The organism is Lentimicrobium sp. L6 (genome assembly GCF_013166655.1).
GTDB lineage: Bacteria > Bacteroidota > Bacteroidia > Bacteroidales > UBA12170 > UBA12170.
The window spans coordinates 1-46,804 of the sequence record NZ_JABKCA010000044.1; the positions used below are offsets into that span (position 1 = coordinate 1).

Consider the following 46,804-nt stretch of genomic DNA (forward strand, 5'->3'; position numbering starts at 1 on the left):
TTGAGTGGCACAGTTACATCGGTATAGGTGGCACAACATGAGTCAGCCTATCCATAAATCATCGTGGAATTGTTCGATATATTGAATTTTCATCTTTTTGGGCTGATTGAATTGGGCAAAACTTTCATTACTGATTTTTTCATGATTCAAGAAGAGGACTTCTACTGATTCTTCTTGATTAGCTGCCATTTTCAGCCTTAGCTTCATTTCTTTTAGTGTTTTGTTCAACAGCCAACGTTTTCTCTTTTTAATCAATTGAAGGCTTCTGTTGATGGAGAAATGTTTTCCGGCTTTCTTTGAGAAATATTTTAGCTGATAGGAATCCTCAATTTTTTCAAAATAAATGCTCGCTTTAAAATAGTCCTCTGTATAGCCAATTCCTAACAAATGAATATCTCTGCCCGTTTTTCCAGCAGCATATTCGTAATCGGCTTTAATGAGCGCGTAGGACTCAGTAGAAACATAAACCCTGCCTATATATTCCCCTCCACTTTTTGGAGTGAAATCTATAATAAAAACATCTTCTCCATTTACTCTGGTTCCTCCAGTTAAAGTGTATTTATATTTCCCTGGGCTATAGAGGAATTCCCATTCATCAGTATTTTCAATGCTTGAGTATTCTAACCAATACCTAATGCTCGATCTCATATATCTGGTGCTGCTACTGTCATTGGAAATTGGAGTTTCGGTAATGCTATCATTTTCTTCTTCTTGGATATCTAGCTTTTGGCCAAAGATCCCACTTTTTATTTTCCAATATTCTTCTTCTCCTGTATCTTTAAATAGGTTTTCAAATATTTTACCTATTTGTTCAAACTCAGCAATATCTTCTTCTTTTAAAGAGACCGTACGTTTTGGATCTACTTTTAAGCTGTCACTTTTGCCTTCGAAAAAGTAAAGGTTTCCCAAAAAGTCAGTGTAAGAAGTAATATGTCTAGGAACTTTTTTTACCGTATTTTGTATTAAATCCTCATCAAGTTGATCAATGGATAGCTTCTTAACATTCGTACTGAGGTTTTCTATATCAGTAATATCTCTGGAACGAATAAAAACCTGATTATTTGAACTGATGTATTTATAGTTTTTGTCTTTGTTTTCAACTACCTTTTTGATGATATCTTTTGGGTTCGGAGGATTCCCATACACAAAAGCTTCACTCAAATTGATCATATCTTCTTCGAGATAAACAGTCATTTCAGGAGTGGTTTGGTTCACGAGTACCTTATGCGACTTGTATCCAATAAACTGAAAACTGAGCGTGTCTTGAGATGAGAAAGGAGATAGGTCAAATGAGAAACTTCCTTTTTCATTACTTACCGTTCCTTTGTATTTTTGAAGTATAACGATATTGGCATAGGGTAGTACTTCATTGGTGTTTTTATCAATGATGGAGCCACGAATAATATGGTTTTCTTCATTTTGCCCAAAAGAGATGAGGGTAACAAAAACAAAAATTGAGAATATTAAGCTGCGTTTTTTCATGTTTCTTAGACTGTTTTGAATTGTGATTAGTTACAGTGAGAATGTATTTTTATTCAAATGTATATGAAAAGTGGTGAGAATTTTGTGTTTTTAAATATTGTTCTGAGTTTGTATAAAAAATAATACCCATTATTTCCTCTTATTTTAGGAGGCAATTAAATATATTGATGTATTTATTTACTTAGTGTATATTCGATGTCTATTTTGCAGAACGAAGTGTTATAGCTGAGCAGCCTATTGTGATAATTATTAATACTTGTCTATTTCTGAGTAAATTAGCTAAAAATGTTTATTTTTGAATAATATAAGAACTCTTTTATGTCACGAAAAATAAACACTTCCTATTTAAAGACGCTTTGTTTGCTACTTATTATTTTCATGAGTAGTATAAGTATTGCTCAGGCTCAACTAACCATTATTAGTGATTCCACCGAGAATTATTATGGTTTTCCGGATATTGATTTTGAGATTGAAAAACTCAATAAATATCTAAAAACCACCAAGAAAAACCTCTCCAATAAATCGCAATCTGCATTGGTAGATAGTAATTTCAGAAAGCTAACCAAAAGGATTAATATTGAAGAGGAGGAGTTTGAAGATTATAATCATAAGAATTTATCCAAGTTCTTTTTGATCAATACCAATAGAATATGGGCGGGGTATGAGAGTCAGTTAAAGGGTTGGCAAACTTATATTTATGAAACCCTAAGCCAACTAGAAAAACAGACACTCTCTTTAAATGAGAAAAAGCAAAAGTGGCAAAGTACTGCAAAAAATATTGGTGATCAGAATGTTCCATTGTCTATTAAAGAAAGGATACAAAAGGTCTTGTCGGAGATTAAAACACTTCAAAAAGCCAATTATCAATATAGTATCAGACTGATTAACCTAGAAAATGACATCACTGATCAGCTGGTGGTGGTTGAGTCTGTTATTTTGGATTTGGAGGAGCTTCAGGAGAGTTATAGAACCAAATTATTTCAAATGTCAGAAGTAGCTATTTGGAATATTGGTCTTAAAGACTCATTTGAAGGTACCGCCTTTGCAAGGGTGAAAAAAGCATGGTACGAGAATACCAAGTCTTTTAATAATAATGCAGAAGTTTATTTACAGTACCTCAGCAGTTATGTTTTTGCTTGTCTCTTCATTTTGGCTCTCATTATCTTTTTAAGATTCCGATATATTAAGATTTTCGGCTCGGATCATAAGTCTTTAAAATCCGATATTAACTATATTTTGATTGCAAAGCCCTATGCCAGCGCTTCAAGTTTATTCATTTTGTTCTTCTTTATTACTTTTCGAAATATTCCTTTAGCCTTAACTGGGATCATGGGAATGTTATTATTGATAAACATATATTCGGCTTCTTTCTCCTATACAAAGAAACAAGGGAAATCCATTTTAGTACGTTTCATTATCCTAATGCTTTTGAATAATATAGAAGTTTTATTCTGGTATTTTGGTCATTATTCTAGACTATATATTTTATTGGAGACCACTTTAGCTGTTGTTTTCACTGCAGGCTATTTAACCACTAAATTTACAACACAAACCTTACCAAACCTTCGTTTTAGAAAAGCAATTTCCATCCTTCGGTATCCGGTGTTCTTTTTATTTTTGGCCAGTTTTATTGGAAATATTTTTGGTTTCTTAAACCTATCAGTCTTATTCCTGAAAATTGGCATACAAATTACTGCCGCTATTATTATCATCGTAGGATTATGGCATATGGTTTTAAGTTTGATAGAGATTATAAGCCACCTGATTCGTAATCATGAAAATCTTAAAGTACTCCATTATGTTCCGCTTTTTAAAAAGCGTTTGACGCAATTTCTTGGTGTTTTGTTTATGTATTTACTTCTCTATGTTATCTTGGCTATTCTTGAACTTGAAGCTCCTTTTGATGAGTTTATGGAAGATTTTTTTGAGATGGAGAGGCATTTAGGAGGGTTTGTGTTTACTTATCTGAGCATATTCCAATTTATAATTAGCATAGCTATCACCTATGGTTTGTATTCGCTTGTTGGAATTATTTTTGACAATAAAAACTTCAAGAAATCGCAATCCTTAAGAGGTATTCCTGCTGCTATTGGGATGACACTAAAAATTATTATTGGATTTAGTGGTGTTATGATTGCTCTTACAGCGGCGGGTTTCGATATGACCAAACTTAGTATTATCATGGGAGCACTAAGTGTGGGTATTGGTTTTGGTTTGCAAAATGTGGTGAATAACTTTATCTCAGGATTGATTCTGATTTATGAGCGTCCTGTGCAGGTTGGTGATATCATTGAAATAGGACCATTAATTGGAGAGATTAAAAGCATAGGTATTAGAAGTAGTAATATTAGAACCTATGATGGGTCTGAAGTGGTGGTGCCAAATTCTAATCTGGTTTCAGACCAATTGATCAATTGGACTTTATCGGATGATTATAAAAGGATAGAGATCATTGTTGGAGTTGCTTATGGTACCGACCCTAATAAAGTGATTGAAATTTTGAATAAGGTGGCTAGAGAAAGTGATATGGTGGTAAATCAGCCAGAACCACGTGTATTATTCAATGAGTTTGGTGATAGTTCTTTGAATTTCCGTTTGCTATTTTGGACTTTGTTTGATAATGGCTTACAGGCCAGAAGTGATATTTCGGTTTTAATAGCCGATGCTTTTGCTAAAAACAATGTTGAGATACCTTTCCCACAGCTCGATTTACATGTGAAGGAGGAGCAGGAGCAGGATAAAAAACTTCTAGAAACGGAGGATGGTTCTGGAGAGCCAAAGATGAAACGGGATGAAGGCTAAAAAAGCTTCTAAAATTACCTCTATTTATCAGGTACATATTTCTGTATTCCTTTTTGGATTTGCAGGTTTGTTTGGGAAATGGATCGGTTTAAATGCCATAACTATAGTGTGGGGGAGGGTGCTTTTTGCTTCATTGGCATTTGGAATGTGGTTTCTGGTGAAACGCGAAAATCCATTTCGAATTCCATTTAAGTCTTATATTTATTATTTCCCTTTGGGTGCTTTATTGGCCTTTCATTGGTGGAGTTTCTTTGCATCTATTCAAATGAGTACTGTTACCATTGGACTCATTAGCTTCTCGAGTTTTCCTATTTTTACTTCTTTACTTGAACCTCTCATTTTCAAAAAACCTTGGAAGTATTCTTGGTTTATCTTAGCCCTCCTCAGTTCTATTGGTATTTATTTGATTTTACCAGAATGGAATTGGGAATCTGAATATACAAAAGGCGTTTTTTGGGGCATCATGAGCGGATTGAGTTTTTCTTTTATCACCATTTTAAATCGCTATCTATTATTATATAAGACTTTTGGAAAAGAGAATTCTTCCATTGAGTTGACCTTCTTTCAAGATTTATTTGCCATGGTTTGTCTGTTTCCTTTATTATTTCTTTTTCCTGAAGATATAAATATAATGGCGTGGTCGCAATTGCTTTTATTAGGATTGGTGTTTACTGCTTTAGCTCACCTGTTATATATTAATGGATTGAAGAAAGTAGAAGCTAGAACCGCTTCCTTAATCTCCAATATGGAGCCAGTTTGGGGCATTTTATTTGCTGTTTTATTATTAGGTGAAAGTTTGAATGGTAAATTATTATTTGGTGGCTTTTTAATTCTACTATCAGCGATTTTGGCCAGTCGATTATCAAAAAAGGCAGGCTAAGTTTTTAATCGCTCCAATATTTTTTGTATATTAGATATGAATATGGTATAAGGTTTGTAAAATAATCACTGAAAAATAAAAATAATGAATACTTCAGTCAATAAACTAAGTCATTCTGCTGCGGAATTATTAAAGCAGAGAACTCAACTATCGGATAAAGAATTTCAATCTAAAATGGAGGGTTTAGTTGGTGATTTAGCTTTGTTATCGGAACGAACAGATATTAAAGCAGCTAACGAATTGGGCTTGATGGAAAAGATGAGCTTCGAAATTAGAACCCCTATGAATTCAATATTAGGCTTTACAGGTTTGTTGAAAGATAGCTATTTTACCTTAGAAGAGAAAGATGAGTTTATTTCATTAATTGAAAAAAATACGGAACAGCTGGTAGAACTTTTAAATGATTTAACGGATTTAACAAAAATTGAAAACTTACAGGTGAATGTGAGGATGGAGAAGTTTGAAATTAATGTTTTCTTATTGTCTTTTATTTCCAATTTTCAAGAATTGGCACAAAGTAAGAATATTGTATTGAGGAAAAAGACTAGTGCTAACCTAGCGCAAGATGCGTGTGTTTATACGGATCCATATCAATTGCGTAGAATACTCGATAATCTGCTTTCTAATTTGATTAAGTTTATTGACAATAAAAACATCACCTTAGAAGCTGAAGTTTCTGAAGGAAGCCAATTGGTTTTAAAGATTTCTAGTGATTTTACAGAGTTGCCAGAAACCATCAGTAGAAGTATTAAAAAGCATATCGAGCTTAGCGGAGAACAAGCTAGCTTCGATGGAACTGGTTTGAAGTTGACCCTTACTAAGGCTATGGTGGACTTATTAAATGGAGAAATAGAATTCAATACTTTGGAAGGCAAGGGAAGCCAATTTGTGGTGAAAATCCCAGTAAAGGTTTGTAATATGAATACTTAGATATTAAAAAAGCCTGCAATCGCAGGCTTTTTTAATTCATGGTTTTCTTTGTAATCTAATTAAAGCCTGTCAATAGACTCAAGAGTCTGCTCTAGAAAGTTTGATAATGAGACTTGCGATGAGCTGAATAACCATAAGTTTACTTTTGTAAATGCTTGTTTTCAGTGCAAGCCTAACGAAATTAGTGGATTTTATAGACAGACATTAATTAAGAGTAAATTTAATAGGCATTCTATACTGAACCCTTACCGTTTTTCCTCTTTGTTCTCCAGGCTTCCATTTGGGCATTGACTTAATGACTCTTAAGGCTTCTTGATCTAATTCATCAGAAACTCCTCTCATTAATTCTACTTCTGTAATGCTTCCATCTTTTTCCACCACAAAGGTTACAAATACTCGGCCTTCAATACCTTCTTTTTTGGCTTTCTCAGGGTATGTTACATTTTGCCCGATATAAGTATACATGGCCTTCTCTCCACCAGGAAACATGGGCATGGTTTCCACAACTAAGAAAGTTTCTTCTTTAGTGTCTGTTTCTGCTTCTTCGGTTTTTACTTCTTCTGGAACTTCTGGTTTTATAGGTTCTTGAGTTACTTCTTGTGGTTCATTAATTTCTTCCTTGGCTGAGTCCATGGTGCAACTCACAAAGGCTGGAGAAATGAATGCCATACTTAAAAATGCCATTAAAAATAAACGGCTCCACTTTTTGTTTTCTTTTTTTGTCATCATGATAAATCTATTTTTTAGAAATGTTTGATTGAAATGATTGCTGAGTAAATTAAATTCCACTTGGAATACTTGATTGAGCAATAATTGCTGATAATTGGAGATGTTTTTTGATTGGCTTAATACTTTTTCATCCACTGCATATTCATGTTGTAAACGCAGCTCTCTTTCCATTAAGAATAGGATGGGATTAAACCAAAAAGCAATTTGAAAGGCTTTGATCATAAAGATGTCAAAGCTATGCAGCATCTGAGTGTGAGATTTCTCGTGGGCGATAATTGAGGAATTATGTTGGTCCTCTTCTCTGATGAATATCCAATTGAAGAAACTGAAATTATGCTTGTTATTGAGGAATATTTTTTCTCCTACAAGCTCAGAAAATAGGGGTGAGGATTGTCTTTTTACATTAAAGACTGAAAGAATCTCCCATATAAACTTGACTAGGAAGACTCCTGATATGATGGCATAGGCCAAAAGTAGAATGGGGAGAATGGAAAAGGTATTTGTGCTTGTGCTGTTTAAAGTTGGGCTACCAATCACTATGGGTTCTAACTGAACTTGGTAAAGGATGACCTCATTCATAAAGCCAAAATCTAATAGAGGAATCATAAAAGAGCTGGCTAAGGAGACCAATAAGAAAATTCGGTTGAACAAGAAGTTCGAGTATTTGCGAAGCACGAGGAAATAAAATCCGAAAAGCAAGAACAAGCTCAGACCGGATTCTAGTGCATAAAGTAGAAAGCTATTCATCATCACCTCCTTTTTGTTTGTTTATTTCTGCGTCCATCATGGCTCTAATGGCTTCCATATCTTTAAGATCGAGCTTCTCTTGCCGGGTTAAAAAGGAAACCAAAGACTGGTAGGAGTTGCTAAAATAATTCTGCACAAAATTGCTGAAATACTTATCGGCATATTCTTTCTTACTCATAAGAGGATAGTATTGATGCGATTTTCCAAAGGCTTTATGGGCCACAAATTTCTTTTTCACCAAAATGCGAACAATGGTAGAAACGGTATTATAAGCCGGTTTAGGTTCAGGGAATTTCTCTATAATTTCATTGACAAAAGCTTCCTCCAAATCCCAAAGTATTTGCATGATTTCCTCTTCTGCCTTTGTTAATCTTTTGCTTTCCATATGCTATTATTTGTGAACTAATTTCTTAGTTGATAAATACAAAAATAATACCAGAATAGATCTTCCTATTTCTGGTGCGACAAATATATAACTAATTATTTAGTTTCACAACTAATTGTTTAGTTAATATGCTTTTTGCGACAAAGAGCTGTTATCGCTCCGAGCGATAACACCTCTTGTTAGAAGTTTTGTTTAAAGAAGCTAGATGCTTATTTCCAACGTTCTTTAGCCCATTCTTTTTGCTCCTCATCAGTAAGGAAAGTCCAAGCCACAAAACGACTTACTTTATTTCCTTGACCCATGGGAATGACCTTAATTTGTTTCGGACGGAATTTTTTAAGTGTTGCAATGGCATTTTTTACTCTACTCTCTCTGGAGATAAGGCTAGTAAACCAAAAGCAAGATTGGGCGAAATCTCTACTTTCTATCACCATGTTTTTTAGGAAAAACTCTTCACCACCTTTGCACCAGAGCTCATGACTTTGGCCTCCGAAGTTGAGCGGAGCTTCTATCTTTTTGCCTTTACTCAAGTTACTCACCTTTCTCTGGCTTGCCTCTTGTGCTTCTATGGCTGAGGAATGAAATGGAGGATTGCAAACGACCATATCGTAGCGTTCGTCTTTTTTAATGACTCCTCTGAAAATATTCTGATTATACTTTTGTAGCCTCACTTCTATATTTCCTTTTAGAGGAGGGTTGTTCTCGATGATTTTCTCTGCCGATTTAATGGATTTAGCATCAATCTCAGAACCTACAAAACTCCAACCATATTCCTGATGACCAATCACCGGATAAATGAGGTTGGCACCAGTTCCAATATCCAGGCATTTTATTTTTGTGCCTTTGGGTATCTTTCCATAATTCTTTTCTGCTAATAAGTCGGCAGCATACAAAAGATAGTCAGCACGACCAGGAATGGGAGGGCATAAATACTCTTCAGGAATATCCCAGAAATCTACCTTATAGAAATGCTTTAGCAAAGCAGTATTTAGCATTTTAACAGCCAATGGATTTGCAAAATCAATAGACAAATCTCCAAAATCATTAGCCCTTACATAGGGTTTTAGTTCCGGACAACTTTCCACCAATATCTCGAAGTCATAACGTTCTTTATGTTTATTTCGAGTGTGAAGTTGAGATTTAACCTGGGGATGTTTTCTTTTTGCTGGCATGTTTTCCTTCTATTTATTTGGAGTACAAACTTAATAATACAAAGCTTGATAAAAAAAGTCCAAACCATGAAATTCAAAGTTTGGACTATATATTGTAAAATAAGCTCTAATTATGGAGCCAATTTATTTTGCTATTTCTACACGAACGGCATTCATTCCTTTCATTCCACGTTCCACGTCGAATAAAACGATATCGTTTTCTTTAATCTTACCTGTTACGCTATTAATATGAACGAAGAATTTCTCTTGAGTATCTTGTTCCTTAATAAAACCAAATCCTTTAGTATCGTTAAAGAATTCTACCTTTCCTCTTCTTTTTCCAATAACTTCATCTCTGTCTCTCTTTGGAACACCTATTTCGATGCTTTCGAGGGCAATTTTTGTTTTCTTGGTTGGATCTGGTGGAGTGTCAACAATTTGGCCATTCTCATCCACGTAAGCTAACATGCTTTCAAAGCCTCCTCCGGCCTCAGCGTTATTTTTTCTTTCTTCTTTCTTTTGCTGTTTAGCCTTCTTTTTCTTAGCGCGGAGTTTTTCCTTTTCTTTTTTATTATAGGTTTCTTGTGATTTAGCCATTCTTGCTTCTTAATTGTTTTAAATTTTTAAATGATCCTTTTTCCTCTTAAGGAATTAGGAAATTTTCGTTTGCAAAGGTAGTCTTTTTTTTAATGTGTTTATAATAAGTTGTAAATCAATTATTTCATCTTCTGCGCTTTTAGTATTGAACTAGACTGTAAGGGATTATCATCTTTATTGTGAATCATTCTAATTTCAGTTTAAAAAAGCCTTTAATTTTTCGAGTATAAAAAAGCAGAAACCTAAAGGGATGTGCTTTTTTACTATAGTATTCCGACCATTTCGGCAGGTTCAATAATCTAAGCTCCGTGGGGTCTATATTATTATTAACTCATTTTGGAATTTAGAATGGTAAATCATCCTCCTCTTCAGAACTTGGGGTAGTTGCTGCATTTTGAGTTGGTAGTGCTGGCTCCGATGCTTGTGGAGATGCCGCATCCTGTTGTTGGTATCCTCCGCCCCCAGCAGATGAGATTTTTAAAACCTTTTCGCCTTGAATTTCTGTGGTATATCTTTTATTACCATTTTCATCGTCCCAAGAGCGAGTTTTTATTTTGCCTTCAAGGTATATTTTATCTCCTTTTACCAAATTTTTCTCGGCCAACCAACGCCATAAAACAATATTATGCCATTCGGTCTGCTCTACCCAATTGTCGCTTTTGTCTTTATAACTTTCTGTAGTGGCTAAGCTAAATGCAGCTCTTTTTACTCCATTCTCGTAAGTCATTACTTCTGGGTCTTTTCCCAAGTTTCCTACCAATATTACCTTATTTATACCAGCCATTTTATAGATGTTTAATTATTAATCGTTATTGAACCAGCCAAATTACTAAAAATAGAAATGCCACATCAGCAAATTAGAGATTGTTGAAAAATTATTAGGCAAATGCTAATTAGATGATTAGATGTATTGTCTATGCTCTCAATTGGTTATTGGCGATACGAGACCAACGAAAGAGTGCTGCAAAACCATAAAGAATAAACAGAAGAATTAAATGAATCACATTTAATGCCACATGTTCCCAATCGGCTCCCAATTCCAAAACCCTAGTGAAAGCTTGTACGAAAGGTGTCATGGGGGAGAATTGTGCCAAATATTGCACCCAGACTGGCATAGCCTGAAATGGCCAGCTAAATCCACTTAAGAGGAAGATAGGATAGGAAGAAAAGGCGATTACTTCTAAATAGCCCACTTGGGTTCTGAAGAAACTACTGATAAAGACCCCAAACATCAATACTGCAAGCGACATGGCAAAAGCTATGATAAGCATGCTGTCCCAAGAGCCATGAACATTAAGTTCGAAAATAGGGAATATGGTTGTTAGGAAAAGAAGGAAATAGGCAAAATATAAAAGCATATAAAAACCCAGTTTCCCAATGAAATATTTGTAAATTCGACCATTAACCAAACTTAATATTTCTGGCAAAGCTTTTTTCTGCCTGTCTTTTGTAAAACTTTCACCAATTCCAAAGAGGAGGGTTTGATGAAGGATAAGGATAAATAATCCGGGCAATAAGAACCCACCATAGGTATTTAATGGATTGGCTATTCCTCTCACATCGGGTTCCAATGGCATCACTATTTCCATGGCGTTTTCAGGATTTACTCCATGTGCCATATAGTATTTTAATCTGATACCTGCTCCTGCTGTAATCAATACTTTCTGCAAATCCTTATTGGGATTATTGCTGGGCAAAAACTGTGTGGTATTTAGGTAGACAGCTAAGTCAGTGCCTTTCATACTGAGCAGTTGTGCCTCAAAATCGGCAGGGAAATATATGAAGCCTTGAACATTTAACTTATTAATCTCGTCGACTCCTTGTTCGAAACTTGTCAAATACTCACTTATTTGTATTTGTTGAGTGGCGTCCAAAGCTCTAATTAATTCTCTGCTACTTGATGAATTATCTAAGTCGAAAACGGCAATAGGAACCTCCTCAATATCTTTGTTGATATATATACTTCCTAAGAAAAAAGCATATAATATTGGTGCCAAAAGAAAGGTTAGAATCAAACTATGATCGCTAAATAATTGTTTAATTTCGTAATTGGCTACTCTTAGTATCCCTTTCATATGTTCGCCTCCTGTCTTTTTGTATAATTCTTCAATTGTATGCTTAAAACAGGGAAGCTCACCAGTAATCCAATTATGGCAAATATGATGAGCACTATAATTTCATTTACAGCATATTTTAGAGGAGTCTGCATGAGTTCTATTTTGAAGAAACCATATAGGAAGTGTGTGTATGGAATGATTCCTGCATAGAATTTACTATACCAAGGCATTCCAAGTAAAGGGAAAGTAAAGCCACTAAAAACAAAAGCAGGAGAATTGTAAAATAATACCACATCCATGGACAACATTTCGTCGAGGAAGATGGTAGAAACCGCAAAACCAAGGAAAATGGAGGCGCTAATAAACACAAATAACAGTAGTATCATAGACCAAATCTCACCATTCAATGGGATATTGAACAAGGGGAAAAAGATACCAAAAATCATCAAAGCAAAGATGGAGAAGGCAATCAATTGAGCCATATATTTCCCCAATAGCATTTTAAATACAGAGCCTTTGGTTATGTTAATCATTTCTGTAATTCCGCCCGTATTAAACTCTCTATTAAAAGCTCTCACGGCCACAAACATGATAAACATCTGCATCAATACGGTCATTAAGCCAGGGCCTAGGTAGAACAAGTAATTATAGCTGGGGTTATAAAGAGGTTTAAAACTTAATCGCATGGGCTGAAAGAGTTCCATGCTTTGTTTTTCGGTGAGTCCTTGTGCCTGCATCTTTTGAATAAGGATTCCAGCGGAGGTTGTTAATACTATTTCCGAACTGGCTTTATAGATTAAGTTTCCGAAAACGATATTACTAGAGTTGGTATAGACAACAACTTTCTGACTTCTCGATCTCAGAACTTCTCTTTCCAGGTCGTGAGGAATATATACAATACCTTGTACTTTCCCCGATTGAAAGGCCTCTTGCATGTCCTCCTCAGAAGTGAGCTGTTGAGCGACTGACAAATAAGGTGAAGCTTCTAAGAATCTTGTTAAGGTTCTGCTGAGTTCAGAATGATCTTGATCGTATACAGCAATAGGCAAATCATTGATATTTCCTTTGCCATAAAGGCTATTCAAAAGGAAATATACCACGATAGGAACCGCAATTAGAAGTAAGAATCCACTTCTACTGGTATATAAATATTGGAGCTCTCTCCAAATGATCGATAGGAATCCTCGCATATGAATCTATCTGTCAAATTTTACAGTCATACCAGGTCTGAAACCGTCAATAGGTTTTGTTGGATGTAGATGCACTTCAAAAGTCTTCATTTCGAATTCCCCTTTTTCGCGGGAAGGAACCCAATTGGCAAACGCAGCCATTGGTGCCATATACGAAACCTGGAACTCAGCAGTGGCATCTACACCAGGGATATATCCGCTCATCTTCGTTCCTTTTTTAAATTCGGGCATTAGGTCTTCTTTTAATTGAAGAATGACATATGTTTTTTCTGGAATCATGATGCTGAAAACAGGATAACCAGCTGCAACTACCTCACCCTCCTCAGCAATTTGATTACTGATTTCACCATCGAGGGGAGCTATTATTTTTAATTCCTTATGATAAGCTTGGGCTTCTGCATAAACCGAATTGGCCTGTTGGTATTTGCCCATGGCCATTGCTATATCTTCTTTTCTGGCTCCTTCTTCTGCCATATCAAAAACCGATTTTGCCATTTTCATTTGGTCTCTCGCGGCCTGATATTTGAATTCCATCTCATCCATTTCTTGGCTAGAGATAATGCTATCCGCATATAATAATTGAAATCTTTTATAAGTTTTTTGCGCAAAGTCGAATTGGCTTTTGGCCATATCGTACTGGCTTTTGGCGGCTTCTTTTTCTTGAATTCTAGCACCCGTTTTGGCTTTGTCTACCAATCCATCAGCAGCATCTAATACACCTTGAGCTTGTCCTAGTTTGGCGTTTAAAATAGAGGATTCGTAAATTGCCAATACCTGACCTTTTTTTACTAAATCGCCATTTTTTACTAAAATACTATCTATACGTCCTGGGATTTCAGATGCCACATGAATCACTTTGGTTTCTGCTATTCCTAGGAGGAAGTCAGCTTCTTGCTGTTTGCTATATTTAAATAGGAAGAAAATGGCAACAGCAGCAATAATTACTGGAATGCTTAAGGCTAAATAATTTGTTCTTATCTTCATTTCTAAAGGTATTTTATTTTAAGATTTATTGACTCAGAGGAGCGAATAAAATTTAATTCTGATTAAAGATTTCTAATATTTTCTCTGGTTGTGCAGTGGCAGTGTAAAAATCTGCCAATGCGTTATAATAGTCGTACAAGCTAACGAGTTCCTCTACCAATTCGCCTTCAAGTAGCAAACGAGCATCTAAAACATCAAGGCTAGCTGTTAGGCCTTCAGTGAATCGCTTTTCGTTGACTCTTAAATTTTCCTCTGCCATGGCGATTACCGCTTGCATTTCTTGGTATTTGCTTTGACTATTTAATATGTTGATATAAGATTTATTCACCCAAAGTTTGATTTGGTTTCTGGCATAATCCTCAGCATAATCTACCTCCATCTCTAAATGTTTGGCGGCTTTCATTTCATTAATATTCTTTAAGCCGTTAAACAGGTTCATCTTTACTTGAATACCTAGCATCACTGGTGGTTGAATAATAGGGAGCTCTTCTCTAAAGAAACCATATTCTCCCCAAGCAACAACCTTTGGTAGTATTTCGGAGCGTTTTACATTATAGTTCTGGCGAACCATGATTCTCTTTTGTTCTAAGATACCAAAGATGGGTTGGGCCTCATAAGCGTCTTGTAAGGAGGAATCCAAGGCGATAGCATTCATGTGATACTTCATTTTGTCACTGATGACTAATACTGTATCTTCCTTCATACCCATTTCCGATTTGAGGGCTAATAATGCCAATTGAAGATTGTTCTCATCGTCCTTCATTTTTCTTTTGGCATCGGCAACGGCCACATCAGCTCTTAATAAAACATGAGGCGGAACCACACCAATTTCAATGGCTTTTTCAGCTTCGTTACGATGTTCTTTCATTCCTTCTAGAACATTTGCACGTGTTTCCACAACATCTTGTAATAAAACAACAGCTAAATATCTTTTGATAATGGTTTGTGTGACTTCATTACTCACCTTAATTAGCTCATAACTGGCTTCATTAGATTCTGCCTTGGCAAATTTGGTTCCAGCAATAATTTTTCCGCCCATAAAAATAGGCTGTGTGGCTACAATATTGGCAGTAGGCATATGTTGATTGTCAATCTCAATATTGTAGGCAGGTAATTTGCTTAAACTGCTATTGATAGAATTATATAATCCTTGTTGAAATTCTGGAGAGGTTTCAATAGGAATTATTTCGTTTGCTACAGCCACTCCATATTTTGATAATACATCATCTAAGGAGCCTTTCACTTGTTCCATATTGATTTGCATGTTTTCGCTAAGGTAGGTATAGCCTCCAGCTGCGGTAATCTTTGGAAGGAAATTTCCCTTCATGGCAGCGTGTTCATATTGTTTTTGAAATACGACTTCCTTCTGACGCAAAATCTCTTCGTTATGTTGTATGCCATAAGCTATGGCATCCGTAAGGCTAATGTTTTGAGATTTTACTGAGGTGGGAAAGCTCATTATTACCATCAAGATAATTAGATGTGGCCAAGGTATATTTGGTTTTGTTTTTCCGTATTGAAACATATAGTATACTTTATTTGTGGGCGCAAAAATAGTATTTTTATAAACTATTTGTACTAAAAATGTGAAATAGAACAAAAAAATAATTTTATAGTCATATAAAACACATGTAATGAGTGTTGTATGGTGGTGTAAAAAAATATTTATTATTGTAAATATAAGACTTTTCTGGTTTAATAATAGTATTATAGGAGAAAAAAATCATTTTTGGGTCTGGCTTGAATGATTAATATAAAAAAGAGTACAAAATCAAGCGGATTAATTGAGTTGATTCTTTTGATTTTTAAGTTTAGGATTTTTCAGGCATAAAAAAAGCCGCCCAAAAGAGCGACTTACCATGAAAACAAAAAAAGTTTCTTTATTTATCAGCAACAGCAGCACCATCATAGGCCCACTTCATGTAAATAGCTCCCCAAGTAAAACCACCACCGAATGCTGAAAGGATGATATTGTCACCTTTTTTCAGTTGGCTTTCCCATTGGTGTAAACAAAGAGGGATAGTAGCATCAGTAGTGTTACCATAGTCTTGAATATTCACCATTACTTGTTTTGGACTGATACCCATACGACGAGCAGTAGCATCAATTATTCTTAAATTGGCTTGATGAGGAACCAGCCAAGCTAAATCTTCAGGTTTAATATTATGTTTCTCCATGATATTAACAGAAACATCGGCCATGTTAGAAACAGCAGACTTAAACACCGCCTGACCTTCTTGGTAGATAAAATGTTCACGAGCATCAACGGTTTCGTGACTAGCAGGCTTAACAGAGCCTCCTGCTTTTTGATGTAAGTGAATTCTTCCGGCACCATCAGAATGGAGATCGGCATCTATAATTCCAAAATCCTCAGTGGTTGGTTCAATCAGTACTGCTCCAGCACCATCACCAAATAAAACACAGGTTGTGCGATCGGTATAATCTACTATCGAGGACATTTTATCAGCACCAACTACTACTACTTTTTTATATAAACCACTCAAAATGTAGCTACGAGCAGTTTGTAGACCAAAAATGAAACCACTACAAGCCGCATTTAAATCAAAACTAAAAGCATTCTTTAGTCCAACTTTATCACAAATAATATTTGCGGTAGAAGGGAATTGCATATCGGGGGTCACAGTAGTGCAGATAAGAAGATCAATATCTTCTGCTTTAGTGTTTGTTTTTTCTAAAAGTTGAAGTACAGCAGGTGCTCCTAAATCTGAAGTTCCTTTTCCTTCACCTTTTAAAATATGTCTCTTCTTAATCCCTGTTCGGGACATAATCCACTCATTATTGGTGTCAACAATGGTAGATAACTCGTCATTGGTTAAAATGTATTCTGGAACATACGTTGATATTCCGGTAATTGCAGCATTTATCTTTGACATATTGCCTGGTTTTTTTCAGGGCGCCAAATTGCTATTTTTATTTTAACTGACAAAATTATTTATTAGTTTTTTCGAATATTTTGATTGTTTTTTCCAAAATGGTAAGGAAAATTGCACAAAACAAAGCTTAGGAACTCAAAATGTTTATTTTTGCCACGAAAAACAAAATTATATCAAAAAACTGGTTATTTGGATTTGTGAATATGCATCAATTTTATTTAAACTCCATTTCCTTTCGCTTCCTTGTTAGGAGGCATAACCATAAATCTTTCAAATGAAAATCGAAATGAGAAAATTTTATTCAATTATTATTTTATCAATTTTGAGCTTGTCTCTTTTTGCTCAAAATGATACTACAAGTAAATGGACACGCGGTGGTGACTTTTCTGTTAATTTTAATCAAGTGAATTTCACAAATTGGGCTGCCGGGGGTGATAACTCTGTTTCTGGAGTTACTCTTTTTAATTATGATGTTACTTATGATGATGGTAGGAGCTCTTGGAAAAACAAATTTATCATGGGTTATGGTCTTCAATATTTACAAGACGATTATAAAAAGACTGAAGATAAAATTGATTTGAGCTCATTATATGGGTATAAAATTTGTAAAAATTGGGATGCCAGTTTTAATGCTTTTATCAAAACTCAGTTTGCTGAAGGTTTCGATGGAGATAATGACTCGGTATATGTTTCTAAGTTTATGGCTCCTGGTTATATAGGATTTGGTCCTGGTTTTACCTATAAGCCAGTGGAGTACTTTACTGTTTTTATGAGCCCTGCAACAGTTCAGTTTGTAGTTGTTAACGACCAGCGCTTAGCGGATGAAGGGGCTTATGGTGTTACTGCAGCAGAATATGATACGGCTGGGATGAAAATTAAAGATGGTGAAATGATGAAGACACAGTTTGGATTTAATCTTAAAGCTGCATTTAAAAAGGATATTGCTAAAAATGTTAATCTTGAAACTACACTTGAACTATTTAGTGATTATTTATATAAGCCAGAAAATATTATCGTAAGATGGGACGTCATTATCGATATGGCTGTGAACTCTTGGTTATCTGCGAAATTAACTACTGGCTTAATCTATGATGATAACATTGTGATTAACGATAAAAGTGGAAATCCACTTGGGCCTAGAACACAGTTTAAAGAAATGTTTGGTTTAGGACTAGGGATTAAGTTCTAATTTTATTTCAAGTACTGATAAAAACGATTTTGGAACACCATTTCCAAAGTCGTTTTTTTATTTACACTCTTAAGTCACATTAATTGAAGAATTGATAATTTTGCAAAAAAATAATAATTGAAGGATTCCATTGCTATATTAACTATGTCTATTGAAGATTCTCTAGCTTATTCACTTGATAGTGTTTCGCAAGAGAGTATCAGTGTTTTTGATACTTTTGAAGGACAAATCACTCCTCAAAATCTCAATAAAGCTGTTGAAGGTTCCTATAGTACTGATTGGCTCAGCTTAACTTTTCTTGGGATTGTGATTTATTTAATTGTTGTTCGATTTTTGTTTAATTTTAATTTTTCTGAAGCCTTTAAAGGCCTTTTTAAGATAGAAAGTCTCGATCAAGTCAGTTTTGAAAAACTAACCCAAAATACAGGCTATATATTGACACCCATTTCATCAATTGTTTATGCCTATTATGTCTATTTCTTTATAAATCCTAATTATTTACAGCTCGATTTAGACTATTTATTTCTGGTATTTGCCTTTATAATCAGTGTTTTATTTATTTTAAAAGTTTTTTTAGAAAAAATAATCTCATTGCTCTTTAATAGCAGAAAGACTTTCCAGTCCTATTTTTCTGATCATCTATATATGCTTGGTATTTCAGGTCTTTTTCAGCTTCCATTTATCGTGATTTTTGTTTATAGTCAAATGGTTTTCTTTCTTTGGTTCTCACTTGCTATATTGCTTCTGTTTTGGCTTTTTAGGTTATTAAGGGGGGTGATCATTGGATATAATCAAAGCCAATTTTCTAAATCATATATATTTTTATACCTTTGCAGCCTCGAAATTTTACCGATTCTGTGGGCGTGTAAATGGCTTATAAATAATCAGTAAGAAGATATAGGTTTAACACAAAAATTAATCGCCTTGAAAATAAAAAATGTACTCATATCTCAGCCCAAGCCGGCTGATGTCGAAAAATCGCCTTATTACCTTTTGGCCAAAAAGCACAAGGTGAATATTGATTTTAGAAAATTCATTACGATTGAAGGAGTGAATGCTGTAGACTTTAGAAAAGACAAAGTTCATCTTTTAGAGCATACTGCGGTCATTTTTACTAGTAGAAATGCCATTGATCATTATTTTAGAATGGCAAAAGATATGCGATTGGAGATTCCAGATACCATGAAATACTTTTGTGTTTCTGAGGCAATTGCTTATTATCTTCAAAAATATGTAACCTATAGAAAGAGAAAGATTTTTTATGGGAGAGGAAACTTTGCTGGTGTTTTTGAAATTATTCAAAAACATAAATCCGAGAACTTCCTATTGCCTTGCTCAGATGACTATAAGCAAGATTTACCTAGCATAATGGATGAACACAAGCTCAAATTTAGTAAAGCTGTAATTTATCAAACATTAGCTAGTGATTTAACTGATCTAGATATCAATAGCTATGATATGTTGGTTTTCTTTAGCCCTACAGGAGTAAATTCGTTGCATAAGAATTTCCCTAATTATGAGCAAGGAAAAACTATCATTGCATGCTTTGGACCAACAACTGCTCAAGCAGTACTAGATGCTGGCCTAAGACTGGATATTAAAGCACCTACAAAAACAGCACCATCTATGACAATGGCCCTTGAAGAGTATATTCAAAAGAATTCATAAGTGAAAACTTGTTTTCATGAAAAATACATTGCCTATAACTGAAAGCCTGAAAAGCAAGAAGCTGATCAGGCTTTTGTTTGAGTCAGGTAAATCTGAGTTCACTTATCCATTTAAAATACTTTATAAAGTCGTTGATTTAGATGAAAATCATCCTGCTCAGTATATGATAAGTGTGAGTAAAAAGCGAATAAAAACTGCGGTGGGTAGAAACCATATTAAGCGATTATTTAGGGAAACCTATCGAAAAAATAAACATCCACTGCATGAAATTCTATTGAAGGAAGATAGGAAATTAGCGTTAGTCTTTATATTTGTTGGAAAACCAAATATAAAATATCAGCAGATGGAGGATAGAATTAAAATAGCGATTGCTTCCCTCACTGAAAAGATGCAAAAAATCTAGATCAATTGTTTTTAAGTAAGTTTTGCTTAACAAATATTTCCATGACCAACCATACCAAATTCTTGAATCTTTGGCTATCTTTGTGTACTACATAAACCGCTGCATATGTATATAATTGATGAGGAACTAGAAAAACAAGAAATACTAAGGCTTTATCGCAGGATTTTAAGAATGCGACTGACCAAAAAAGATGATAAAAGCGATGCTAAAATTATCCGGAAAGCCTTTAATGTTGCCAACGAAGCGCATAAAGGAATGCGCCGTCGTAGTGGTGAGCCTTATATTTTGCATCCTCTAAATGTGGCATTAATTTGCGTAGAACAATTGGGATTAGGTACCAAAAGCATCGTGAGTGCCCTCCTCCACGATGTGGTAGAAGATACCGATTATACCATAGAAGATATTAAAGCCTTATTTGGTGATAAAGTAGCCATGATTGTGAGTGGCCTCACCAAAATCAAAGGTATGTTGCGTAAGAGTAATGTGGAATCGGAGCAAGCTGAGAACTTTAAGAGACTTATTCTTACCCTTTCCGAAGATGTCAGAGTGATTTTGGTTAAGATGGCCGACCGTTTGCATAATATGCGGACATTGGACAGTATGCCTCATGAAAAGCAGCTGAAAATTGCATCCGAAACCAATTACCTTTTTGCTCCTTTAGCTCATAGGTTAGGCTTATATGCTCTAAAGACGGAACTTGAAGATCTTTCTTTTAAGTATACTGATCCTCAGGCCTACGATATGATTGTGGAGAACATGAAAGAGACAGAGGATGAGAGAAAAAGGTTTATTAAAACCTTCTTAACTCCTATTAAAATTGAACTCAATAAGGCCAAATACGATTACAAAATTCTAGATCGAGAGAAATCCTCTTTTTCTATTTGGAAGAAGATGCAAACCAAGAAAGTTCCTTTTAGTGAGATCTATGATATTTTTGCTATCAGAATCATCATCAATTCAAAACCGGAAAATGAGAAGAAGGATTGCTTGATGGTTTATTCTATTATCACCGACTATTATTTTCCAAATGAGGATCGCTTCCGGGATTGGATTTCCACTCCCAAAGAAAATGGTTATGAGAGCTTGCACACTACAGTGATGAGCAAAACAGGAAAATGGGTAGAGGTTCAAATTAGAACCACGAGAATGGACGAGATTGCCGAGAAAGGTTATGCTGCCCATTGGAAGTATAAATCGGATGTGAATAAGGTGGAAAGTGGTCTAGATGAGTGGATGGCTAAAGTGAGAGAGATGTTAGTAAAGAATGACATAGATGCCATGGATTTTATGTCGGAATTCAAGCTTAACCTTTTTGCAAAAGAAATAATGGTTTTTACACCACGAGGAGATATGAAAAAGTTACCTCAGGACAGTACACCCATCGATTTCGCCTATGCAATTCATACCGATTTGGGAAATACCTGTATGGCTGCTGAGGTAAACGGAAAAATCACCGCTCTTAACCATAATTTAAAGCCTGGTGATATTGTTAAGATTATTAGTTCTGATAACCATTCTCCCCAAGAAGCTTGGCTCGATTGGGTGATTACATCTAAAGCCAAAAATCAGATTAAAAACTCTCTTAAGGAATTAAAGAAAGCCAATAGAAAACAGGGTGAAGAAATTATTGAAGGCTTATTTAAAAACCAAAATGCAGAGTATAATAAAGAAGCATTACAAAAATTGATGAAGTGCTTGGGTTGCCAATCTAAACTCAATTTCTTTCATAACGTTGTTACTGGAAAGGTAGCAGAAGCAGAGATCAAGCAATGTCTTCAAAAGAATGAAAAGTCATTGTGGCAAAGAGTCCTTCCTTCCTTTTTGACCAATAGAACTACCGGACCACAAACTTTGGAGGAGTCTATTACTGAGGCTATTCAGAAGAACCCTGAGAAGCTGATGCTCGATAAGAATGCCAAGGGGAAAGACCTGAAGTATATCATAGCTGACTGTTGTAATCCTATTCCTGGAGATGACGTCATTGGGATTAATATTAACAAGAAACCCATTGCTATCCATAGAACCAATTGTCCTGAAGCTATAGGTTTAATGTCTACTTACGGAAAGCAAATTATTAAAGCCAAGTGGAATTTTGGTGAACGAGTAGGATTCCTAGCAGGTATTCATATTACAGGGTCCGATTCTCAAGGTTTGGTGAGTAATATCACCAATGTGATTTCTGATAATTATGGTATCAATATGCGATCTATTCACTTTACCACCAGTGCCAATTATGCTGACGGAACCATTACGCTTTATATTAACGATACCAAAAGTCTCATCAAACTCATGAGGAATATTAAGGAATTGCGAGGGGTAGAAAAAGTAGAAAGAATAGATAGTATTCAGGAATTTCATTAGGTTTTTTATCTCACTAGCTAAAGGACCCTGAGTCTTTCGAAGATTAGCTCCGTAGTGCATTACAACTCAACGAACTCAACGAACTCAACGAACTCTAAGTACTCTTTTATTTAGAATACCCCTAAATAAATAATATCATTTCATCGGATAAACAACTTTTCTAATTTTGTGGGAGTCACATATATGTCTCAAAAAAGGCATCGTATGCTATTATAAACACACACATTCCTAAAATGAAAAAAACTTTATCCTTTATCATGATTTTGTTTCTTGCCATTCAAATTCATGCCGAAACCATTGAGAAAACCTATTTCTTTAATGATTTTCAAGTAAGAGCCACTTCAGGTAATTACTATATGATTGATGCTAATGGAGCTTTGAATACTGCAGTTATCGGACAACCATTATTGCCATGGTTTGCAGCCAATTTCGTATTACCTCCAGGTGAGGAAATAGAATCCGTAGAATTTATTGGTAATGATTTGGTGACCATGGCTGGAAACTATCAGTTAATGCCAAAGCAATATGCACAGCCCATTAGTAAAGGAAAATCGGGTGAGTTTGCAAAAGATGAAAACATTTATCAATCAAATGAAGCCTATCCAATAATAGGAAACCAAACTCATAATACTCAGTTTTGGGCTGGTCATGGAATAGGGACTGTAAATTATACTCCTTTTGTTTATCATGCCAAATCTGGAGAAATTAATTACTACCGACAAGTGAGCTTGGTGATCAAAACTAAAAGTACTGAAAAGGCTCAAGCTGCTCTTCAACTCCTGAACTCCACCAAAAATCAGCTGGTTTCGGAATTTATAGAGAATCCAGAAAGCTTGAAAACTTATCCTCAAATAGCCTCCTCTAAATCTACCGATTACGATTATCTCATTATTACTCCAGAGGAGTTTGTTAGTGAGTTTGATGCTTTGGTTTATCATTACCTTGTCAGAGGAATGAAAACTATAGTAAAAAGCAAAGAAGAAGTTCTAGCTGAAATGGATGGGCAAGATGCACAAGAGAAAATCAGAAACTATATCATTCAAGAATATATAGCAAATAATGTAACTTATGTGATGCTTGGTGGTGATGTGGAGCATATTCCTTATCGTGGATTTTATTGCTCCGTTCAGTCTTCCTCTGTTTATGAAGATGATAACATCCCATCCGATTTGTATTATTCTGCTTTAGATGGAAACTGGAATGCTGATGGGGATGGTAAATGGGGAGAGATTGGAGAAGATGATTTATTACCAGAAGTAGCCGTAGCTCGTTTTTCATTCTCCAATACCACTGAATTGGCTAGCATGCTCAATAAAACCACCAATTATCAAAGCAATCCTGTTTTAGGTAACCTAGCACATCCCATGATGGCTGGAGAACATTTATATGATAATCCTATCACTTGGGGATCTGATTATTTAGAATTGATGATTGGTTATCAAAATGAAAATGGATACGAAACCACAGGAATCCCTACAACTAATACTTTTACTAAATTATATGATGAGGAATCTACTTGGTCTTCTACCGATCTTACCAACGAAATCAACCAAGGTAAAAACTTTGTTCACCATGTTGGACACGCCAACGAGAACACCGTAATGAAATACTATACCAGTGATATCACCAATAGCGCTTTCTCTGGTGCCAATGGAGTCGATAATCAATTCACCAATATATATACCCATGGTTGTATTTGTGGTAGTTTCGATGCTAGCGATTGTATAGCTGAACAAATGGTTAAAATTGACAATTTTGCAGCTGCTTTCGTAGGAAACTCTCGTTATGGTTGGTTTAACGAAGGACAAACTGAAGGACCATCGGCACATATACATCGAGAATTTGTAAATGCACTTTATCATGAGCGTGAATATAGAATTGGAATGGCTCATATGCTTTCTAAATTTGAAACAGCACCTTGGGTAAACGCTGCAGGTCAGCATGAAGAGGGAGCCCTCCGTTGGTGTTTCTACGATTGTAATGTTTTAGGGGATCCTGCTATGGGTATCTGGACTGCAGAGCCTAGAGAAGTATATATTACTAGTCCTTCAACAATTGCGATTGGTCAAGAAACATTTAATATTGAAGTTTCAACAGCGTCTGGAGATGTTCCTTATGCAATGAATGCAACATTAATTATGGATGACAATATTTATGGGACTTCTGATTTCCCAGATACAGGCATGCTAGAAATGGAAATAGACCCTGTTTTTACCAATGTAGGAGCTGCCACACTTTGGGTAACAGGTTATAATTTACTTCCTCAGTCCTTCGAAGTTCAAATCATTCCTGCCGAAGGTGCCTATGTGGTTTTTGCTGGCTGCGAAATAGAGGATGCTTCTGGAAATAATAATGGAATGTTAGATTATGGAGAAACTGTTTCGCTAAACATGAGTCTAGAAAATGTAGGTGCTATAGCTGCAGAGAGTATTGTAGCCAATATGTCTTGTTCTAATGATAATATTACTCTCAATAATACCTCAGCAACATTTGGCGATATCGCTGGTAATTCGACTGTAGAATTAGAAGCTGCATTTGAAATTACTGTTTCCAATGATATTGAAAATGGCACTCCTGTGGTTTTTGATTTGGAATTTATTGGTGATAATGGAACTTGGGAAACTCAAATGACCATTATAGCCCATGCACCTGCTTTCGAAATTACATCTTTCAGCCTCAACGATGAAGCCGGAAACAATAACGGAAGACTTGACCCAGGAGAAACTGTAATCTTTAGTGTAGCTGTTGCTAACACAGGTTCTTCATTATCGCCAAATCTTAATAATGTATTGACCAGCGATAGCGATTTTATAACGATCAATAATGGAACACAAAGCCATGATGCCTTAGCTTCTGCCGAAGAAGCCGAGCTTAGTTTTGAAATCTCAGTTTCTGCAAGTGCTCAAGTTGGTGATATTGCACATCTAATGATGGATGTGGATGCTGGTGAATATGGCACCTATATGTCTTATTATTTCACAATAGGATTACAGGTGGAAGATTGGGAAACTGCAGGTTTTGACCAATATGAATGGGAAACATCTGGAGATGCTCCTTGGAGTATTACTACCACAAACCCCTATGAAGGAGATCATTGTGTAGGATCAGGAACTATCTCTCATAATCAATCAAGTGATATGATGCTCGAAGTGGATGTTTTAAATAATGATAGCATTAGTTTCTATTATAAAGTATCCTCCGAGGGCAATTATGATTTCCTTAGATTTTTAATCGATGAAAACGAAATGGACAAATGGTCTGGCGAAGAAGCCTGGACCAGAAAAGCTTATCTCATAACGGCAGGTTCTCATAGTTTCTCTTGGAATTATACTAAAGATGGTTCTGCTTCAAATGGAGACGATAAAGCTTGGGTAGATTATATTGTATTTCCTGCTTTAGGCTTGATTAATAATGTAGCACAACTTGGACAAGAAATCTCATTAGATTTTTATCCAAATCCAGTGATGGAAACCGCTTATTTACAGTTTGAAAATTTAGAAGCTCAAGTGATCAGTATTCAGTTGATTGATCCTCTTGGTAAAGCAAGCCAAATTTCTAGTGAGTCATATACTGTAGGTGAACAGCAAATAGAGTTAAGCTTAAGTGAATTAGCTTCAGGTACCTATACTTTGGTATTAACGAGTAAGAACAAAGTATCTACCATTCAGTTTATTAAATTGTAAATCAATAAAATATATTGAAATAGCTCTTCATTTATGGAGGGCTATTTTTTTATTTGCTATATACATAAGTAGTTTTATATTTGCGAACATTTATTTTTAATCTAAAACCCAATTATGAAAAAGTATTTTAGTTTTATTATCTCTGTATTCATTTCGGTTAGTATCTATTCCCAACAAAATTTTGAATCTGCATATATAATAGATAATCAGGGTGATACGATTGCTGGCTTCATTGATTATAGAAATTGGAATACCAATCCTAATCATTTTAAATTTAAATCTTCTGAAGATTCCGAAGAAGTTATATATAGTACAGGTGAAATAAAGTCCTTTAAAGTTCATGAGGAGTTATATGTTAATGCGGAAGTGGAAGTGGAAATTTCTGCAAGATCAACTTCAGCACTAAAGTTTGATTCAGAATTAAAAATTGATAAACAAAAAGTATTCTTGTTAGTTATCCTTCAAGGCGAAAAAAGTTTGTATTATTTAAAGGACGAATTAGGATATGAAAACTTTTATATTAAAATGGATAATGATTTTATTTTGCTCACTTATAAACGATTCTTAAAAGAAATAGATCAAAAAAATGTCATTATTGAAAACACAAAATTTAGAGGACAATTGACTTATTATCTAAGTGAATGTAAAAAGTTAGGCTCATCAATATCTAAAGCAAACTATACTAGAGAAAGTTTAGAAAGGGTGTTTGAAAATTATTATAAGCAATGCACAGAAAACAAACCTGCTTTAATAACTAAGGCAGAAAAACCTGCTTTTTCCTATGGTCTCATCGCTGGTTTAAGTATTACTCAAGTTAAGTTTGATGGAACAAATGAATTATTAACTCGTTTGCCATTTCCTAAATCGTCTAATATTTATGCTGGTGGGTTTTTTGAGATTATTTTTAGCAGGAGTAAGGGAAAGGTCTCCTTATATAATGAACTAGCATATACTAGCTATGAAACTAATAATAGCTATGAAGACAGGTATTCTAAAGAGTATGTGGAAATTGGTTCTTCAAATTTGATTCTAGTCAATATGTTCCGTTATAAGCAAACTGTAGGAAAGGTAAGTTTATTTGCTAATGTTGGGGTGTTAAACTCCTTTGTAATTGGGACTACTAATTATTCAAAAGTCGAGAATAAGTTTAATAATACGGTGAAAGAAGGTCTGGCTATTGAGGATGTAAGGAGTTGGAGTTTTGGTGGTGCCTTAGGTGCAGGTGTAATGTGGAAAAGCTTCTCAGTGGAATATAGATACCAGATTTCTCAAGGGATTTCCTATTATATGAATTTATCTTCCTGGACGAATAAAAATATTTTTCTTTTAGGATATCGATTTTGAGATTTAAATGATAAATATATAGATTTGGCTCTTCATTTGTGGGGGGGCATTTTTTTTATTTTATTTTTTTGGCATCAAAATTGTAATTTCACCTTTCAAATAAATATCCGCATGATGAAATCACTGAAAATTCTATTCATAGGCCTAAGTATTCTTATTGGAAATACAATGATGGCTCAAACTTTTGATTTTGAAAAAAGTTGGAAACAAATTAATGATTTAGAGAAAAAAGGCTTGTCTGCTCAAGCATTAGAGCAATGTCAGATCATATTTATTCAAGCTCAAAAAGAGGATAATTCTGTACAGCTAATCAAGAGCTTGATTTATAAAAGTAATTTCCGTCAAGCCTATGAAGAGGAGGCCCTAAAGAAATCAATTGGAGAAATTAAGGAGATTCTATCTGCTAGTAATGGAATTGAGAAAGCACTCTTATCCATCGCCTTAAGCGATTTGTATCAGCAATATTATCAGCGAAACCAATGGGATATTCGTGGGCGTTTGCATGTGAGTGGACGAGTGGCAAAAGACCTAGAAGCTTGGAGTCAGGAGAATTTTAGAGAGGAAAAAGAGAAATTGATTTCTGCAGCATTAGCCGAAGAAGGTTTATTGATGAAGTCACCATCAGAACCTTGGAAAGAGATTTTTCTGGATCAAGAAAAGGATTTCAAAACCTTCCCCACACTATTTGACTTTGTGGCTTGGAAAGCCATCGCTTTTTATTCCGCCTCTGAGTTTTCTAACTCAGCTCAAGAGGATTTGGTGATTTTGAATCAGGTGATGCTTTTTGGAGATGACAGTCAGTTTGTAAATGTGATATTTAATGATTTTGAAGCCAAAAGCGCTAAAGTAAAAACCATTCAATTATTTCAAAAACTGATTAAAAAACATCAAGGCAATAAAACACCAAATGCATTTCTATATGCAGAATCACAGCGAATAGCATATCTAAAGAGCAATGGGCAAATTGATGATAAAGAATCCCTTTTATTAAAAACGCTAAACAATGTTTTTGAGAATTATAAAGGACAAGCAGGAAGTGAATTTTTAGCTGAGGAATTGATAAACCAGTATAAATGGAATACCGGTAATGAATATGATTTAAGAAAAGCTGAGGCCATTTGTCAAGCCATGATTGAGGTAGACAGGAACTCCAAATATTTTAAAGGCGTATTGACTAGTCTTCAAGCCAAAGAATTGAATATTTCTATGGATGGGGTTATTCTTCCAAATCAAGCTGCATTTTCTACTATTTCGTTTCAAAATATGACTCAGGCTTGGTTTAAAATTATTCAATTATCTGAGGACGAAATTATAGAAAGAAATAGCAGAGGTGAAGATCAGATATCGAAATATTTGAATTCCCCATTGATAGCAGAATTTGACTATGCTCTGACTGTTCAAAACTACCTTTCTGCGAAGAAAGCATTATTCGAACTCCCTCAATTGGGAGTGGGGCATTATGCTATTATTGCTAGTACGGGTCCCGATTTTAATCTGGAAAAAGACCAACTTCGAATGGGGGAGTTCTGGGTGACCGGGTTACAACTCATCAGTAGGGGAAACGATGGGCATTTCTTGATAGTAGATAGGGAAACAGGAAAACCAATAGATAAAGCAAAAGTTGAAGTTTACTCTTCTCAATGGGAGTATTCTACACGAACCAATCTATCTAAACTAGAAGAGACTATCACATCTGGAAAAGATGGAACTTTCCAATATATGAATGTGAATGGAAAGCAAATCACCTTTATAATATCCAAAGGACAAGACGAATGGAAAAGTGGAAATGTATATGTAAGAGAATATCATGAAACGGATAGAACCAATGAAAAACATTACTATTTCACAGACCGAGCCATCTATCGGCCAGGTCAAAAAGTGTATTTTAAGGGAATCTTCACCAATCAAAAGAAAAACGATGTGGAGCCTATTGCTAAGCTAAGCAAAGAGGTGAAGTTATATAGCACCAATGGCAAAGTCATTCAAACTATAAATGTGACTTCCAATGAATTTGGTTCTGTTGCAGGTAGTTTTGTTTTACCACTTTCTGGATTAACTGGAAATATGAGAATTTCTGATGGAAAGGGGAGTGTAAGTTTTAAAATGGAGGAATATAAACGTCCTAAATTTGAAGTGAATTTAGAAAGCCCAAGCGTAGAATTTCAGTTGAACGATCAGGTGAGTTTGTCGGGAAATGCAACGTATTTTGCTGGTATTGGTGTTCAGAATGCAAAAGTGAAGTATAGAATCAGTCGTGCAGTATTTATGCCTTGGCGCTGGGGTTTTTGGCCGCAAATTGAGGATTTAGATATTAGCGCTGGTGAAGTTTCAACCAATGAACAAGGCGAATTTGAAATCAGTTTCTTGGCGCTTGCTCCTTATGATATAGAGTTCTTGCCTTGGTTTAATTATCAAATCACAGCAGAAGTAAGTGATGAAAGTGGTGAAACTCATACTGCTAGTATGGATATCCGACTGGGTAAACAATCCATACTCATCTCCACTAATTTACCTGAGGTGATGGATTTGGAACATCCCAAAGATGTGGAAGTGAAGGCTGAAACCCCAAATGGCAAAAAACTCAATAGCCAAATCCACTTTAAGTTGGAAAAGCTGATTACGAAGGAAAAACTTAGTCGTTTAGTGAAAGTGAATGTGGATACCCTCCTCATTTCTCCTGAAAAGTTGAAAAAGGATTATAAAGATTTTGTATTTGCTCAAAAACGTGCTCCTTTGAAAATTGAAGCTACAGTTCTAGAGAAAACCCTGCAAACAGAAATAGATTCCATCATACCTAAAAGCATTTTCCAGTCTTTACCAATTGGCAGTTATAAAATGACTTTAAGTACGGTAGATAAAAATGGAATAGAAGTGAAAGATACGGCGTCCTTTAAAATATTCTCTTCCAAAGAGAATAAATTGGCTTCAGCCGAAGAGTTCTTCCATATAATGAATCACCAAAATGCAAAAGTTGGAGATACATTGCATTTTAGCTTTGGGTCTTCTGTAAAGAATCCTCAATACTATTATCAGTTAAGCTCAGGTTCCGAAATGATTACTTCTTCTTGGTATAAAGTTTCTAAAGGATTGAATCATATAAGTATTCCTATTACAGAGAATTATAGAGGAGGTTTGAGCTTACAGCTTTTCTTTGTGGCTAATAATCAAGTTCACGATGTTTCTCAAAACATCAGCATTCCTTTCGATAATAAAGAATTAAAAGTGGAATTAATCACCTTTAGAAGCCCCATGGAACCTGGAACTAAAGAGCATTGGAAGCTCAAAATCAGAAATAGAGATGGAGCGCAAGTGGATGCCGAAGTTTTAGCGGCCATGTATGATGCTTCTTTAGATGTTTTTCAGGAGAATAATTGGACTTTATGGCCCTATCACCCTAAGAATAATCCGTTTAATTGGAGTTCTTTAGGTAGCTATTTCTCCGAAACTAGAAATAGATATGATTCACCATCCTATCCTTCATTTTCTAATCCTAGTCCTTTAGAACTGGCTTTCACTAATTCTTCTCGTAATAACAGGATTATGTATTCGAAAATGGCTGGTGCAGGTGCCATGCCAATGATGGATGGTATGAAGGCGGAAGCTGACATGGATTCAGAAGCAATTCCAGAACAACCTAGAAGCGTGGCAATAACAAATATGGTAATTGAAGAAGAACCAGAAAACCCAAAAACAGAACCCAAACCTGTCACACCAAGAAAAAACCTGGAGGAAACGGCATTCTTCTATCCTCAATTAAAGACAGATATGGCGGGACAGGTTTCATTAAATTTTGTCAGCCCTGAAGCTTTAACAAGATGGAAATTGATGGTGATGGCAACGACTCAAGATATGGAAATAGGTCATTTTACTCAGGAAGTAGTGACTCAGAAAGAATTAATGGTGATGCCCAATCTTCCTCGCTTTTTAAGAGGTGGTGATCAAATGACATTAAGTACTAAGATTTTAAATCTTTTAGAGGAGGAACAAGTTATAAATGCAGAGTTAGAAATTTTAGATGCGGCTACCAAAGAGCCACTGAATATGTTGGTGAGTGGACAAGTAAGTGAGCAGAGTTTGAGTATTTCTGCAAAAGGACAAGCAGAGGTCAGTTGGAGTATTCTAGTTCCAGAAGAAATAGGTGCAGTTATCATCAGGGTATTGGCTCAAGGCCCAGCGCATAGCGATGGTGAAGAGCATATTCTTCCAGTACTCAGTCAGCTTCATTTCCTGACTGATACTTATCCTTTCTGTCTTTCTACACAAAATAGTATCACGCCAGAGGAGCTATCTTTGAGAGAGGTGGAAAGACCAAATCAGGATGAATTGACTCTAGAAATCACCACAAACCCATTATGGTATGTGGTTCAGGCTTTACCCAATTATGCCTTGCCTCAAAAGCCCAATGCTTTGTCTTGGTTTAATTATTATTTTATCCATGCCATGGCTTCGGATATTGTAAAAACGAATCCTGAGATTCAAGAAGTATTTAAGCAATGGCAACAACTTTCGCCAGAGGAATTAGAATCGGAATTATTCCAAAACCCAGAGCTGAAAAAGGTAATGATAGAAGAAACTCCATGGGTGTTCAATGCCGAAAACCAAAGCCTCAGAAAAAGAGAAATAGCTAGATTATTCGATGAGAACAATTTGAATTATCAATTGGAGTCTGCATTAATGAAGCTTCAAGAACTGCAAAAGTCGAATGGTGGTTTTTCTTGGATAGATGGAATGCCAACAAGTACTTATATCTCGGCTGAAATTTCTGCTGGGCTTGGTCAGCTTTTAGAAGCAGGGATTATTAATCCTGAAAAAGAATATGCCATAAAAAATCTGATTAAGAACTTAGTGAAGTATTTAGATGATGAAATTGAAATCAATTATCAGAAAGCTTTGAATAAAAAAACAGGATATTCTGCCCATGGTTTGGTTTCAGCTAGAGCTTATTTCATAGAGTCTTATCCATTAAAAGAAAAGCAAATTGCATTCGATTATTTCCTCAATAAGATGACGGAAAAGAAACATCAGAAATCATTATCTCAGAAAATGGGATTGGCTCGTATATTATGGTATAATGGTCGTTTTGAGGAGGCTAATGAATTAATGGCCGCTCTTAAAGATATATCCTTGACTGATGAAAATGGAGGAATCTATTGGAGAGACTTCCAGCGTTACGAGTCGGTGAGAAAACAAGCAGAGATGATTTCGCTATTTAGCTTAGCTAAGACTGATGATCAATGGATAGAAGGCATGAAACTTTGGTTATTGCAGCAAAAGCGTGCCAACGATTGGGGTGATAATAAAGCCACTGCACAGGCCTGTTTCGCTATGCTAAACGGAAGTACTGCTTTGTCGAATAGTCCAAAAGTATACCTTATAATAAATGGTGAAGAACAACTGATAGATGGAAATGCCGGAACTGGATATTTCAAAATCACCTGGAGAGGAAACGAGATTCCAAAAGCACTAGAAGGATTTGAAATCAGAAAAGAAGGTAAGGGAATGATTTTCGGAGCTTTCTACGATCAGTATTTCGAAAAGATGTCGGAAATTGATGCCCATGAAGGTGGTGTGGAATTGCAAAAGCAAGTGTTTGTAGCCAAGACAGAAGATGGGAAAAACGAGCTATTAGCATTAGAAGATGGAGCCAAAATAGAATTGGGCGACAGAATTGTAGTTCGCATGATTTTAAATAATAAGCAGGCTATGGATTTTGTGCACTTGCGCGATTATTTACCCGCAGGCTTCGAAAATCAGAATCCACTGTCTGGTTATCATTGGCAAGGTTCTATTTCCTATTATCAAGCTCCTGGCGATGTGGCCACCGACTATTTTATCTATCACCTACCCAAAGGTAAATTTGTGATAGAATACGAATTAAATGCCACTATTAGCGGAAAGCTCAATCTAGGCCCAGCAGAGGTACAGTCTATCTATGCACCGGAGTTTGGCGGGCATAGTGAGGGTGGTTTTGTAGAAGTAATAAAGTAAATTAAAGTGCCTAAAGAATTTAAAGTTATTGGTTTGGAGCATTTTTTTAGATTTTTTTTCGTCAGGCATAGCTAAGGGATGATAGCCTTGTAAAGGATAGCGTCCCTGAAACTAGATAGTCAAAAAAAGCCCGGAGTATTTAGAGTGATAGTTTTTTGTTTTCTTGGGATTATGGTCTTAGAAGACCCCACGCCAAGACCGCAAAGAGAGGTTTACACCAAGTATGCAAAGGAGAGGGCAAACAGTTGTTTTAGTATTCAGGATTTTAGGCGAACTATAGTTGTAAAGCATCGCGTCCCTGGATCTGGATAATTATTTCATATTGAATGATGCATTGGTGAAGCATCGTCCGAGCTTACAGCCTTCTGTTGGTTTGTTAATAAAGAATGACAGTTTCGATACAGGGCAAACGCATACTTTTATTTTATCCGCGGATTAACACAAATTTAAAATAATCTGTGAAAATTACTTTCAGTGAGCTCGCTTCGCTTCGGTTAGCGGAATCCGTGGTTAGATTTTCTCTTTATTAAAATATATGTCGATTCTAAATCATGAACCTAAAGTATAAGTCTGCCCTGAGTTTCGATATGACCAAGCCTATTGTTTGGTAAATAAGTGTTTTTGACTTACCAATAAGCAAATCAGGGCCTCAATCCTTTCGCTATACTCAAGGCTTTGATCCCTTAAGTTTATCCAAGTTTATGAATTCCAGGTTCAAAGGCAAGATGCTTGAAATCCAGCCTCCTCTGTCGGTTGACTAGCCAGGTAAACTTTAGGTGGGGCTCAAGATTCAATTTACTCTATTTTCTTATGCGGCCTTTGGGTATATATTTGCGTGGAACTAGCGAATGTTCCAAGTTTATGAATTCAAGGTTTAATTGGGGTTTCAGAAATCATTATATATCCACGAAATACCAGAAAACACAGCCATCAGACTAAAAATTCAATTCTAATCACCTAATACTGTAACCTCTATTTAAAAATGCCGTCAAAAAGACAAAATTAAACAACATGGAAACAAAGAAATTAAGGAGAAGTCTAAAAGACTCAGTTATAGGAGGCGTTTCCGGAGGTTTGGGAGAGTATTTCGGAACCGACCCGGTGATTTTCAGGATATTATTTATCGTATTGACCTTTACAGGAGGTGGCGGTGTTTTAATATATCTTCTAATGTGGATATTCATTCCCAAGGCGGAAATCGATTACGATTTTTTCGAAAACAAATCCACAAGTGCCAATGAAAAAACAGAAGCAAATGACAATGCTCAAGAACCCAAAGCAGAGCCTTTTGGTGCTGAATCTAAGGGAGCTAAAGAAGACTTTTTTGGTGCAAAAGATAAAAGTAAGTCTCTGGACCCAGAAGTGCTAAAAAGAAGGAAAAATGGAAACCTAATTGGAGGCGCCCTATTGATAATGATAGGAATGTTCTTTCTAGCTGATGATTTCTTTCCTTGGCTGAGCTGGGAATACCTATGGCCTGCAGCTTTAATTATTGCTGGATTGGCTATCATTAAAGTGAATTATAATAATAAGAAACAAGAAACTGATCAAGATGGAAAATCGTAATATATTTTGGGGAGTCCTTTTAGTAGCCGTTGGCGGACTCTTTATTCTAGATAACATGGATTTAATCAACTTTAGTTTCTCTGCTTTAGTTGGACTATGGCCTCTTTTATTAGTGTTGTGGGGAATTAGTATTTTACCAATGAAACCGATGTATAAAACAGTTGGGGGATTGTTGATTGCGGTATTTGCTTTGGTTTATGCTTCTACAAGTGATAAAACATTTTGGTGGCAAGATCACATCATCAATAAATTCGATAAAAATGTTCATATGAATTATGGAAATGATGATGACGAGGATTATGATGACGATGATGATACTTATTACAATTTCAAATTCGACGAAGATTCAACCTCCAATATCACTAATGCCAAGCTGAATATGGACATAGCTGCTGGAAAATTTAGAATAGATGAAGCTACGGATGATCACATCATAGACTTTGATGCCTATAGCAATATTGGCCCATATACCAGCAATATGGTAATGAACGGGAATACCGCTGAAATTAATATCGACTTAGAGGATGGCGTGATAAGAAATGGCACCAATAGAAATAGAGCCTCTATTAAATTAAACCCAAAAGTAGAATGGGATTTAGACTTAGATATTGGAGCAGCAGATTTTAGAGCCGATTTCAGAAAATTTAGAGTGAGCAAATTGGATATCGATGGTGGAGCCTCTGCAATAAAAGTAAAAATTGGAGATCTACAAGAAGATACCTTTATCAAGATAGATGCAGGTGCAGCTTCCATAAGAGTCGATATTCCACAAGAAGCAGGTTGCTTGATAGAATCAGAATCCTTTTTAGTAGATATGGAATTAGATAACTTCCAAAAAAATGGGAATGGTGATTATGTGACTTCAAACTATGAAGCAAGCGAGCAAAAAGTAAGAATAGATATCGATGCTGCTATTTCAAAATTAAAAGTAGGTAGATATTCAAAGTAAAACCCTTAGCCTAAGACGCTAATAGGAGATAATGGAAAAGAGCAGATTCACCTTTGTGGTGTATTGGCTCTTTTTTTTTAGGGTTTAGTCAAAATAGTTTATATCGGCAATTTGGATGTTTTTTGGGTGTTATTTCCAAATTAGATTTTCTAATTTCCACTTGTCTTTTGCTTGGTCTTCTCCTGTTGGATAACCTATGGGAATGACATTGAGGGGAATGTGATTCTCGGGTAGATTCAGCTCTTTTACCACTGCTATTGTTCTATCATCATAGGGAAATGCTGCTGTCCATACAGCTCCTAGGCCAATACTCTCTGCTGCCAATAGGATGTTTTCTGATGCTGCAGCACAATCATGCACCCAATAGTCTTTGTCTTTGAGCTTGCCTGCTTTGTCCATATCACCACATACTACAATAGCTGCTTGGGCCTGTGCTAACATTTTACCATAGGGCAATTTCTCACTGAGTCTCTTTAGTGTGGCTTTGTCTGTAACGACATAAAAAGCCCACGATTGACGATTGACTGCTGAAGGAGCAGCCATGCCCGCTCTTACTAGAAGCTCCAACTGGGCTTTAGAGACAGTGTCATTAGTAAAGTGTCTAACACTTTTTCTATTATGAATGGTCTTCAATGTTTCGTTGGCATATGTCCTTTTTACTGACGGAATAAAAGGTTTCCCGTCCACCTGCTCAAACATATCACTCTGCATACCTATAAAATTACCTGCTCCATAATAGCCGCCATTGGCATAGATAATTGGTTTTAGCAGATTCATATCAATAGTACCATTTGCCCCCAATACAGCTTTGTCAGCCTTTACATCAATTACTTTTCCTATGAATTGTCTATGAGAGCCCAAATCATGATATTCCGTTAGTTCACACTCAATCACTATAGGAAATTCTTTAATATAGGGTGCATCAACAAATTCTCCTCTTACAGGTGTAAGCCCAGTTTCTTTGAACTTATCCATATCCTTTCCTGAATATTTCCCTACATAAGAAACATATTTTGTTAATTCTTCAGTTGGAATATTCACCGTAAAAAACTTCTTATTGGTAAGGTTGTGATATGAATAGGTAGCTGGACGCATAGATACAGCAATGCTAAGCGGCTGCGAATTGGCAATACTCACCCATGCTGCAGTCATCATATTAGGCTTCCCATCCTGATCATATGATCCAATAACTAATGCTGGTTTAGGATACAAGGCGGATATTATGCCCAACGATTTTTTTTCAAAATTATTTACAGTCGAATCATTCTCCGCAAAACCTGAAGTTAACTGTGCAGGCAACGATATCAAACGCGTCGTTTCTTCTTTTTGCGTTAACATAACAACCAATACCAATACGATAAAAGCTAAGCCAATATTTAAAATTTTACTTTTTTCCATCTTCTGTATTTTTAAGAGCTTGTTTTTTATATGAAATAGTATCCATGAAACATCCTGTTGGGCAGACTGTGCAATAAGGTTTGTTAAAGAAAAGAGATAAAATAACAATTAAACCTCCAGCTATAAAGAAACCATAGCTTGCTATTCTGAACGAAAACATCATAAAAGGTTCAAAATGATTTAATTGAGGTGAAAAACCAAACAATAGTATAGCTGCAATAAAGAATAGATACGCCTCTCTTATCGATAAGTTTTTCCACGATTTTGGCAATATCTTTTTTTTAAATGGCGAAACCTTATTTACCAATTCTTGCAATGCTCCCATTGGGCAGAGGTAGTTGCAATAATACTTTCGCTTTCCTAAAAATGATATGCCTATGGCTAAAACAAATAGCATTACCGATTGCCAGTTAAGCACCCACGGAATTCCGTTTAATAACCAACTGTATAATAAAAATATCGAAAGGGTTTTGTTCAGTACAATTCCAACCACTATAACTACCAAAACCAAATAGTAAGGGCGTAGTTTCTTATGAGCCTTTCCAAATGCAAACGCTAGCGATAGCAAGACAACAACCAAAAATAACACATCTTTTATCGTGCTTAAAATTGGCTGTTTTTCCCAACTATCTATTGGCGAATTATAAAATACTGCCGCTGTTCCTTTCATTCCTTTAATAATAGCATTGCTGCTCATTGTAGCACCAGTAGCCCCATCTACACTTTGCTCTTTCACCTCACGAAGCGATAAATTATTCCATTGTTGTAAAAAGTCACCACGAGTAACATAGGCTAAATAATCAACCGTCTCTCCGCTATTTAGCAAGCTTATCCCCTTTACATTATATTTATCATCAAGACCTATGAGTATCGGCACGAGCCCTCCATAACCTATATTATCTGTCACATAATCAGAAGAAACCAATGCTTTTCCTATCTCTATTTCTCCTGACCTAACTTCTATTATATTACTATTGGATTTTAGAAAAGAATTTGCCTCTGGGAAGATGTTTTGTACCGATTCTAAGGTAACAACGACCTCTATATTTGATTTAGTGAAAAGATGCCTTCGGCCACCACTATAGGCTATAGCTGCAAGGAGAATAAGCACAAGCGTGTAAAGATATATGGTCTCTGAAAGTTGATATTTTGATATTCTCATTTAGATATGCCTTATCTGATATTTGTAAAAAAAAGCAAAGGTAATCGAATATCTCTGGGATACCTTACAAGTTATGGGGGTTTTTAATTAATCAAAATCGCTTTTTTATTTAGCAATAAAAAGCTCAAAAAGAAGCATTTCTACACGAAAAATCCAGCTTCCTTATAGGCTCACCAGATGAGGTCATTCCACTTCGAAATTAGATAAGTACTTTTAATAGACGATGGAATGCAATTTCTTCTGGGCATTGAAATTGGACATTCATACAATAGTTTATTACGATTGAAGGATAGTGTATCCTCTTACTCCAAGCTAGAGCAGATTTACGATATGATCGTTATAAATAAGATAGTTATGCCATCAAATTTTTCTTTTATTGCTTTCTTAAGCATTGAGTTTTTATCCGAACTGGTTTTATTTATCCCTATAATGAATTGAAATGAGTCTACCTGGCAGTTAGGCAAGCCAGCCTTGGCAGCAGACAGGCTTTATTTCGAATTTCTTATGAAACCTCTTTAATTCTGTCCCAAAAAATCGGGATGGCTTATCGGCATTAAATCCGACACAATTTCAGAACAAGTTATTGAAATTTCATATTTCACAAAAGGCTCAATAATAATACAATTGGTATTACATCCATTTTTCCCGAGAAGTCTCCACATGATAAAGAAGATAGTTCATCAGTTGATGTGCCATATCTTCGGAAATATAGGGGATATTCATTTGTCCTGAAGCATTATTTACCCTTAAGGTGGCCAAGCCCCTTCTTTTTTGAAAGAAGGATTGCCTGAAATCAACAGATTGTGTTTTAAAAGATTCTGCTTGTTGCCACTCGGTATTAATGGCTCCTTTGCCCACAATCAATTGCGTTTTATTAAACTGAAAATAGCTTTTCCTGACCATCATCCGGCAGTATAGCCCAGATATAATTAACCATGCAACTCCAGCAATGAGCAATAAAGGTTCATGAAAATAGAATACGCTTGGGGCTATGGCAGGAATTACTCCTCTTTGAAGCCATAGCAAATTAAAGTATCTGGGATGTGAATAAATCTTTTCGCTATGGTCAGGCAAATCATCCTTAAATAATTCACCTCTAATACTTGAAATATGATGCTCAAGACAACCGGGAGCATCAGCCACTTGTTTTTGCTTGGTCTGTTTACTTACCGCTTGTTTAAAGCTAATTCTAAAAATACCAAATATCTTTTTTATGGGGCCGGTTTCCCAGTTGAGTTGCTGTATTTTATTGAATGGAAGTAAAACCTTACGCTTATCAATTAAACCAGTAGTAATTTTATAACTTTCTTGATGCTTGACCAATCTAAAATCGTAATATTTGATGACGGTGTATAGAAGTGTAGCGAGGACGGAGGCGAGTAGAGCAATAATAGTTAATCCAGCAAAAAACAAGATACTTGAGTTCGCTATAATGCTTTGAAAAGAATCAGAATAAGCATCGGTTTCTTCTTTGAATAAATCTTGAATCTGATCTACTATTTGAGAAGTAAAAACAAGAATAATTAATCCTGTTTTCAGATGGTTTTGGCTGATGCCTATTCGCAATAAATCTAAGGGACTTAGTTTTAGAATTTCTTTTTCTTCATTGTCATTAGAAATGGATTCAGAATCTTTTTCATTTGCTTTTTCCTTATGTGATTGCAAGAATTCAGTTAAATGCTCGGTATAAGCTCCACTTAAGGAATATATCTTTAATTCTTTTCCTACTGAGCCTGCGGTTTCTACCTCAAGGGAATGTACATTTAGTAGCCGCTGTAAGAGATTCTGATTTGTGTTCACGCTCTGTATACGATCCAATGGTATAGAAAGTACTTTCTTGCGGAGGTATCCTTTTTTAAGAATAAACTGATTCTCATCAATAAAAAAGTAGAAATTCAGGTAAAAAAGAATGGAGTGAACAAGTATTAATAGGATAATAATCCCTATGACCATAGGAATAGTTATAGATTCTGGTAGTCGATGCTTCTGAGCAAAGATAAGGATGAGCATAGGCCAGTAGGCTCGTAATTTAGCTTGAAGTTCAAAAGCGAAAACCGCTAAAAATCCTCGAGGTTCTTGTCGAGTGGGTTTTGTTAAATCAGGCTTAGTCATGCTGGTTTACTTTTGATAAGAGAAAGGATTCTATTTGAAGGGCTTTATCTGGCAATAGCCCAGGGATAGAAAGATCGCTCACACTACCTCCAGCTGTAAATACTTTAACCCTCGACAAACCAAAGCTCTTTTCCATCATATTCTGACTCACTTCTACATGTTGTATTCGATTAAATGGAATGGTGGTTAGTTTGTAAATCAGAAGTCCTCTACGGAATGATATATCTTGTTCTCGAAGCAAATATCCTTTTTTGGGAAAACCGAGAATGACGAGGACAAATCTCAAAATAAATATCAATACAAAGACAGAAGGTATGCCCATTGATACTAAGATTGGGATATCACCAGTTGAGAATTGGATACTCAGGAAAAAGATAGTCAGTGCTATAAATAATATAATGGCAGCGCCTATTTGGTTGATAAGTTTATACTTCTTTTCCAGAGCTTCAAATTCTTGAACTTCTATTGGAGCGAGTAGATCTGGTAATATCACTTGATTTGAGAATTCTTCGTTTGCATGCATATTCATTGGATTATTAGAACCTATTTTGAGGATGGTATTTATTAAAATTTGGTCCACCACCCATCAGGCACATTTATATAATTGCTTCCCAGTATAATGTCTATAACATCATCGTTGGGATTGGTAAATTTAGGCAAATATTATCTGTGACCAACAAAACCTATTCTTATTAAGAACAGAAGCTTAAAAAGACCTATTTTTATCGCGCAAAATCATTTAGCCATTTTAAAAATATTTTTATGAAAAAAATTATCATGTTATTCTTCGTTGTCAGCTTAGGTCTAGCTTCTTGCAATACAGAAAAACAGCAAACGACCAACAGCGACAATCCCTTCTTTTCGGAATTCGAGACTCCTTTTGAGGTTCCTCCATTCGATAAAATTGAAGCAGAGCATTATATGCCCGCCTTTTTAGAAGGAATGAAATTGGAAAAAGCAGAAGTTGAGGCTATTGTGAGTAATCCTGATGCACCAACTTTTGAGAATACCATAGTGGCTTATTCAAAAACAGGTGCTTTTTTAAGCAGAGTAAGTTCGGTATTTGGTGGTTTAAATGGAGCCAATACTACACCAGAATTACAGAGTTTAGCTAAGGAGCTTTCTCCTTTACGTTCGGCTCATGGTAATGAGATTAGGTTCAATCAAGAATTATTTGAGCGTATTAAAGTGGTATATGAGCAAAGAGAAAGCTTAAAATTAGATCCAGATCAATTATATATGCTAGAGAATATGTACGGTGGTTTTGTAAGAAACGGTGCTAATCTTCCTGCCGAAGAAAAAGCAAAGCTCTCCGAAATCAATACAAAGCTTTCTAGTTTGGCAGTACAGTTTGGTCAAAACCTAATGGGTGAGACCAATGCCTATCAACTTATTATTGAAGATGAAAAAGATTTAGATGGCTTGCCAGAAAGTGTTAAAGCTGCTGGTGCACAGGAAGCCAATCGTGTGGGTTTAGAAGGTAAGTGGGTGTTTACGACCCAAAGATCAAGTATGTATCCTTTCCTTACTTATGCTACTAACCGCGACTTAAGGCGTCAGATTTATACGGCTTACACCATGCGTGGTGATAATGATAACGAAAGAGACAATAAGGCAATCTCTGCTCAAATCACCAACCTAAGAGTGAAAAAAGCTAAGATTTTAGGTTTTGAAAGTCATGCCGACTTGATTCTATCTACACGCATGGCTAAAACATCCGAGCGTGTTTATGATTTATTAGACCAACTATGGTGGCCTTCATTAGAATTGGCTAAAAAGGAAATCGAAGATATGCAAGCCATTATCGATGCTGAAGGCGGAAACTTTAAATTGGAAGCTTCAGACTGGTGGTATTATGCTGAAAAAGTACGCGCTGATAAATATGCTTTCGAAGACAGCCAGATTCGTCCTTATTTCTCTCGCGAGAATGTGCAAAATGCTATTTTCTATGTGGCTGAACAATTATACGGGATTACTTTTACCGAAATTCAAGACATTCCAAAACCACATCCAGATGCTTTTGCCTATGAAGTAAAAGAAGCAGATGGAACCCATATCGGCGTTTTATACCAAGACTTTTATGCAAGACCAAGTAAGCGTGGTGGTGCTTGGTGTGGTGCATATAGAAGCTTTAAAATTGTTGATGGCGAAAAAATTACTCCAGTAATTACTTTTGTAACCAATGCACCTGCTCCAGTAGGAGATGCACCTTCTTTGTTTAGTATTGATGATGTAACAACTGTATTCCATGAATTTGGTCATGCTTTAGACGGATTGTTTTCCAATGTGAGATATCAATCAACTTATAGGGCTCGCGATTTCACCGAATTGCCTTCTCAACTTATGGAACATTGGGCAATGCATCCAGAAGTTTTAAAGGTATATGCTAAACATTACGAAACTGGAGAGACCATTCCCAATGAGTTGGTAGAGAAGATACAAAATGCAAGCCTTTTTAATCAAGGATTTATCACTGTTGAATTTGTTGCAGCTGCACTTATCGATATGGAATACCATTCTCTAACTGAAGAGCAAGATATTGATGTTAGAGCCTTTGAGAATGAATTCTTTGCAGAACGAAAACTCATACCTGAAATAGCTCCTCGTTACCGAACCACTTATTTCTCTCATATTGTTGGAGGATATTCTGCAGGCTATTATAGTTATTTATGGTCGGGTGTTTTAGACAACGATGCTTTTGAAGCTTTTGTTGAAACTAGTTTATTTGATAAGGAAACAGCAAAATCTTTCCGCGAAAACATTTTAGAGCCTAATGGTTTAGTCGATCCATTGGAAATGTATATCAATTTCCGTGGACGAGAAGCCGTTATTGAGCCTTTACTTAAAAGTAGAGGTTTATCTTCAAAGTAATATAGGTTTTTAGATATCATTCGGTAAAATCAATAAAAGGAAGAAGCACTGATGTGTTTCTTCCTTTTTTTCTTCTATTTTTACCGAGCTGGACAGATAGGTTTGGTCAGAATATCCGCTTTCGTTTGGTTTTTGATTAGAAGCAATCAATCTCACCCCACCCAGATAGTCTTAATATTCAGAAATTCCTTAATGCCATAATGGGACAGCTCTCTACCGAAACCAGATTTTTTTATTCCACCGAAAGGTAGACGAGGATCGGACTTGGTCATTCCGTTAACGAAAACCGCACCACTCTCCACTCGTCGGGCTAATTTCACTCCTCTTTCTTTATCATTGGTCCACAAGCTGGCTCCTAATCCAAATGCACTCTCATTAGCTATTATAATGGCCTCCTCCTCATTTTTTATAATATAAATGGAGAAAACAGGGCCAAAGGTTTCCTCATGATAGATGTTCATCTGAGGAGTCAGGTTTTTGATGATGGTGGGCTCAAAATAATTTCCAGGTCCACTTATGGCTTTTCCACCTTCGATAATTTCAGCGCCTTTATCCACAGCATCTTTTAATTGTATTTCGAGGTCGATGAGTAAATCGGGTCGGGCGAGTGGGCCGAGTTTGCAGTCTTTCTCCATGGGGTTTCCGATTTTCCAATTCTTAATCTCTTTTTGAATCAAGTCTAAAAACTGATCAGCTATAACTTCATGAAGAATAAATCGCTTAGCGGCGATGCAACTCTGACCATTATTTAATAATCTAGAGAATACACCCCAATAAGCGGCCTCCTCCAAATTGGCATCTTCTAATACGATAAAAGGATCAGATCCACCCAGTTCCAAAACCGATTTTTTTAATTCACTTCCTGATGTTCCGGCCACTTTGCTACCCGCATATTCACTTCCGGTTAAAGTAGTTGCTTTAATATGTGGATTTTTGATAATGGCTTCCACTTTGGAACTTCCAATCGCTAAATTTTTGAAAGTATTCTCAGGGAATCCAGCTTTTATAAAACAGCTTTCAATAGCTTCTGCACAGCCCATTACATTGCTGGCATGTTTTAATAAACCTACATTCCCGGCCATTAAAGCTGGAGCCGCAAATCTAAAGACTTGCCAAAAAGGGAAATTCCAAGGCATCACCGCTAATATCACTCCCATGGGTTCAAAACTCACAAAGCTTTCTTTGGTATCGGATTCGAGTATTTCATCCTTCAACATTTGCTCAGCTTCATTGGCGTAATACTCACATACCCAGGCTGACTTTCCCACTTCTCCCAAGCTTTCCATAATGGGTTTCCCCATTTCTAAGCTAATGATAGAAGCATATTCTTCTTGGTTTTTTCTCAATTCCTGTGCCAAAGCAAGCATGAGTTTAGAACGCTCTTCAAAAGTGGTTTTTTTCCACGAAATCCAAGCTTTTTGAACTTTATCAATATGTTGCCTTACTTGGTCTGTGCTAAGTTCTTGATATTCCTTTATTAAAGTGCCATTGCAAGGGTTAATACTTTTCATCTTTCTAAAATTTTAAATTGAAAAAAGGAGATATGGTCAAATTGTTTCCAAAATTACAGTTTCTTGTGGATTTTTTTAATAAAAACTGAAGGCTTCTAATTCGTTTAATAGCAGATTTTTAGCTCTCAAATTAATGAATGATATATTGAAATCCTATATTGGTTAATAAGAAAATGTTCAAAATAATTACTTTCTTAAATAATTTCATTACTTTAGCGACTTTAGAAAAAATCAAAAGCTAAAATCCCATCAATGAATAAAAGTCTACTTGAAAAGTCAGTGTCTACTAATGGTGTATCTAACGTAGAACTTAAGAAAATATTTCAAAAAAATGCCATCATTGAATACTTATATCACCTAGGGCCAACATCAAATCCAGATATTGCTCGCTTAACAAAGATGAGCTCGCCTACGATTACCAAGTTACTTCAGGAGCTGATAGATTTGGGTATTATCAAAGACATGGGGATAGGAGAATCTATCGGGGGAAGAAAACCCAATCTCTATGGAATTAATCCTAATGCACGCTATATCATTGGTATTGATGTGGATTGTAGAATGGTGAAATTAGGTGTTTTTAATCTGGATAATGAAGCCGTTTCAGAAATCGTCACCTACTTTGGTAATGTTAAAGATAAAAATGAAATGTTCACCGATCTTTTTAAAAGGTTGGACGAGCTTTTAGCATCGGCAAATCTTGATAGATCTTTATTCTTAGGTATCGGTGTTTCTATTCCTGGCTTAATTAATTCCAAGACAGGCCAAACCTATATGGATGTAAGGATCAATGGTAAATCAATCGTTGAATTATTTGAGAATCATTATCAATTACCAACCATTATCGATAGCGATAGCCGAGTGATGGCTATCGGAGAACAGGCTTTTGGTTTTGCAAAAGACAAGAAAGATGTTTTATGCTTAAATATCTGTGATGGAGTAGGTTTAGGGATGATCTTGAATGGGATTGTTTACCGCGGTAAGAGTGGTTTGGCTGGAGAATTTGGTCATATCAATGTGGTGAAGGATGGAAATCTTTGTACTTGTGGAAAGTATGGTTGCTTAGAAACAGTAGCATCCGGAGGAGCCATTATAGAACAAGCACAGCAGGGAATTAAAAAAGGCCAGGAAAGCTTGATAAAAGAACTAGTAAATGGCGATTTGGAAGAAATTCATGTTTCCGATGTGATTGAGGCGGTGAATAAAGGAGACTTATTTGCCATTGAAATCATTAATAAATTGGGCAATTTCTTAGGAGAAGCCTTAGCGAGTTTAGTACATATTTTCAATCCCGAAATGATTATCATAGGTGGTAAAGTTGCACTGGCTGAAGAATATCTCATCAATCCAATCCAAAATACTCTGAATAAATACACCATCAGTCATATTAAAAAAGATACTGAAGTAGTGACTTCTCTTCTTCAAGATAAAGTAAAACTACTAGGATCTGTAGCTATGGTAATGAATCAGGTATTTGATGAGAATGTAGAGGAGATGAAGTTTCTTTAATTTTTCTTTGTTCTTAATTGGTAAATTATTGGGTTTGTTTTTACTAGATTTTTCCAAAAAAAAGTACAAAAGGGGTGTAAGCCAATTAAATTCATGCTTATGGGTCGGCAAACAGAATAGTCTTCGTTATATCTTTATGTAGCCGACCTGAACTCTTATTGTATCCATATCCAAGGGCTTCGCCCGCACTATTCATATAGCGCCCCTTCAGGCATTAGCGTTAACTTAAGCAAAAAGCTCTTTCAATTTGTTGCTCAAAATTTAA

31 protein-coding genes are annotated in these 46,804 nt (G+C 35.8%); 15 read left to right on the top strand and 16 right to left on the bottom strand.

Going from position 1 to position 46,804, the window contains the following annotated elements; translation table 11 throughout:
* Window positions 1-42 precede the first annotated feature (42 nt).
* Window positions 43-1,482, bottom strand: a complete 1,440-nt coding sequence (locus HNS38_RS11915; protein ID WP_172346541.1) for a carboxypeptidase-like regulatory domain-containing protein — start codon at window positions 1,480-1,482, stop codon at window positions 43-45.
* Between the two features lie 318 nt (window positions 1,483-1,800).
* Between HNS38_RS11915 and HNS38_RS11920 the strand changes: the two genes are divergently transcribed.
* The 3 genes from HNS38_RS11920 to HNS38_RS11930 all read left to right on the top strand — a co-directional run bounded on the left by HNS38_RS11920 (window position 1,801) and on the right by HNS38_RS11930 (window position 6,094).
* A complete protein-coding gene (locus HNS38_RS11920) occupies window positions 1,801-4,284 on the top strand; it encodes a mechanosensitive ion channel family protein (RefSeq protein ID WP_172281791.1) in 2,484 nt (827 codons plus the stop codon).
* Window positions 4,274-5,164: a DMT family transporter gene (locus HNS38_RS11925; protein WP_172281793.1), complete on the top strand. Its 891-nt coding sequence runs from the start codon at window positions 4,274-4,276 to the stop codon at window positions 5,162-5,164. The genes HNS38_RS11920 and HNS38_RS11925 overlap by 11 nt, the downstream gene beginning before the upstream one ends.
* Before the next feature lie 84 nt (window positions 5,165-5,248).
* Window positions 5,249-6,094: a HAMP domain-containing sensor histidine kinase gene (locus HNS38_RS11930; RefSeq protein ID WP_172281796.1), complete on the top strand. Its 846-nt coding sequence runs from the start codon at window positions 5,249-5,251 to the stop codon at window positions 6,092-6,094.
* 204 nt (window positions 6,095-6,298) lie between these two features.
* On the opposite strand, the gene HNS38_RS11935 is transcribed toward HNS38_RS11930, so the two are convergent.
* The 10 genes from HNS38_RS11935 to HNS38_RS11980 all read right to left on the bottom strand — a co-directional run bounded on the left by HNS38_RS11935 (window position 6,299) and on the right by HNS38_RS11980 (window position 16,828).
* Entirely contained in the window at window positions 6,299-7,429 is a 1,131-nt protein-coding gene (locus tag HNS38_RS11935; protein WP_172281798.1) for a TonB family protein, read from the bottom strand.
* A 133-nt stretch (window positions 7,430-7,562) separates the two neighbouring features.
* The gene (locus tag HNS38_RS11940; RefSeq protein WP_172281800.1) at window positions 7,563-7,955 is read right to left on the bottom strand and encodes a BlaI/MecI/CopY family transcriptional regulator; all 393 of its coding nucleotides are present in this window, start codon (window positions 7,953-7,955) and stop codon (window positions 7,563-7,565) included.
* Window positions 7,956-8,164: 209 nt separating this feature from the next.
* Complete coding sequence (gene rlmF / locus HNS38_RS11945) at window positions 8,165-9,127, bottom strand: 23S rRNA (adenine(1618)-N(6))-methyltransferase RlmF (RefSeq protein ID WP_172281803.1); 963 nt, start codon at window positions 9,125-9,127, stop codon at window positions 8,165-8,167.
* A 123-nt stretch (window positions 9,128-9,250) separates the two neighbouring features.
* A complete protein-coding gene (locus HNS38_RS11950; RefSeq protein WP_172281805.1) occupies window positions 9,251-9,703 on the bottom strand; it encodes a cold-shock protein in 453 nt (150 codons plus the stop codon).
* A 343-nt stretch (window positions 9,704-10,046) separates the two neighbouring features.
* A complete protein-coding gene (locus HNS38_RS11955; protein WP_172281807.1) occupies window positions 10,047-10,487 on the bottom strand; it encodes a single-stranded DNA-binding protein in 441 nt (146 codons plus the stop codon).
* A 130-nt stretch (window positions 10,488-10,617) separates the two neighbouring features.
* Window positions 10,618-11,778 (bottom strand): ABC transporter permease, encoded by a 1,161-nt coding sequence (locus tag HNS38_RS11960; RefSeq protein WP_172281809.1) that lies wholly within the window; start codon window positions 11,776-11,778, stop codon window positions 10,618-10,620.
* Window positions 11,775-12,950, bottom strand: a complete 1,176-nt coding sequence (locus HNS38_RS11965) for an ABC transporter permease (RefSeq protein WP_172281811.1) — start codon at window positions 12,948-12,950, stop codon at window positions 11,775-11,777. The genes HNS38_RS11960 and HNS38_RS11965 overlap by 4 nt, the downstream gene beginning before the upstream one ends.
* Before the next feature lie 6 nt (window positions 12,951-12,956).
* Window positions 12,957-13,934, bottom strand: a complete 978-nt coding sequence (locus HNS38_RS11970; protein ID WP_216663707.1) for an HlyD family secretion protein — start codon at window positions 13,932-13,934, stop codon at window positions 12,957-12,959.
* A 52-nt stretch (window positions 13,935-13,986) separates the two neighbouring features.
* Window positions 13,987-15,459, bottom strand: a complete 1,473-nt coding sequence (locus tag HNS38_RS11975) for a TolC family protein (RefSeq protein ID WP_172281813.1) — start codon at window positions 15,457-15,459, stop codon at window positions 13,987-13,989.
* Between the two features lie 355 nt (window positions 15,460-15,814).
* Window positions 15,815-16,828, bottom strand: coding sequence for a beta-ketoacyl-ACP synthase III (locus tag HNS38_RS11980; RefSeq protein WP_172281815.1), 1,014 nt, complete (start codon window positions 16,826-16,828; stop codon window positions 15,815-15,817).
* A gap of 286 nt (window positions 16,829-17,114) precedes the next feature.
* Between HNS38_RS11980 and HNS38_RS11985 the strand changes: the two genes are divergently transcribed.
* The 10 genes from HNS38_RS11985 to HNS38_RS12030 all read left to right on the top strand — a co-directional run bounded on the left by HNS38_RS11985 (window position 17,115) and on the right by HNS38_RS12030 (window position 35,979).
* Window positions 17,115-18,017, top strand: a complete 903-nt coding sequence (locus tag HNS38_RS11985; protein WP_172281817.1) for a DUF3078 domain-containing protein — start codon at window positions 17,115-17,117, stop codon at window positions 18,015-18,017.
* Between the two features lie 117 nt (window positions 18,018-18,134).
* Window positions 18,135-18,908 carry a DUF4271 domain-containing protein gene (locus HNS38_RS11990; RefSeq protein ID WP_172281819.1) on the top strand — a complete coding sequence of 258 codons (774 nt, stop codon included), beginning with the start codon at window positions 18,135-18,137 and terminating at the stop codon, window positions 18,906-18,908.
* A 33-nt stretch (window positions 18,909-18,941) separates the two neighbouring features.
* Complete coding sequence (locus HNS38_RS11995; protein ID WP_172281821.1) at window positions 18,942-19,685, top strand: uroporphyrinogen-III synthase; 744 nt, start codon at window positions 18,942-18,944, stop codon at window positions 19,683-19,685.
* A 16-nt stretch (window positions 19,686-19,701) separates the two neighbouring features.
* The gene (gene rnpA / locus HNS38_RS12000; RefSeq protein WP_172281823.1) at window positions 19,702-20,088 is read left to right on the top strand and encodes a ribonuclease P protein component; all 387 of its coding nucleotides are present in this window, start codon (window positions 19,702-19,704) and stop codon (window positions 20,086-20,088) included.
* Window positions 20,089-20,193: 105 nt separating this feature from the next.
* Window positions 20,194-22,449, top strand: a complete 2,256-nt coding sequence (locus tag HNS38_RS12005) for a bifunctional (p)ppGpp synthetase/guanosine-3',5'-bis(diphosphate) 3'-pyrophosphohydrolase (protein ID WP_172281825.1) — start codon at window positions 20,194-20,196, stop codon at window positions 22,447-22,449.
* Window positions 22,450-22,682: 233 nt separating this feature from the next.
* Window positions 22,683-26,132 carry a C25 family cysteine peptidase gene (locus HNS38_RS12010; RefSeq protein ID WP_172281827.1) on the top strand — a complete coding sequence of 1,150 codons (3,450 nt, stop codon included), beginning with the start codon at window positions 22,683-22,685 and terminating at the stop codon, window positions 26,130-26,132.
* Window positions 26,133-26,246: 114 nt separating this feature from the next.
* Window positions 26,247-27,476 (top strand): hypothetical protein, encoded by a 1,230-nt coding sequence (locus HNS38_RS12015; protein ID WP_172281829.1) that lies wholly within the window; start codon window positions 26,247-26,249, stop codon window positions 27,474-27,476.
* 111 nt (window positions 27,477-27,587) lie between these two features.
* Window positions 27,588-33,464 (top strand): alpha-2-macroglobulin, encoded by a 5,877-nt coding sequence (locus HNS38_RS12020; protein WP_172346542.1) that lies wholly within the window; start codon window positions 27,588-27,590, stop codon window positions 33,462-33,464.
* Window positions 33,465-34,475: 1,011 nt separating this feature from the next.
* Window positions 34,476-35,030, top strand: coding sequence for a PspC domain-containing protein (locus HNS38_RS12025; RefSeq protein ID WP_172281833.1), 555 nt, complete (start codon window positions 34,476-34,478; stop codon window positions 35,028-35,030).
* On the top strand, window positions 35,017-35,979 hold the full coding sequence (locus tag HNS38_RS12030) for a LiaI-LiaF-like domain-containing protein (protein WP_172281835.1): 963 nt from the start codon (window positions 35,017-35,019) through the stop codon (window positions 35,977-35,979). The genes HNS38_RS12025 and HNS38_RS12030 overlap by 14 nt, the downstream gene beginning before the upstream one ends.
* Window positions 35,980-36,108: 129 nt before the next feature.
* Here HNS38_RS12030 and HNS38_RS20225 read toward each other — a convergent pair whose 3' ends face one another.
* From HNS38_RS20225 to HNS38_RS21100, 4 genes are all read right to left on the bottom strand, one after another.
* On the bottom strand, window positions 36,109-37,377 hold the full coding sequence (locus HNS38_RS20225; protein ID WP_216663708.1) for a flavin reductase: 1,269 nt from the start codon (window positions 37,375-37,377) through the stop codon (window positions 36,109-36,111).
* On the bottom strand, window positions 37,364-38,539 hold the full coding sequence (locus tag HNS38_RS12045) for a 4Fe-4S binding protein (RefSeq protein ID WP_172281837.1): 1,176 nt from the start codon (window positions 38,537-38,539) through the stop codon (window positions 37,364-37,366). Before HNS38_RS12045 ends, HNS38_RS20225 begins: the two co-directional genes overlap by 14 nt.
* A 630-nt stretch (window positions 38,540-39,169) precedes the next feature.
* Window positions 39,170-40,651, bottom strand: coding sequence for a PH domain-containing protein (locus HNS38_RS12050; RefSeq protein WP_172281839.1), 1,482 nt, complete (start codon window positions 40,649-40,651; stop codon window positions 39,170-39,172).
* Entirely contained in the window at window positions 40,644-41,231 is a 588-nt protein-coding gene (locus tag HNS38_RS21100; RefSeq protein ID WP_172281841.1) for a PH domain-containing protein, read from the bottom strand. Before HNS38_RS21100 ends, HNS38_RS12050 begins: the two co-directional genes overlap by 8 nt.
* Window positions 41,232-41,413: 182 nt before the next feature.
* On the opposite strand from HNS38_RS21100, the gene HNS38_RS12060 reads away from it, so the two are divergent.
* Window positions 41,414-43,522, top strand: coding sequence for a M3 family metallopeptidase (locus tag HNS38_RS12060; RefSeq protein WP_172281843.1), 2,109 nt, complete (start codon window positions 41,414-41,416; stop codon window positions 43,520-43,522).
* A gap of 152 nt (window positions 43,523-43,674) precedes the next feature.
* On the opposite strand, the gene HNS38_RS12065 is transcribed toward HNS38_RS12060, so the two are convergent.
* The gene (locus HNS38_RS12065) at window positions 43,675-45,033 is read right to left on the bottom strand and encodes an NAD-dependent succinate-semialdehyde dehydrogenase (protein ID WP_172281845.1); all 1,359 of its coding nucleotides are present in this window, start codon (window positions 45,031-45,033) and stop codon (window positions 43,675-43,677) included.
* Window positions 45,034-45,285: 252 nt separating this feature from the next.
* Between HNS38_RS12065 and HNS38_RS12070 the strand changes: the two genes are divergently transcribed.
* Window positions 45,286-46,539: an ROK family transcriptional regulator gene (locus HNS38_RS12070; protein ID WP_172281847.1), complete on the top strand. Its 1,254-nt coding sequence runs from the start codon at window positions 45,286-45,288 to the stop codon at window positions 46,537-46,539.
* Window positions 46,540-46,804: the final 265 nt, after the last annotated feature.

Coding starts and splice junctions, on each gene's coding strand:
- HNS38_RS12050 (WP_172281839.1), bottom strand. CDS start 40,651: ATGACTAAGCCTGATTTAACAAAACCCACTCGACAAGAACCTCGAGGA.
- HNS38_RS11925 (WP_172281793.1), top strand. CDS start 4,274: ATGAAGGCTAAAAAAGCTTCTAAAATTACCTCTATTTATCAGGTACAT.
- HNS38_RS12045 (WP_172281837.1), bottom strand. CDS start 38,539: ATGAGAATATCAAAATATCAACTTTCAGAGACCATATATCTTTACACG.
- rlmF (WP_172281803.1), bottom strand. CDS start 9,127: ATGCCAGCAAAAAGAAAACATCCCCAGGTTAAATCTCAACTTCACACT.
- HNS38_RS12060 (WP_172281843.1), top strand. CDS start 41,414: ATGAAAAAAATTATCATGTTATTCTTCGTTGTCAGCTTAGGTCTAGCT.
- HNS38_RS11930 (WP_172281796.1), top strand. CDS start 5,249: ATGAATACTTCAGTCAATAAACTAAGTCATTCTGCTGCGGAATTATTA.
- HNS38_RS12010 (WP_172281827.1), top strand. CDS start 22,683: ATGAAAAAAACTTTATCCTTTATCATGATTTTGTTTCTTGCCATTCAA.
- HNS38_RS11985 (WP_172281817.1), top strand. CDS start 17,115: ATGAGAAAATTTTATTCAATTATTATTTTATCAATTTTGAGCTTGTCT.
- HNS38_RS11965 (WP_172281811.1), bottom strand. CDS start 12,950: ATGCGAGGATTCCTATCGATCATTTGGAGAGAGCTCCAATATTTATAT.
- HNS38_RS12070 (WP_172281847.1), top strand. CDS start 45,286: ATGAATAAAAGTCTACTTGAAAAGTCAGTGTCTACTAATGGTGTATCT.
- HNS38_RS12005 (WP_172281825.1), top strand. CDS start 20,194: ATGTATATAATTGATGAGGAACTAGAAAAACAAGAAATACTAAGGCTT.
- HNS38_RS12065 (WP_172281845.1), bottom strand. CDS start 45,033: ATGAAAAGTATTAACCCTTGCAATGGCACTTTAATAAAGGAATATCAA.
- HNS38_RS20225 (WP_216663708.1), bottom strand. CDS start 37,377: ATGGAAAAAAGTAAAATTTTAAATATTGGCTTAGCTTTTATCGTATTG.
- HNS38_RS11975 (WP_172281813.1), bottom strand. CDS start 15,459: ATGTTTCAATACGGAAAAACAAAACCAAATATACCTTGGCCACATCTA.
- HNS38_RS11920 (WP_172281791.1), top strand. CDS start 1,801: ATGTCACGAAAAATAAACACTTCCTATTTAAAGACGCTTTGTTTGCTA.
- HNS38_RS11960 (WP_172281809.1), bottom strand. CDS start 11,778: ATGAAAGGGATACTAAGAGTAGCCAATTACGAAATTAAACAATTATTT.
- HNS38_RS12025 (WP_172281833.1), top strand. CDS start 34,476: ATGGAAACAAAGAAATTAAGGAGAAGTCTAAAAGACTCAGTTATAGGA.
- HNS38_RS11915 (WP_172346541.1), bottom strand. CDS start 1,482: ATGAAAAAACGCAGCTTAATATTCTCAATTTTTGTTTTTGTTACCCTC.
- HNS38_RS12020 (WP_172346542.1), top strand. CDS start 27,588: ATGATGAAATCACTGAAAATTCTATTCATAGGCCTAAGTATTCTTATT.
- HNS38_RS11970 (WP_216663707.1), bottom strand. CDS start 13,934: ATGAAGATAAGAACAAATTATTTAGCCTTAAGCATTCCAGTAATTATT.
- HNS38_RS11950 (WP_172281805.1), bottom strand. CDS start 9,703: ATGGCTAAATCACAAGAAACCTATAATAAAAAAGAAAAGGAAAAACTC.
- HNS38_RS11955 (WP_172281807.1), bottom strand. CDS start 10,487: ATGGCTGGTATAAATAAGGTAATATTGGTAGGAAACTTGGGAAAAGAC.
- HNS38_RS11940 (WP_172281800.1), bottom strand. CDS start 7,955: ATGGAAAGCAAAAGATTAACAAAGGCAGAAGAGGAAATCATGCAAATA.
- HNS38_RS11980 (WP_172281815.1), bottom strand. CDS start 16,828: ATGTCAAAGATAAATGCTGCAATTACCGGAATATCAACGTATGTTCCA.
- HNS38_RS11935 (WP_172281798.1), bottom strand. CDS start 7,429: ATGATTCCTCTATTAGATTTTGGCTTTATGAATGAGGTCATCCTTTAC.
- HNS38_RS12015 (WP_172281829.1), top strand. CDS start 26,247: ATGAAAAAGTATTTTAGTTTTATTATCTCTGTATTCATTTCGGTTAGT.
- rnpA (WP_172281823.1), top strand. CDS start 19,702: ATGAAAAATACATTGCCTATAACTGAAAGCCTGAAAAGCAAGAAGCTG.
- HNS38_RS12030 (WP_172281835.1), top strand. CDS start 35,017: ATGGAAAATCGTAATATATTTTGGGGAGTCCTTTTAGTAGCCGTTGGC.